The organism is Nonomuraea sp. LP-02, assembly GCF_036289125.1.
GTDB classification, from domain to species: Bacteria; Actinomycetota; Actinomycetes; order Streptosporangiales; family Streptosporangiaceae; genus Nonomuraea; species Nonomuraea bangladeshensis.
On record NZ_JAXCLK010000002.1, the window covers coordinates 1 to 55,581 of the forward strand.

The following is a 55,581-nucleotide window of genomic DNA, read 5'->3' on the forward strand; positions in this document are numbered from 1 at the left end:
ATGAAGATGTCGATACGGGCGACCGCGGTCGCCTCGGCCCTCGCCCTCGCGGTCCTCACCGTCGCCCCGGCCGCGCACGCGGCGCCCGGCGACGACCGCAAGCGGCCTGCCCCCGCTCCCACCGAGCCCTACCACTCCGGCAAATCCGGTAAGCCCAGCAAGCCCGGCAAGATCAAGACCAAGAAGTGGGATGTCAGCGGCCTCCGAGCCAAGGTGCTCGCCACGGCCCCCGAGCTGACCGCCCGCGCGGACGCGTCCCGCGCCGCCGCGCCCCCGGCGCCGGTCGCGAACGACGTCACCGGCGACGGCCGGGCCGACCTGGTCGCCCAGCTGTCCGGCGCCGACGCCGGAGCGCTGCGCGTCTACAACGGCAACGGGGCCACCACCTCCAACCCGTGGGAGACGACCTACACCGCGACGCCGCCGCAGTGGGAGTTCGCCGATACCCTCATCGTCGCCGACGTCACCGGCGACAACCGCTCCGACGTCATCGTGCGCGACCCCTCGGCGAACAACGGCACGCTGTACGTCTACCCCAACGACGGCTCCGGCTCGGCGAACCCGTGGCCCAACCGTTTCGCCGCCGGCACCGGATGGAACATCGTCGACCGGATCCTCGTCGGCGACGTCACCGGTGACGGCAAACCCGACCTACTGGCGCGCAATCCCCACGAAGCCAGCGGAACCCTCTACGTCTACCCGAACAACGGCTCGGTCACCTCCAACCCGTGGACCCGGTCTCCGATCTGGTCGGGCACCGGGTGGAACCTCGCCCAGATGATGATGCTCGACGACGTCACCGGCGACGGCAAACCCGAAATCGTCGCCCGCGACGCCACCGGAGCCCTCCTGGTCTACCCGCACAACGGGTCGACCACGTCGAACTTCTGGACCTCGATCGTGTACGGGAGCACCGGCGGCTGGAGCGGCACCGACCGGCTGTCCATGGACGACGTCACCGGCGACGGGCGCCCGGACGTGATCTCGCGGGACCCCTCCGGCGCCCTGTGGATCCACCCCTGGCAGAACGCCACGGCGGGCTCGATGTGGTCGCCGACGATCCGCTTCGCCGCGGGTACCGGCTTCGAGTACGCGCTCGACGTCGTGACCGGCGACGTGACCGGCGACGGCAAGCCCGACCTGATCGCCCATGTCGCCCGCAGTGGCGACCTGTGGCTGCTGCCGAACAACAAGGCGGCCACCGGCAACCCCTGGCCCGACCGGGTCAGTGCCGGCACCGACTGGGGCTTCGCCTCGCAGATCCTCCTCGCCGACGTCAACGGCGACCGCCTTCAGGACGTGCTCGCGGTCGACAAGCGCCTCTCCAACGGCACCCTGTGGATCTACCTCAACAACGGGTCCACGACCGGCCTGCGCTGGACCACCCGCTACTTCGGCGGAACCGGCTGGAACATCTTCAACCACCTGATCGCCGGAGACGTCACCGGCGACGGCCGCGCCGACCTCATCGGACGTGACAACAGCGGCGACCTGTACGCCTACCCCGGCAACGGATCGACCACCGCCTTCCCGTGGACGCCGCGCGCGTGGGTCGGCAGCAACTGGCAGACGGCCACCCGGCTCGCCCTCGGCGACGTGGACCACGACGGCATCGCCGACCTCGTCGACCTGGAGAACGACGGGTCCCTGTGGGTCTTCCCGACCGGCGCCTCAACCGATCCGATCGTGATTCCGGGCAACTGGGCCGGAACGCGGTCGCTCGGCCTCGGGTACGTGACCGGGGGCTCCGGGCCCGACCTGGTGGTCGGCGACGCCTCCGGCGGACTGTCGATCTACGCCAACAACGGCGCGACCTCGGGCAACCGCTGGTCCAGCACCCCCAGGACGGGCGGCAACGGCTTCCAGAGCGCGGTCTCCCTGGTGCTGTAGCACCGGCCACCGAGAGGATTTCAGGCATGACACACACCAAGGCGGGTGTCCACACCGATCAGGCCCCGCCCCCGCGGGGCGCCTACTCCCAGGCCGTCGTCGTCGGAGACCTCGTCTACACCGCGGGCTTCGGGCCGGTCGACCCGGTGACCCGGGCGATCGTCGGAGACGACGTCGCCGAGCAGACCCGCCAGACACTGCGCAACGTCGCCGCAGCGCTGGAGGCCGCGGGCTCGGACCTGCAGGACGTCGTCAAGGTGACCGCGCACCTGGCCGACGTCGACAACGACTGGGACGGCTTCGACACGGCCTACCGCGAGTTCTTCGACGAACCGCGCCCGGCCCGCACGACCGCCGGATCCAACCTCGGCGGAATCCTCGTGGAGATCGACGTCGTCGCGGTCAAGGGCTGCCGCCGACGGTCCTGATCTTCTCACCGCGCGCCGAGCCGGTGTCGGGGCCCTCGGCGCGCGGTGAGGAGGCCCCGTACCACGCGAAGCGGGCGGTGGCTCGCCGGGCCGATGAGCGGACACACACGTCTTCGCCCGGTATCGATGGGTGCCGCGCCCCCACAGGGGCGCGGCACCCATCGCCGTGTTCAGCGATCGGCCGCCCGCCCCGCTCAGGAGGGGGGCCTGGTCCCGATGACGACAGTGGCGTCCAGCTCGTCGGAACCGGCCACCCGCGGGATCAGGCCGTTGCGGGCGAAGATCTCGGCCTCCGGCGCCTGGCGCTCACTCGTCTCGACCAACAGGAGACCTCTCGGGGTCAGCCGCGACGGCGCGGCGGCGGTCACCCGCCGCACGACGTCAAGACCGTCCGCGCCACCGTCGAGCGCCGTCCGCGGCTCGTGGACGCGGCGGGCCTCCGGGGGCAGCAGCCCGATCGCCTCGGTGGGCACGTAGGGGGCGCACGACCGTGTTCTCCCGCGCCGTTCCCACTCTGGAGGCACCGGATATGGACGCCCTGGTGGCCGGCCCGGACAGGCTGGGCGAGCCGGATCGGCCGACGCCGGAAGCCTGGGACGCCGTGACAGCCTGTGCCGACGAGGCCACACCGCACCAGCGGTGCCCGCCTGGGCCAAGCGGCTGGCCGCACCCGACAGCCAGACGCCCGCCCAGTCCAAGACCGCGATCGACCGGCTGATCGCCCGCCGCGACTTCGGCCTGCGGGAGAAGACCCTCTACCGCCTCCTATTTGAGACCGCCGCCCGAGCTGAGGAAATCCTCGCCCTCAACATCGAGGATCTGGATCTGACCGCCCGCCAGGCGCGGGTCAAGGTCAAGGGCGCCCGCGGCAAGACTCGCCGCCGTGGCCAGGCACGCGAGGATTTCGTGCTGGAGACCGTCTACTGGGACGCCGGCGCCGCCCGGCTGCTACCCCGACTGCTCAAAGGCCGCACCCAGGGTCCGGTCTTCGTCACCCACCGCCACCCCGGCCCCGGCAAGGCCATCGGTCCCCGCGACGTCTGCCCCGACACCGGCCTGGCTCGCCAGTCCTATGGCCAGGCCCGCGCCCTGCTGGACCAGCACACCGCGCTGAACGGTCCCGGCACGGGGTGGGATCTGCACGAATTCCGCCATTCGGCGCGGACCCATCTGGGCGGGGTGGGTGCGAGCCTGCTGATGCTCATGGCCAAGTCCCGGCACAGGGCGCATCTGCCCATGGGGTGAGGCGCGGCGGACTTGCTCGATGGTAGCGATCTCTTGCTCAATCCCGCTCTCCTCAGAGGAGAGGCGGAAGCAGCGCCTGAGGGTGATCGCGTGACGGCTATGCTCGCAGCAGCCTGTATCCGGAAGTGGTGAGGCACTGACCGACGCCGTGAGGTATCCGTGGCCAGTAATGCACTATTCGGCCGCCGTGCCGAGCTCGACCAGCTGTCTGGCTTTCTCGACGCGGCTCGGCGGCGTGGTGACGCGCGGCTGATGTGGGGTGACCCCGGCATCGGCAAGTCCGCTCTCATGGCCGCTGCGGCCGAGCTGGCGGTCACGGCGGGGATGCGCGTGCTGCGAGCGTCCGGGTCCGAGTTCGAAGCCGACGTCAGTTACTCCTGCCTCAATCAGCTGCTCCTGCCGGTCGAAGCCGACATCCAGCACCTGCCGCCGCAGCTTCGAGAGGCATTGTCGGTGGCGTTGGGGTTCGGCGTCGGCGCCCCACCGGACGCGCTCCTGGTCTGCAACGCCGCGCTCCTGCTCGTCAAGAGGGTCGCCGCTGAGACACCGCTCGCCCTTCTGGTGGACGACGTCCAATGGATCGACCGGGCCAGCGCCGTCGTGCTGGGATTCGTCGCCCGCCGGCTGCAGGGGGTCGGGGCCGCGCTGCTGTTCTCCGCCAGGACGGGCGCAGTGAGCTCCGCGGCGCCTCGCGGGTTGACCGAGATGGCCGTCCAGCCCTTGGATCGAGCGGCGGCAGGGCAACTGGTCGACGTCCACTTCCCGGACATGCCGGTACAGATCAGGAATCGGCTGCTCGACCTGGCCCAGGGCAATCCGCTGGCCTTGACGGAACTGCCTTCGACGTTGCTGGGCGCGATGCATCCCGCGGTGGCGCACTCGGAGGTGGTCCCGCTCAGCGACCGGCTCCAGGCGATGTTCGCCACGCGGATCGCCGATCTGCCGGCATCGACCCGGAGAATGCTGTTGCTGGCCACGTTCGAGGGCACCGGCGACATCCGGGTGCTCAGGGCTGCCTCGGCGGATGAGGCCGGACTGGCCGACCTCGCCCCCGCCGAGCGGGCGCAGCTGGTACGCGTCGACGACGCCACGGCGCGGATCGCGTTCCGGCACCCGCTGATCCGGTCGGCGATCGTGGCGGAGTCCACGCACGAAGAGCGCCGGACCGCACATGTCGCCCTCGCCGGTGCCCTGACGGGTGACCAGGAACGTCGCGCGTGGCACCTGGCCGCAGCCGCCGTCGGCCCGGACGAGACGGTGGCGGCGCTGCTGGAGGACTCGGCGCATCGCATCATGCTGCGCGGTGACGCGTTCGCCGCAGTCGCCGCGCTGATCCGGGCGGCCGAGTTGAGCGCGACGAGCGCCGATCGGGGGCGTCGGCTGTCCGAGGCCGCATACATCGGCGCCGAGGCGAGCGGGGCCATCGACGACGCGAAGACACTCCTGACCGACGCGCGGCGAGCGGCTCCGGATTCCACCGGCTCGCTTCACGCGGCCAACGCGGCCGCGTTCCTGATGCTCAACGGGGACGGCGACGTCGCCACCGCCCACCGGCTCCTGGTCGGCGCCATCGAGACCGCGGAGCACGGCTGGCGGGCCGAGGATCCCGCGCTCGTCGAGGCCATGCACACGTTGATGCTGTTGTCCTGGTACGGCAGCGCCCCGGAATACTGGGAGCCGTTCTACCGGGCGTTGGAACGGCTGGAGCCGCGACCGCCCGACGTGTTGTCGCTGGCGAGCAGGACCTTCCCCGACCCGGTCCGCACGGGGGCATCGGCGCTGGCGAGCAGCCGGCGCATCCTCGACACCCTGCCGGACGAGACCGACCCCACGCGGATCATGAGGGTCGGCACGGCCTCGGTCTATCTGGACCGCCTGGGTGACTGCCGCGAGTCCTCCTGGCGGCTGGTCCAGCAGGGACGGGAGGGAGGCGCGCCTCGCCGGCACCTCGGCGCCCTCATGCACCTGTGCCTGGACGACTTTCTCGTCGGCCGGTGGGACGAGGCCGAGGAGCTGGCCAGTGAGGGGCAGCAGGTCTGCGAGACCAGCAGTTTCTCCTTCTTCGCGTGGTACTTCATGTACAACAGGGCGATCCTCGCCGCCGGACGGGGACGCTTCGAGGAGGCGTACGCGCTCGCCGACGAGATCACCCATTGGGCGCTCCCACGCGGTGTGACGGCCGCGGCGCTGTTCGCCCAGCATCCGCGTGCCATCGCGGCGCTGGGACAGGGGGACTTCGGCGCGGCCTTCCACCACGCGGCCGCGATGAGCCCGCCCGGCGCGCTTGCCGCGTACGTGCCGCACTGCACGTGGGTCATGTTCGACCTGGTGGAGGCGGCGGTGCGGACCGGGCGGATGGTCGAGGCCAGGGCGCACGTCGAGGCGATGCGGGCCGCCGACGTGGCCGCGTTGTCGACCCGGATGACGCTGATCCAGGTGGCGGCGGAGTTCCTCGTGTCCGACGACGACGGGACGAGGGCGCGGCTGGAGTCGCTGTTGTCGGGCCACGTGGCGGAACGGTGGCTGTGGGACGCGTCCCGCGTCCGGCTCGTCCTCGGCGAGAGGCTGCGTCGTGACAGGTCGGCGTCGCAGGCGCGCCGGCATCTGCTCGTCGCCCGCGACGGATTCGCCGCGATGGCCGCCGGGCCCTGGGTCGAGCGTGCGCAGAACGAGCTGCGCGCCGCCGGCCACCGGACGGCCGAGACCTCGTCAGGCGGCCCGGCCGCCCTGACCGCGCAGGAGTTGCAGATCGCCGAGCTGGCGGCGAGCGGCCTGACCAACAAACAGATCGCCGAGCGGCTCTACCTCTCGCACCGGACGGTGGGTGCGCACCTGTACCGCATCTTCCCTAAGCTCGGCGTCGCCTCCCGCGCCGGGCTCAGGGATGCTCTCGCACCGGATTCCGAAGCCCCGCGCTGAGCTCGTCGGCCTGTGCCTCCTTCTCCTCCAGCAGCCGCTCCAGCAGGCGCCGGGTGGTGGGGTCGTCGGCCCCGACCCAGCGCACCGCCTCCTGCAATGACTGGACGAGGATCCGCGCTCCCACGAGGTCCTGCGTCACGATGCCGGTGAGATCGCCGTCCTGGAACGTCTGGAAGGTGACGCGCGAGCGCGCCGGGAGGTGCCTTGGGTCGTGGTCGGCGGTGAACCCGAGCTGGGCGATGCGGGTCGCGAGCAGCCGCGCGCCAGCGCGGTCACGGTCGGCGCAGCCGTGGAGGAACTGCGCGACCTGCCGGTGTGACGGCCCGCGGACGAGCAGGGCGTGCTGCTCGTACTGCAACGAGGACACCACCAGGCTGGCCAGCAGCACGTTCAGCAGGTGTGCGACCGCTTTGAGCTCGGCCCGGTTCGACGGTGTGACCGCACCGTCGTCCGGGTCGAACAGCGCCCGGTCCCTGACCTCCCGCATGCGCAGGACGGCCGGCGGCTCTGGAGGACTCGTCACGTGTCAATGGTCGGGCACGCGCCCGGGCCGCGCATCTGTCAAATGACCTAACCGCATCTGCGGTTAGGTCATCGGCCGCCGTGGGCGCCCGAGGCGGGAGTCGGATGACTGATGTGGTGCGGCGCGGCCGGTCCGAGAGTGGGCTTCGACAAGCCCGTACGAGCTGAGGAGCAACCCTCGTGACCATCGGCCACGGCTTCCACGCCATCATGAAAGCCCGACCCGGCCTGGGCGGCGAGCTGATCGGCGAACTACTGAACGCGCCGTCCCTGCCGCACGACGACTGCGTCGTCTTCCTGGTGGGACGCTCGGCCGCCGACCCTGACACCGTCCACGTGACCGAGGGCTGGGTCAGCGCCGAAGCCCACGCCGCGTTCTTCGCCACCGAGCCGGCGCAGAAGCTGGTGGCGAAGCTGCAGCCCCTCCTGGACGGCGAGTCGACCTACTTCGACGAGGTCCCCGTCGGTGGCAAGGCCGTCCTGTGAACGCCTCAACCGCCCGCCCGGGCCTCGATCCGGAACTGCGAGAGCTGCTCAGCCACCTGCCGCTCGTGCCCGAGCTAACGCCCGAGCTCCTCGCCCAGTTCAGGCTCGTCCCGTCGCCGCCTCCTGACCTGGACGGCCGCGCCGTCGAGCGACGAGAAGTCTCAGGCACCGTCCCGCTGTCGGTCTTCAGCCCGCCCGGCCATCCGGCAGCGGCGCCCGCCGTCCTCTGGCTCCACGGCGGCGGCATGATCATGGGCGACCGCTACTCGCAGCTCGACATCCCGCTGGAGTGGCTCGACCTGTTCGGCGCCGTCGTGATCTCCGTCGAGTACCGTCTGGCGCCCGAGGCCACCGGCACCACCCTGGTCGAGGACTGCTACCGCGGGCTGCTCTGGGTCGCCGAGCACGCCGGTGAACTCGGCATCGACCCGCAGCGCATCGTCGTCGCGGGCACCAGCGCCGGCGGCGGACTGGCAGCAGGGCTCGCGCTGCTGGCCCGCGATCGCGGCGGGCCGCGGATCGCCGCGCAGATGCTCATCTGCCCGATGCTCGACCACCGCAACGACACCCCTTCCGGCCGACAGCACTCCGGCGGGCCCGGTGTGTGGACCCGCGAGACCAACGCGTTCGCCTGGCGATCGGTCATCGGCAGCGAGGAGGTGTCCGCCTACGTGTCGCCGGCGATCGCCGAGGACCTGTCCGGCCTGCCGACCGCCTTCATCGACGCCGGAACGGCTGAGGTTTTCCGTGACGAGGACGTCGCCTACGCCACCCGGATCTGGGAGGCCGGAGGTCAGGCCGAGCTGCACGTGTGGGCGGGCGGCTACCACGGCTTCGACGCGCTCTTCCCGAAGGCGTGCCTGTCGATCGCCGCTCGCCGTGCCAGAAACGACTGGCTCGCCCGCATCCTGCAGGTCTCACCATGAGCGATCACGCGGCATTCCTGCACGAGTTCGTCCGCGCCCCCTTCACCGTCGGAGCCGTCGCCCCCAGCGGGGGACCACTGGCCGACCTGGTCACCGTGCCCGTGCCGCGCGAGGGTGACCCTGTGGTCGTCGAGCTCGGGCCCGGCACGGGCGCGTTCACGGCGGCCATCCAGCGCCGGCTCGGCGGCCGGGGCCATCATCTGGCCGTGGAGATCAACGAACGGTTCGCCAGGCGGCTGGCCGCGCGCTACCCGCGGGTGGACGTCGAGGTGGCCGACGCCCGCACGCTACGCGAGCTGCTCAGGGCGCGCGGCCGCCACCAGGCCGACGTGATCGTGAGCGGGCTCCCGTGGGCGGCGTTCGCCGCGAGCACGCAGCAGGATCTGCTCGAAGCGATCACGGGCACGCTCGCCCCCGGCGGAGCGTTCACCACCTTCGCCTACACCTACACCCGGTGGGGGCCGCCTGCCCGGAGGCTGCGGCGGTCACTGTCCGAGCGGTTCGAGGAGGTCGTCCTCAGCCGGACCGTGTGGGCGAATCTTCCACCTGCCTTCGCCTACATCTGCAGGCGGCCGAGGCCATGAGAACTCTGCGGGGCAAGGCCAGGCCGACCGGCCATGATCACCGCGCTACGCCCTTCGAGCTGTTCTTCGACCTCGTCTACGTCTTCGCCATCACACAGATCACCGGATACATGGCGCGGCAGCGGGATGCCGAGGGCGTGCTCCAAGGCCTGATGACCCTGGCCCTGCTGTGGGGCACCTGGTCGGGCTACACCTGGCTGGGCAACCACTCTCGCGCCGACGAGGGCGCGCCCCGGGCCGGGATGATCGTGGCCATGGCCGCGATGTTCGTGCTCGCCCTGGCCATCCCGGACGCGTGGAGCGGCGGACCGGGCTCACTGGTGCTGGTCGTGGCCTATCTGCTGGTGAGATGGTTGCACCTCGCGATCTACGCCGTGGCCGCGCGGGATGACCCTGGCCTGCGACGTCAGGTAGCGGTCACCTGGGCGCCGCTGGCGGTGAGCGCCGTGCTGCTGGTCTCCGGAGCCCTGCTCGGAGACCGGGCGCAGACGGTCTTGTTCGCCCTGGCACTGGTGGTCGACTGGGTGGGCATCTACGTGACCACCCGGCACGGCCACTGGAGGCTGCGCAGCCCGGCGCACCTGACTGAACGGCACGGGCTGTTCATGATCCTGGCCATTGGTGAGTCGATCGTGGCGGTCGGGGCGGGCGCCGCCGGCCAGCCCCTGAGCGCCGCGCTCCTGCTCGCGGCCATCCAAGGAATCGCCGTCGCGGTCGCCCTGTGGTGGTCGTACTTCGACACGGTGTCGCAGGCGGCGGCCCGCCGCCTGCACGGGGAGGGCCGGCTACGTCTGGCGGTGGAGGCCTACACCTACGGCCACTTCCCGATCATCGCCGGGATCGTGCTGGCCGCCCTGGGCATCGAAGGAGTGGTCACTCACGCGAGCGACACGGATCGGCTGGGCGTCTTCTCCGCGCTCGCCTTGTACGGCGGCGGCGCGCTGTATCTCCTGGGACACCTGCTGTTCCGGCTCCGGATCCACCACGTGTTCAGTGGCGCGCACCTGGCCGCGACGGGCGCCCTTCTGATGATCGCGCCGGTCGCCGCCATGCTGCCGCCGCTCGCTGCTCCGGTCGGTGTCCTCGCCGTCCTGACCGTGGTGATCGTGGTGGAGGCCCGGAGGAATGGGCAAGGACGCGCGAGTTTTCTGGCTCGTCCCCAGCCCCGCATGACTGATTGCCTGCTGGTGGAGGAGACATGATGACGAACGAGCACCACAGCGAGATCACGCTGCGCGTCAACCACACCGCCCACCGGCTGACCGTCGACAACCGCATGACCCTGCTGGACGCCTTGCGCGAAAGGCTCGGTCGCACCGGACCGAAAAAGGGCTGCGACCACGGGCAGTGCGGCGCGTGCACCGTGCTGATCGATGGCAGGCGGGTTGTGTCGTGCCTGACCTTGGCGGTCGCCGCCGAAGGGGCCGAGATCACGACCGTGGAAGGTCTGGCCGCGGACGGCGAGCTCACGCCGCTGCAGGAGGCGTTCATCCGGCTGGACGGCTTCCAGTGCGGCTACTGCACCTCCGGGCAGCTCTGCTCGGCGGTCGGCATGCTGGCCGAACACGCGGCGGGATGGCCGAGCGCGGTCACCGCCGATGTGGCCGACCCCACGCCAGAACTGGACGCCGCCGAAGTACGTGAGCGGATGAGTGGCAACCTGTGCCGATGCGGGGCATACCCGTCAATCGTGCGTGCCGTCCTGGAGGTGGCCGAATGAGGGCGTTCTCCTACCATCGGGCGGCCGACGTCCGAGAAGCACTGGCCATGGCGAACGAGGGCGCCCGCTACCTGGGCGGCGGCACGAACCTCGTCGACCTGATGAAGACCGGCGTCGAAACGCCCACCCAGCTGGTCGACGTGCGATTCCTGCCGCTGGCCGGAATCAGCCAGGCCGCCGACGAACTCGTCATCGGGGCCACCACCACCAACAGCGACCTCGCGGCCCACCCGACGGTACGGCGGCGCTTCCCCGCACTCAGCCAGGCGGTGCTGGCCGGCGCGTCCGGCCAGCTGCGCAACATGGCCACGGTCGCAGGCAACCTGCTGCAGCGAACCAGGTGCGGCTACTTCGCCACGCAGGAGTGCAACAAGCGGGCGCCGGGCACCGGATGCCCCGCGATCGTGGGGGAACACCACAACCACGCCATCCTCGGCTGGAGCGAAAGCTGCGTGGCGACGCACCCCTCGGACATGGCCGTGGCGCTCCTCGCCTTCGACGCCATCGTGCACGTGGAAACCCTGGAAGGGCCAGACGAGATCCCTCTGGCGGACTTCTACCCGCCGGTCGGGGACGCTCCGCACGTGGAGACCACCCTCCCGCCGGGCGCACTGATCACCGCTGTCCGCCTCCGCGGATCCTTCCCCCACTCGCGCTACCGCAAGGTCCGTGAGCGGGCGTCCTACGCCTTCGCCACCGTCTCCGTCGCCGCGAGTCTCGACGGCGGCTGCGCGCGGATCGCGCTCGGCGGGGTGGCCTCGCGACCCTGGCGCGCCCGGCGGGCCGAAGCCGTCCTGCTGGAGCACCCGGGTGAGTTCCACGCGGCCGCCGAGGCCGAGCTCGCCGCCGCCGAGCCGCTGCCCGGTAACGGCTACAAGCTGACACTCGCCCGCAATCTCATCGTCTCCCTCCTGAACGAGGTGCGCCCATGAACGCGGTAGGCGTGGCCCGGCCGCGGGTGGAAGGTCCGGACAAGGCCACCGGGGTCGCGCGCTACGTGGCTGACGTGCCGGTGGACGACCTGGCCTTCGGCGTGGCCGTCCTGGCCACGGTGACGCGCGGACGCGTCCGTGACATCGACGCCTCAGCCGTCCTGGACATGCCCGGAGTGGTGGGGGTTCTCGACCATCGCAACGCGCCCCGGCTCAACCCGGAGGCGCTCGGCTTCTTCGGACCCGACCGTCAGCTCCAGCTCCTGCAGGACGACGTCGTTCCGTTCTCCGGCCGGCCGGTCGCGCTGGTGGTGGCCGAGACACTGGAACAGGCTCAGGCCGCGGCCGCAGCGTTGCCGGTCACCTACGAAGCGGAGCCGCACGACACCGAGTTCACCGCCGAGCACCCGGCACGCCGTCCGGCGGTGACGTTCTTCGACGGGCCCGTCGACATCGGCGACATCGAGGCCGAACTGGCCGCCTCAGCAGTGGTGGTCGAGGAGCGCTACCGAACGCCGGAGGAGCACCACAGCGCCATGGAGCCGCACTCGGCGACCGCATGGTGGGAAGACGGCCGGCTGGAGGCCATCGACTCCAACCAAGGGCCGTTCATCGTCGCTGGTGTCCTGAGCGCCCTGTTCTCGATGCCGCTCGACCGGGTGCGCGTCCGCACCGAGCACATCGGCGGCGGTTTCGGGTCCAAAGGACCGTGCGGGCCGCACCTGATCCTCGCCGCCATCGCCGCTCAGCGCTTCGGACGGCCCGTCAGAGTCACGCTCAGCCGTACGCAAGTGTTCCTGTCGACCGGCATGCGGCCGGCCACCGACCAGCAGATCCGGATCGGCGCCGACGCCGACGGGCGGCTGCGGGCAATCTGGCACCAGGCCACCTTCGAGATCTCCCCACTGGCGGAGTTCATCGAAGGGTGCACGGAGCTGACCAAGACGCTCTACGCGGCGCCCGCGATCAGGACCAGCCTCAGCGCGGTCCCCCTCGACATCCTGCCACCGTGCTCGATGCGCGGGCCGGGAACCGCGCCCGGATCGTTCGCCCTCGAATGCGCCATGGACGAGCTGGCGGAACGGCTGCACATCGATCCACTCGAGTTGCGCCTGCGCAACGAGCCCGAGGTCGGGCCGGTGTCCGGCCTGCCGTTCAGCAGCCGCAACCTGGTCGCGTGCCTTCGGGAGGGCGCGCGGCGGTTCGGCTGGGCCGGCCGCGACCACCGGCCCCGGCAACAGCGCCAAGGACGTCTGCTGATCGGCACCGGGCTCGCCGTCACGTCCTTCAGCGCGGGGGCGTTCGCGTCGTCGGCGTCCATCACGGCCGAGCCCGACGGCACCTACACCGTGGCGGTCGGCGCCGCCGACCTCGGAACGGGCGCCCGCACGGCATTGACCGCGATCGCCGCCGACGCGCTGGAGGTGAGCACCGAACGCATCCGGCTGCGGATCTCCGACAGCGCGCTCGGCCCAGCCTGGGGCGCCGGCGGCTCCCGGGGGACCACCTCCTGGGCCTGGGCGATCTCAGAGGCCGGGGCGAGGATGCGCGAGCAGGGCGCAGGCACGGTCACCGTCGACACCACGGAGCTGCTCGGCGACCTTCCGACCATGGAACGGCACTCCTTCAGCGCCGTCTTCGCCGAGGTGGGCGTCGATCCGACGACTGGTGAGGTACGCGTGCGCCGGCTTCTCGGGATGTACGCCATCGGCCGCGTGGTCAACCCGCTTACCGCCCGCAGCCAGGTGATCGGCGGTATGATCGGTGGGCTGTCGATGGCCCTGCACGAGGAGGGCCTCCGCGACAGGGTCACCGGCCGCCACGTCAACGCCGACTTCGCCGGCTATCACATCGCGACGCACGCCGACGTGCCCGACATCGAGGCCGACTTCGTGCCCGACTACGAGCCCGGCATCCCCATGGGCGTCAAGGGCGCCGGCGAGATCGGCAACGTCGGCACAGCCGCCGCGATCGCGAACGCCGTCTGGCACGCCACCGGCGTCAGGCAGAGATCCCTGCCGATCCGTCTCGATCGCGTGCTGGAGTGAGGCGCCTGGCGTCCTGGCTCGGCGGCGCGCCGAACTGGCGACGGTACTCCCGGCTGAACTGGGATGGGCTGGTGTAGCCCACGCGCCGGCTGACGGCGGCGACGTCACCCGGCGCCGCGGCGAGCTGGAGCCGTGCCTGCTGGAGGCGGATCTGCTTCTGGAACTGGATCGGGCTCATCGCGGTGGCGGCGTGGAAGTTGCGGTGGAAGGCCGAGACGCTCATCCCCGCCAGTCTGGCCACATCCTCGACCCCGAAGGACTGCGCGTAGTGGTCGCGGATCCACTGCACCGCGCGGGCGACGTGGCTGAGGCTGCTGTCGGGAAGCCCGAACTGGCGCACGATCGCGCCCTGCTCGCCCGTGATCAGCCGCCACATGATCTCCCGTTTGACGAGCGGCGCGAGGACGGTGATGTCGCCCGGCCGGTCGAGCAGGCGCAGCAGACGGACGACCGCGTCGAGCAGCTCGGCGGAGGCGGTGCTGACCGCCAGGCCGGGCGGCGCGTCGTCGCCGAGCTCCGGCAGATCGTCCGGGCCCGCCTGCAGCAACACCTCCGCGATGGCCGCCGGATGCAGGGTCACCCCGACCCCGAGCCCGGGTCGTTCGACGTCGGCCTTCGCGAAATGGGCGGTCACCGGCAGGTCGATCGAGGCGACGAGGTACTGCCCCGCGTGGTACTCGTACAGGCGGTCTCCCAGCGCGAACCGTTTCGTGCCCTGGGCGACGAGCGCCAGCACCTTGCCGTAGGTGGTCGGCGTAGGAGGCTGGGGGCGTTCGGCCTTGAAGATCAGCACATCCTCGATGGGAGTGGCGAGATCAGGTCGAGCATGGCGGATGAGGAGGTCGCGCAGCTCGTCGAGGGCCATGATCCCCATTCAAACACCGCGCGAGGTTCGGCGGCAATCGGGCCCACACACCCGGGTGGAGGCGTGGCGGCCCGGCCGAACGTACGCCGCCAAGGCTCACCAGCCAAGGCCCTCTCTAACCTGGGCATTGCCCCTTTCGGACTTATCTTGGCTGCCCCAAAGCAGAGCCTAGGGAGCAGCGGAAACCGCGTTAACGCCGGAGTCTCGGCCCAAATCTCTTACCGGCCGCCGGTGCACCGCTGCGACTTTCTGGATGGAGGTTTCTGGACGGCATCGCGCCTGGTAGTCCAGCTCCACCGTGCTCAGGTGGCGTCGGCACCAGGCGTCGTACTCGGCCACGATGGCCTGGCAGATGGTCGAGACCGTGGACTTGGACAGGGCGGCCTCGGGGCCGAGCGCGTCGGCCAGCGTGCCTTCGACGTCACGCACGGCCAGACCGCGCACGAAGGAGGCGATCACGAGGGTCTCCAGCGCGTGGGTGCGGGTGACACCGGCGCCGAACAATCGGGAGGCGGACTTCTCGGTGGTGCCCCGCAGCTTGGGGCGTGCGATGGTGATCGGCCCGCTGGTGGTCTTGACGGTGGTCGGGCAGTGCCCGTTGCGGTAGCCCGGCCGCACCGGGGCCTCCTCGTCGCCGCCGGGTGCGGTGGCGGTTACGGTGGCGGCGCGCTGGTAGCGGGCGCGGCCGAGGAAGGCGTCCACCTCGGCTTCGGCGGCGGTCTGGACAAGCCAGACGAGATCAACTTTCAGCTCCGAGACCGTCCAGCAGATCGCCGACGAGTTCGGCGTCACCCGCCCCACCATCTACCGACACCTCACCAAGGGACCCCCTTCTCGTGACTACGACTCTGCAGGGCGACAGGCAGTCATCGGACACGTCGATGACAGTCTTTTTCGGCGGAGAACTGCTCGTTGGGTGCTGGCTAGAAGTCGGTGACAGTGAGCCGCAGCGCGAGTTGACGCCCGCGCTGCGGCCGACTCGGGCGCCGTATGGCGCGGAGGGCGGCGCTAGTGAGCCCCGGCGAACAGGGCTTGGATCTGTTCGGCCCCGCCGTGTTGGAGCCATGCCTGGAAGTTCAGCAGGTCGGGGTGGCGTTCGCGGAGCGCCGTGATGTCGGCTCTCCACAGACCGCGCTCGTCCGCGAAAGCGCGCTCCGCCTCCTGGCCCAGTCCGATGCCGTCGATGGAGACCTGCCGGTAGGTGATCTCGCGCCCGATGCTGCGGCTGATGAGTTCCACCGTCCGGTTGGGGGTCAGCTCATCGCCGGCAATCTCGATCGCCTGTCCGATGTACTCCTGCGGGCGGGTGAAGGCGAGGCGGGCCAGGGCGCCGATGTCGGTGGCGGCGATGAGCTGCACCGGTGTCTCCGGGTCGAACAGGTGCGTGAGCTCGCCGTTGACGATACCGCCGAGGGGCAGTCCGGGAATGGTGTGGTTCTCCATGAATCGGACCGGCCGCAGGATCGTCGCGGGCAGGCCGAGCGCGCGTACGTGCTGCTCGATCTGCCATTTGCTCTCCCAGTAGGGGATGCCGGTGCCCCGGTCGGCCCCGCCGACCGAGGCGAACACGAAATGGGAGACGCCGGCTGCCGCCGCGGCGTCGGCGAGATCACGGCCACGGCGGATCTCGCGTTCGACCTCATCGTCGTCGGGCGTGACGCCGAAGATGCCGTGGGCGCCGGCAGCGGCCGCCACGAGCGAGCCGGGGTCGTCGAGGTCTCCGGCGTGCAGTTCGGCGCCTTGGGCTCTCAGCGTCTGGGCGGCCGGAGAGTCCGGGTCGCGGACGAGGGCGCGTACCGGCCGGCCGGCGGTCAGGAGATGAGCGGCGGTGGCGCAGCCTTGGCGTCCGGTCGCACCGGTCACGAGGATGGGCTTGTCGGCAGTGTTCACCAGGGACCTTTCGACGGGTATGCAGGCAGCGGTAAGCTGAGACTGTCTCAAGAAATATATTGAGGCAGTCTCAACTTGGCAATTCGGGAGCGCCCATGACGACCACCGGCCCGGCGCCGCAGCGCAAGATGCGCGCTGACGCGCGCCGCAACTACGAACGTCTGCTCGCTGAAGCGGCCACGGTCTTCACCGAACATGGCGTCGAAGCCTCGCTGGAGGAGATCGCCCGGCGCGCCGGAGTGGCGAACGGCACGCTCTACAGTCACTTCCCCACCCGGCAGGCTCTTCTGGAGGCGTTGCTGCGCGACCGCATGCGAACGTTGTCCAACACCGCCCGGGATCTCCTCGATCACCCGTCCGCGGGGGAGGCGTTGATCATCTGGGCGCGCGCGGCGATGGTGCACACCATGGTCTACCGAGGGCTGGCGACCTCGCTGATGCGCAGCATTGAAGATGAGACCTCGCAACTGCATGCCGCCTGCCAAGCGGTGCTCGCCGCCGGCGAGCAGCTTCTCAATCGCGCGCAGGCCGCCGGAACCGTGCGCGGCGATGCCACCGCCTCAGACCTCTACGCCCTGATCAACGCGGTCGCCTGGGCCGGGGAACAGACATCGCCCGCACAGGGCGAGCGCCTGTTGTCCTTCGGCATCGACGGGATGCGCCCCGCAACCGACTCTTGATGACGACACTTGAGGAGGATCGGAACGGTACGTGGGTGCAAACGTGGGCAAAGTGACGGTCCTGCTGGTGCTGGCCGGGTTGGCAGGCGTCTACGCGATAGCCGGGTCACCCCTGGCCCTGGCAGTCCTCGGCCTTCAGGTGCTCTTCATCCGGCGCCGGTCCTGGTGGCTGATCGTGCTGCAGGCCGCCGCCGCCTACGGTTCCGTGTTCGCCTTCGACACTTCGGTCGGCATCCTTGGCTTCGTCGCCGGTTCACTGTTGCTGACCAGGTCCTGGCCGCTCGCCCTCGTGGTGATGGGCAGCGCGCTGCTGCTGGGACCGGCCGACCCGGTGATCAGCATGGTCCTGATCGCCCTGATCGTCTACGGCCTGGCCACGATGCTGGACCGGATCCAGGAAGTGACCGCCGCTCGCCTGTCGCTGGCGATGACCGCGGCGGCCGAGGAACAGCTCCGCATCGCGGCGGAACTCAACCAGAGCCTGGGCGCCGCGCTCGACACGATCGCGGCCAGCGCCCGCAGGGGCATGCCTGACGTGGAATCGGCCCGGCACTCGCTGAGCGAGGCCAGGGCCGCCGCCGTCGGCTGTCGCGCGATGTCGCTGGCCCCTGAACTCACCACCGCCAAGGGCATGCTGATCGCCGCGGGAGTCGCCACCGAGGTGCGGATGCGGCACGCGGAACCGCTCGGCCCGGCCGGCACGCTGCTGGCCACTGTCCTGCGTGAGGCCGTGACCGAGATCGTCCGGCGCCGCGCCGCCTCGCGCTGCGTGATCGAGTCAGCCACGGAAGACGCCACCGTACGGCTGAGCATCGCCCACGACGGCACCCCCAGCGCCACGGACGAGTTCCTGGCCGACCTCCCCGCCCAGGTCGCGGCGGCCGGTGGCACGCTCGCCGTCGGCGTCGACGACAACGCCCAGGTCCTCGTGGAGGTGGCGCTGCCCGGCACCACGCTGCCGGACCCGCCCGCCCTGTCCATCAAGCTGTCGACGGCGGTGCTCGCGGCGGTGTTGGTCGGATTCTCGGCCAAGGCGTTGCTGCTGGCCGGTTCGTGGTGGCCTCTTCCGCTGCTGGCCGTCATCATTGTCATCCACCTGCGCTCGATCGAGGGCAGGCATCCGATCGCACTGATCGTCATGGGCGTGCTGGCGCTCGCCCCGATCCCGGTGTTCGAGCAGGCCTGGCTGGTGACGACCGGGTTCCTGACCGGGCCGCTGCTGCTGGCCCTCCGGCTCAGGGCGGCGGTGCCGCTGGTGGCAGCCGTCATGGCGGTGGTGGGGGCCGCCGGCCTGGTGATCGGCCTGCCGTACGCGCTGGTGGTGAACTACACGGTCAGCACGCTCGTGACAGGGCTGGTCATCTACGGCCTGTTCACGCTGGCGCGGCTGGACCGGGAGCTGAGCGCGGCCAGGGACGGGCTGGCCAGGTCGGTGGTGGTGGAGGAGCGGCTGCGGGCCGCGCGTGACCTGCACGACCTGCTCGGGCACACGCTGGCGGCGATCCTGCTCAAGAGCGAGCTGGCCAGGCGGCTGGAACCCGAACGCGCCCGCGCCGAACTGGACGACGTGCTGGCCATGACCGAGCAGGCCATGAGCGACCTGCGGACCGTCTCCGGCGAGCGGGGGAGGCTGTCGCTGGCGGGCGAGGCCGACTCAGTGCGTTCGGTGCTGGCGGCCGCGGGCATCGAGGTCACGCTGGAACTCGGTCACGGCATGCTCGGCACCGAGGTGGAGACCACGCTCGGCGCCGTGCTGCGCGAGGCGGTCACCAACGTGCTGCGGCACAGCTCCGCCCGCCATTGCGCGATCAGCACGAACGAACGCGACGGCGACGTACGAATGGCCGTACGCAACGACGGCGCGCAGGCCAAGCCGATCCGCCGCGGCTCGGCCGGGATGGGCAACCTGACCACGCGCCTGGCCGAGCTGGACGGGCGGCTGGACCTGGCCCGGGACGGCGAGTGGTTCGAACTGGCCGCGACGGTGCCGACGCGCTCCTGGGTCCCCGCCTAGATCCACCCCGACTCGATGGCAAGGCGAGCGGCATCGGCGCGGTTGAGCGTGTTGAGCTTGGCGACGATCGCGGGCAGGTGGTTGCGGACGGCGAGCGTTGGCAACAGCGGGGGCTGGGGGATGCCCCTCATTCTCGAAGGCTTCCAACCCGTGGTCCCCTGGAAACGCGGGCCATGTCGCGCGCCAGATGCGAGCGACGCAGACGGCCAGTCCTCACCAAGCGGCCCAGGTCGGCGCGGGTGTCATGCATGAGCTGCAGATGGAAGTAGTTCACGTGCTCCAACAGCGCGAACACCCACAGCGCCGCCCCCGGCCAGACCTGTGCGCCGGACGCGCCCATGACCAGGCTGGCACCTACCACGACGGCCCCCGCCACCAGCAGGCCGACGTTGATCCGAGAGATCCTGCGATACGTCGCCATCCCTGCCGGAACGGGAGCTCGCGAAGAGAGCTGGGCGCTCTTCAACCACCAGTACACGCCGCCCTCAGCCATGACGAGCAGGACCAGCACAAGCCCTGCCGAGTTGGCTACGGTCAAGGGCATGCCCAGTATGCCGGTCAGCACCCCGGCGAGCAGCGGAATGTTGACGGACTCCAGCACTGCCAGGGTCTTCATCCGGCGAAGCACGGAGGCACGGGGAGAAAGCACGAAGGCCATTCTCTCCGAGCTGTCTTCGCCCGTCCGACTCCCGGCTCCTTGGGGTGCCGTTAACAAACGTGACAGGCAGATCTCGCCCAAGCTGAAGACGAGTGGGCCCTGGGCCGCGGTGGAGACGCGGGAGCAGACGATCTGCAACGGGCTCTCCTCGGGACGGGCTGGGCCCCGATTCTCCTGTCGGAAAATCCTGTCGCCAAATCTTCTAATCCCGACACCTCAGCGGCGACCCAACATCGTGATCAAGATTTTCTGCTGGAGCGAGGGACCTTCCGAGAAGCGCCGGTGCGTGATCAGACTGCACGTCAAGCGCCTGCACGGCACAGCCCTGGACATTTCGGGGGCATAGGGATGCCGGCATTGATCTCTACCTGGGGCCGGCCATAGAAGGGGCAGGAGGGCGGGGGTTAGGAGACCGGGGCTCCGGTGCGCGCATGTGGTGGTCCAGCAGGCGAGTGAGTAGCTGGACGAGCTGGTCGCGTTCGGCGGGAGTGAGCGGGGCGAGCAGCTCGTCGTGGAGGTCGTCGAGGACCTGGTCGAGGCGGCGCAGGCGCTGGCGGCCTCGGGCGGTGATCGTGATGACGTTGCGGCGGCGGTCATCGGGATCCGGCGTCCGTTCGATGAGGTCGCGCTCGGCCAGTTCGTTGAGTACGCCGACCATGTCGCTGCGGTAGATGCCGGTGCGCCGGCTCAGCGTCGCCTGGCTGCCCGGGCCGTGCTCCTGCAACGAGGCCAGCACGGCGTAGTGCCACTTGCGGGCGTCGACCTCGGCCAGTCCTTCGTTCACCAGCCGGTCCGACTGTGCGGTCAGGCCGGACAGGAGGCGGCTGGCTCGTCGGCGCAGTCTGTCCGGCGTCTTCGTCTCGCCGTCGTGCGGCATGTCCGAGGCGTCGGCTCTGCTGGTCATGTCGCCGATCCTACCTCCTGTTGCGTTCGTCCCACTAACGATGTACATTCGTTCGCGTAACAAACGTTCGCCACATAAACGTTAAGCCAACTAATGAAAGAGGACGCTATGTCCACGTACACCGCGGTCGCCGACCGCATCGAGATCGCCGACCTGTTCGCCCGCTTCGCCCGCCTGCTCGATGAGAAGCGCTGGGCGGATGCGCACACTGTCTTCGCCGACGACGTGGCGGTGCACTCGCCCCGTGGAGGCGAACTGCGCGGCATCGACAACGTCATCGACTTCATGCGCAAGAGCGAGGTCGAGGGGCAGCAGGCCCAGCACCTGACCACTGACCTGCTGGCGGAGATCGACGGCGATGAGGCTGCCGTCTCTGCTTACTCGCTCGTGTTCTACTACCGCGACGGCCAGGCGCCCCACTTCACCGGCGGTCTGCGCATGGGGGGCATCGCGGTGCGGACGCCGGCGGGCTGGCGATTCCGTGAGCAGCGGATCACCCCCCTCTGGACCCGCGCGAGCTGATCCGCGAAGCCCGACTGTCAATCAGACAAACGTTCTATTTCGCTGGATTGGATGTAGTCATGGCACCCACCCTGCCCTTCGGCACCGCGCTCATCGGCCAGACCGAGAAGACCCTCAACGCGATCCTGGAGCGTCAGCTCGACGGGACCGGCATCACCGAACCCCAGTGGGTCACGCTCACGCTGACCTCGGTGAACGGCGGGACCATCGACCGCGCCGAGCTCATCGGCAAGGTCAGCAAGGCCACCAAGTTCAGCGAGGCGTCCGTGGCCGAGCGCATCGCCGAGTTGACCGCCGCGGGCCTGCTGAAGGATGGCGGCGAAGGCGGCGACGTGCAGGTCAGCGAGGCCGGTCAGCAGCAGTGGACGCAGGTGCGCACCGCGCTCGGCCCGATCACCCAGGGGCTGTGGGGCGACCTGCCCGCCGAGGACCTCACCGTCGCGGCCCGCGTGCTCAACACCGTCCTGGCCAGGGCCAACGGCGTGCTGTTCGCATGCTGAAGACAAGGAAGCGCCCATCATGCCCAGCATCGACGTCCTCGACTCGAGGATTCACTACGAAGACCACGGCAGCGGAGCCACCGTCTTCTTCCTGCACGGCAACCCCTCCTCCTCCCACATGTGGCGCACGATCCTCCCGCTGGTCGGCGCGGGACGGCTGATCGCCCCTGACCTCATCGGCATGGGCTGCTCGGGCAAGCCGGTCGGCGACTACCGGTTCGCCGACCACGCCCGCTACCTGGACGCCTTCTTCGACGCCCTCGGCCTGGACGACATCGTGCTCGTCGGCCACGACTGGGGCGGCTCGCTCGCCTTCGACTGGGCGGCCCGGAACCCCGGCAGGGTGCGTGGCGTCGCCTTCTTCGAGACGATCGTGCGGCCGATCGACTCAAGCGAACTCTCCGAGCAGGCCCGCGCCCACACCGCGCGGTTCCGGACCGCCGAGGGCGAGGCGCTGGTGCTCGACACGCACTTCTTCGTCGAAGCCGCCTACACCGGGGGAGTGCTGAACCCGCTCGGCGCCGAGGACCTCGACGTGTACCGCCTGCCGTACCCCACTCGAGAGAGTCGCCGCCCCCTGCTGAACTGGACCCGGTCGCTGCCGATCGACGGCGACCCCGCCGATGTGACCGCCAAGATCAGCGCATACGGAACTTGGCTGGCCGACAGCCGGGATGTCCCCAAGCTCCTGCTCACCTTCGATTCCTCACCCACGCTGCTCATCACTCCGGAGGTCGCCGCCTGGTGCAAGGACAACGTCGCGGGACTGCAGGTCGAACACTGCGGCCCAGCCGGGCACCACGCGGCGGAGGACCAGCCTGAAGCGATCGCGGCGGCGATCGCCACCTGGCTGGACCAGCAGAACCTCCGATAGCCCGCCCCATCAGGAAGCCGTTCGAGCCGGCGGAGAGTCGAGACGCGCAAGGAGCTGTTCCCTGAAAGGGCTGGACTGAAGCCGCCGGGATCCCGTCTGATCATCGCGATCGGGCGGGATCCCGGCGTTCAGGGGATTCCCATCCGGGGTGAGCATCAGCCGGGCCGCGGCCTGACTGGTCCCTAGAGCGTCCAGGAAGGTCGGCGTTTTCGGACCGCACGTGGACCTGCACGAACGTCGCCCAGAACCTCTGGCCGGGAATCGGCTGCCCGTCGGCGCCGTATTCCGGTGGTCCCCTCACGAGAGGGCTCCCAGGGCACAGAGCGTCCCGGGGCCCTCTCTCCGTTCCATCAGGTGGCTCGGTCGCGTTCGGCGACGAGCTGGAGGGCGACGTCGATGATCATGTCTTCCTGGCCGCCGACGTATCCGGCTTCGCCGACCCGCTGGAGGATCTCGTGGGCGGGTACGCCGTACCGCTCGGCGGCGCGTTCGGCGTGCAGCAGGAAGCTCGAGTACACCCCGGCGTAGCCCTGCGTGATCGCCGAGCGGTCGGCGAACGGCAGGCGGTGCAGGAACGGCTTGACGACGTCTTCGGCGGCGGCCAGCGCACCCTGCACGTCCACACCGGTGGGGATGCCGAGCCGTTCGAAGGTGGCGACCAGCACCTCGGTGGGAGAGTTGCCGGCTCCGGCGCCGAGCGCGCACAGGGCGCCGTCGATCTGGCGGGCGCCGTTCTGCGTGGCCAGCACCGAGTTGGCGACGCCGAGCGAGAGGTTCTGGTGGCCGTGGAAGCCGACCTGAGCCTCGTGCCCGATCTCGGCGATCAGCGCGCTGATGCGGGCCTGCGCCTCGCCGAGCACGAGGGCTCCGGCGGAGTCGACGACGTACACACACTGCGCGCCGCCGTCGACCATGATCCGAGCCTGCTTGGCGAGTTCGGCAGGGCCGACCCGGTGGGACAGCATGAGGAATCCGACGGTCTCCATGCCCAGTTCGCGGGCGGCGGCGAAATGCTGCAAGGAGACGTCGGCCTCGGTGCAGTGGGTGGCGATCCGGGCGACCGAGGCCCCGGCGGCCCGGGCCTTCTTCAGATCCTCCACGGTGCCGAGGCCGGGCAGCAGCAGTACGGCGATGTTGGCGTTCTTCGCCTCGTCAACCGCGGCGGCCACCAGCTTGACGTCGTCTTCGAGGGAGAAGCCGTAGTTGAAGGAGGATCCGCCGAGGCCGTCGCCGTGGCTGACTTCGATGACCTCCACGCCGGCCTGGTCGAGGGCGTGCACGACGCCGCGTACCTGTTCCTCGGTGAAGCGGTGGGCCATCGCGTGACTGCCGTCGCGCAGGGTGGAGTCGGTGATCCTGATCTTGTCGGGTGTGCCGGTCACGCGGTCACCTTCCCCAGGGCGAGTTGCTCGCCCACGCGGGCGGCGGCGGCGGTCATGATGTCGAGGTTGCCGGCCCACGGCGGCAGGTAGTCGCCGTTGCCCCTGACCTCCAGGAACACCGCGACGCGGGCCATGCCGTTCCAGATGTCGCGCGGCGGGTCGAACTGTGGCTCGGCGCGCAGGGCGTACCCGGGCACGTACGTGGCCACCTCGGAGACGATCTCGTGGATCGAGTCACTGATCGCGGCCGTGTCGGCGTCCTCGGGGATCGCGCAGAACACCGTGTCCCGCATGATCATGGGGGGCTTCACCGGGTTGAGGATGATGATGGCCTTGCCCTTGGCGGCGCCGCCGACCTGTTCGATGGCGTGGGCCGTCGTCTCGGTGAACTCGTCGATGTTGGCCCGCGTGCCCGGGCCCGCCGAACGGGAGGCGATCGAGGCCACGATCTCGGCGTAGGAGACCGGGACCACCCGGGAGACGGCGTGCACGATCGGGATGGTCGCCTGTCCACCACACGTGATCATGTTGAGGTTGGGCGCGTCGGACAGGGTGTTCAGGTTGACCGGCGGGCATACGAACGGCCCGACGGCGGCGGGGGTGAGGTCGATCGCCGTGATCCCGGCCTCGGCGTAGCGCGGGGCGTTGGCCAGGTGCGCCTTGGCGGAGGTGGCCTCGAAGACCAGGTCGGGGAGGGCGTCCTGGGACAGCAGCCAGTCGACCCCGCCGGCCGAGGCCGTCACACCGAGATCCCTGGCGCGGGCCAGGCCGTCGGAGGCCGGATCCACGCCCACCATCGAATGGATCTCTATCACGTCGCTGCGCAGCAGCTTGACCAGCAGGTCGGTGCCGATGTTCCCGGGTCCCACGATCGCCGCGCTCAGCCTGCTCATCGTGCCGCCCCCGTGAAGATCGCGGTCACCGGGCCGAGGCCGGCAAAGGTGGCGGTGACGGTCTCGCCCGGGCCGACGGGGATCGACGCCGTGACCGACCCTGGCAGCACGACATGCCCGGCCTCCAGGCTCACCCCGCGCTCGCCGAGCACGTTGGCCAGCCAGACCAGCGCGTTGATCGGGGAGCCGAGCACCGCCCCGCCCGCGCCGGTCTGCTCCAGCACCCCGCCCCGGTACAACAGGCAGCCGGTCAGAGCCAGGTCGAGACCGTCCAGCCGGACCGGCCGGGTGCCGAGCACGACGCCGCCGCTGGAGGCGTTGTCGGCGATGGTGTCGGGCAGAGTGATCTCCCAGTCCGCGATCCGCGAATCGATGATCTCCAGGGCGGGCAGGACGAAGTCCACGGCGGCCACCGCCTCAGCGGTGGTCACGCCGGGGCCCGACAGCGGGCGTCCCAGCACGAAGGCGATCTCCGGCTCGATTCGCGGCTGCAGGAAGCGCCCGGAGTCGATCGGGGCGGAGTCCTGGAAGAACATGGCGTCCGTCAGATGGCCGAAGTCCGGCTGGTCCACCCCGAGCTGCCGCTGCATCGCCGCCGAGGTCAGGCCGACCTTGTGGCCCTTGACCACGGCGCCCGCCGCGGTCCACTCGCGGACCTGGGCGAGCTGGATCGTGTAGGCGTCGATGATCGACAGGCCGGGGTAGGTCGTGGTGAGCGGTGGAATCGGCGTGCCGGTCGCGTACGCGTCGAGCAACGCGGCCGCCGCCTTCTCCACGGAACCGGTGTCCATGGCTGTTCCCTTTCGAAGTTTCGGCAGCACCCTGTCGCGACAACCCGTCCACCGGCAACGACGGCGTCCCGTGAGACGGAACGGGAACCGTAAAGTGTCGGTATGTCCACCCAGGTCACCGATGAGGGATCGTTCCTCCGGCGTGTCGCCACCGTGCTGTCCGCCTTCCGCGCCGACGACGGCGACCTCGGCGCGTCCGAGCTGGCCCGCCGCACCGGTCTGCCCAAGTCGACCGTGCACCGCATCACGCTCGGTCTCGCCGAGGCCGGACTGCTTGAACGCCACGGCGGGCAGGTGCGGCTCGGCCTGCGACTGTTCGAGATCGGGCAGCGGGTGCCCCGCCAGCGCGTGCTCCGCGACGCCGCCCTGCCGTACATGACGGACCTGCGGGAGGCCACCCGGCAGACCGTGCACCTCGCCGTGCTCGAAGGCCACGAAGTCGTCTACGTCGAGATTCTCCCCACACCGGGCGGCCCCACCCTGCCCTCCCGGGTGGGCGGGCGGTTCCCCGCCCCAGTGACGGGGGTGGGCAAGGCCATCCTCGCCTTCTCGCCCGCGGAGACCGTACGGGCGGTACTGCAGCAAGAGCTGCCCCGGATCAGTGAACGCAGTGTCATCGCGCCCGGCGTTCTCGCCCGCCAGCTCGACCGTGTCCGTACTGAAGGGGTCGCGTTCGACCGCGAGGAATCGGGGGCCGGAATCGTCTGTGCCGCCAGCCCCGTCCTCGCTCCAGACGGCACCGCCTTGGGCGCGCTATCGGTCTCTGGGTGGAGCTCCACCATGCGGATGGCCCGGGTCGCCCCCGCCGTACGCACCGCCGCGCTGGCCCTTTCCCGCGCTCTCGGTGCCCAGGGCGAGACGCCACACACCTGATCTCACCGGGCACGCCTGGCACGACCCGCCGAGCAGCCGGATCGAAGGCCCGCTGCCGAGGACCTCATCGCCCGCCATCACGACCAGATCATCAAGTACGCAACGGCGCCGCGACTGCGGACCAACGAGGCTGGGCAGGTTCTACGGCGCTGCATGAAGGTAATGGCCCCAAGCAGCCGGTCTACCTCGCCCTCGCCTGTGACTACGGCCAACGACCGGATCTTTACGCCGCCATGGTGTCCTCACCGGCGCCGACCGCGAACACGCGGAGGTCTCGATGCTCGCCCTCCACCTCCGGGAAGGACGTCGGAAGATCGCGTGCGGTGCCACGCGCCCTCACGCGTGTCGATGGGACTTCCGCGCGGCGCTTCGCAGCTCCGCCGCGAGCAGCCGGGCGGTCTCGGTGAGCGCATCCACCAGCACTCGCGCTTCGCGGCTCACCGAGCGGTCCGCAGGAAGGGTGATGCCGATCGCGCGGGGGACGGTGTCGAGATGAAGCGGAAGCATGTCCAGCAAGTCGTCGCGCACCCCGATGAGCATGGGCAGGGGCGCGATCGAATCGGTCTGCAGGACGATCTCGCGCGAAGTCAGGAGGGTGGAGCACTCGGTGATGTCGCGCGGCGCTTTGAGGCCGGCGGTCGCGAACATCTCGTCGAGTTCGGTCCGCAAGGTGCTCGGCTGCAGGGGCAGGATCCACGGATAGGACAACAGGTCGGCGAGTTGCGGTGTCGCGGACAGCGCGGGGTGGCCACGGCGTACCACCGCCCGCACGGCCTCGTCGTAGAGCCTGATGTGGTGAAGGGCCCCGCTGTAGGTTCCGGAGTCCAGCCGGCCCACCAGCAGGTCGACCTCACTCCGCCGCAAGCTGGCGGCCAGGACCTCCGCGGTGCCTTCCACCACGGAGACCGAGATCTCGGGATGCGTCTGCTTGACCGCGACGACGGCTTGAGGCAACAACGCGTAGGCGCCGGCCAGGTTGGTCCCCACCCGTAGTGGCCGGGCGCCTCCGTGGCGTACCTCCTCGATCTGCTCGGAGGCTCGGCGAAGGCTTCCCAGCGCCGATCTGGCCCGTTCGATCAGGATCTCCCCGGCGGTCGTGGGGAGCACACCCCGAGGCCCGCGCACGAACAGGGCCATGCCGATGAGGTCCTCGAGCTCACGGACACTGCGCGTGACTGCCGGCTGGGACACGTAGAGGGCCTCGGCGGCCCTCACGAAGGACCCTTCGTCGGCGATCGTCACGAGGAGGATCAAATGGCGCAGCTTCAGTCGACCGCCGAACGGCTGTTGGGCCTCCACCACCATGACCTCGCTCCAGTTCTCCGTCGATGTCGTGAGCGTATACCGTGGGGCGCCGGCATACCCTGGGAGTTATACCTAGGCCTGGTTTAGCATTGGTGGTCCGCGTCTCACCACGCGCAGGATTCTCGGCATGAATCCTCCGGCTTCTCCGGCCCCCCAGCCCTCGAACTGGAGCGACGCCCTCGCGTCCGGCGCCGTCACCGTCGTCGATCTGACAGCGCGGCTTTCTTCGTCGACTCCGGTCCTCCCTCTCCCCGAGGGGATGGCCCCCATCCCGCGCTTCGAGCTGGAAGAGCTCGCCAGGTACGACGAGCGCGGCGAGACCTCCTACCAGAACGGCATCCACACCGGCGAGCACGTCGGCACCCACTTCGACGCGCCCTGCCACTGGGTGACCGGCATCGAGCACGGCGACGTCTCCCAAGTGCCGGCAGAGCGCCTGGTCAGGCCCGCCGTGGTCATCGACAGGACCGCCGAGGTCGCGCAGGACCCTGACTACCTGCTCACCGTCGAGGACGTGCAGGCGTGGGAACGCGCGCACGGAGCGCTGCCGGCGGGCTGGCTCCTCTACCGCACCGGCTGGGCCACCCGGTCCCACGACCAGGACCTGTTCCTGAACGCCGACGACCGCGGACCGCACACCCCGGGGGTGACGCCGGAATGCGCCAGGTGGCTCGCCGAGGAGACCGACATCGTCGGGTTCGGTGTCGAGACCGTCGGCACCGACGCCGGCCAGGCCTTCGGCTTCGATCCGGCCTTTCCCGTGCACACCTATCTCCTCGGCGCGGGCAAGTACGGCGTCACCCAGCTGCAGAACCTCGACCTCCTCCCCCTGACCGGCACGCTGATCGTGGTCGCCCCGCTCCCCATCGTGGGCGGATCGGGCAGCCCTGCTCGCGTCCTCGCGCTGGTTCCCGGCAACGTCTCGGAGGTGAACTGATGCTGGTTCGTGAGGCGATCGGCGAGCAGCTCGCCGACCTCGGGGTCCGGGTTGCCTTCGGTGTGGTCGGTAGCGGCAACTTCCACTACACCAACGCGCTCATGGAGCACGGCGCCCGATTCGTCGCGGCCCGCCACGAAGGTGGAGCAGCCACGATGGCCGACGCCTACGCCCGGATGTCCGGCGAGGTCGCCGTCCTCTCGCTCCATCAGGGCTGCGGATACACCAATGCACTCACCGGAATCGCCGAAGCGGCCAAGAGCAGGACACCCTTGCTCGTCCTGACCGCCGAGGCGACCGAGCCCACCTCCAACTTCTTCATCGACCAGGCCGGCATGGCCGAAGGCGCCGGAGCGCTCGCCATGCGCGTGCGCTCGCCCGAAACGGCTCTGGTGGACGTCGCCCGCGCCTACGCAGCCTGCAAGCACCAGCAGCGCACCGTGGTGCTCAACGTTCCCATCGACGTCCAGGACATGGAGCTGCCGGCCCATGCGCGCCGGCGCACGTTCGGCCCCCTCGGGTTGCCCCAGCCCGCGCCCGAGGACATCGCTCGCTTCGTCGAGCTGATCCAGTCCGCCGAGCGACCGGTCTTCGTGGCGGGGCGCGGCAGCCGGGGGGATGGCGCGAAGGAAGCGCTCCGGGAGCTGGCGGCCGCCTCGGGCGCGCTGCTCGCCACGTCTGCCGTCGCGCGAGGACTCTTCAACGACGACCCCTGGGGCATCGACGTGTCCGGCGGCTTCAGCTCTCCGTTGACCGCCGAGCTCGTCAGCGGCGCAGACCTCGTGGTCGGCTTCGGATGCGCGCTGAACATGTGGACGATGCGGCACGGGAAGCTGATCGGCGAGCACGCCAAGGTCGTCCAGGTCGACATCGATCCTGAGGCCATCGGCCGGAACCGCGACGTGGACCTGGGCCTGTGGGGCGGCGTCGCAGAAACCGCTCGCGCCACCACGGCAGCCCTGGGTGACACGGTTGGCGGTGACCGTCGCGGCTACCGCACGCCCGAGGTGGGTCAACGCATCCGCTCCTCGCTGCGCTGGAACCAGGTGGACTTCACCGACCAGTCGGCCGACGGGCGGATCGATCCCCGCACCCTGTCGATGGAGCTCAACCGGCTCCTTCCCAGCGAGCGGATCGTGTCGGTGGACTCGGGCAACTTCCTGGGCTACCCGAGCATGTACCTCGACGTCCCTGACGAGTACGGCTTCTGTTTCACCCAGGCGTTCCAGTCGGTCGGGCTGGGCCTGGCCACCGGCCTCGGCGCCGCGCTCGCCCAACCTGGCCGGTTGCCCGTCGTCGGCGTGGGGGACGGCGGATTCCTGATGGGCATCACCGAGCTCGAGACCGCGGTCCGGCTCGCGGTGCCCCTTCTCGTGGTGATCTACAACGACGCCATGTACGGCGCCGAGGTGCACCACTTCGGATTCGACGGCCCGCCACTGGACGCCGTGGTCTTCCCCGACAGCGACCTCGCCGCGATCGCGCGTGGCCACGGGTGCGAGGCGATCACCGTCCGGGAGGTGGCAGACCTCGCGCCGGTCAAGGACTGGATCTCGTCCGGTCCGAGCCGCCCGATGATCATCGACGCCAAGGTGCTCTCGCGCGAGGGCTCGTGGTGGCTGCAGGAGGCGTTCGGCCACTGAGCCGAATGCGAGGTCTGGAGGAGACATGGAGAGCAGGCAGCCGGCAGCGCTGACCGCGACCGAGACCGTCAGCGTGACCCCACGTACCAGCGACGGCAACACGCGCCCTCGCGGGCGGGTGCTTCGCAGTGACCGAATCATCGAACGCTCCATCATCGCGGCACGCGGCGTGGCAGGGGTTCTGGGCTTCCTCGCCCTGTGGGAGGTGGTCGCCAGGTACGACCTGTTGCCCCGCGACGTGCTACCCGCCGCGTCGACGACCTTGGCGAGCTCGGCCGAGCTCCTCGGCGACCCGACCTTCCTCGGCCAGATCGGCGCCACGCTGTGGGCGGCCTTCGCCGGCTACTCCCTGGCCGTGGTGATCGCGGTGCCGGCGGGACTGGTGCTCGGCCTCTCCGATCGGTTGCACGCGGCCACCGCCACCGTGGTCGAGCTGCTCCGGCCACTGCCGCCTGTCGGGTTGGTCCCTCTGCTGGTGCTCGTGGCCGGTCAGGGACTGGAGATGAAGGCGGTCGTGGTGGCCCTCGGGTGCGTTTGGCCGTTGCTCATCAACACCATTCACGGCGTTCACTCCACGGACGGCACGGCGCGGGCCACTGCGCGCTCGTTCGGCTGGTCACAGCGAACGGTCGCCCTCCGCGTCGTATGGCCCTCCGCCGTGCCCTCGGTGCTGACCGGCGTGCGGATCACTGCCTCCGTGGCGCTCATCCTGTGCGTCGGCGCGGAGTTCATCGGGGGGAGCCGCGACGGGCTCGGCAGCTGGCTGCTCCAGCAGAGCATGCTCCCGGGAGGGATCGACACCGTCTGCGCAGGTGTCGTCATCGCCGGAGCACTCGGGCTCCTGGTCAACGCCGTGGTCACCGCACTCGAGCGCCGCTTCGCCGGCTGGGCACACCGGGAGGACTCGTGAACACCTCGGTCAAGAGCAACGAACGCGTCCTTCGCATCGCCGTGGGCTGGGGCGCCGCGGCCCTGCTGCTGCTCGCGTGGCAGCTCGCGACGGCGCGCTCCGCATCACTGTTCTTCCCCACACCGCTGAAGATCTTCGACGACCTGCGGGAGCGGTGGTTCTCCGACGGGCTGTCCGGCGGCATCGTGACCGACGCCTTCTTCGTCGACATCACACCGAGTCTCGAGCGGCTCCTCATCGGCCTCCTGATCGCGTGGTCGATCGGCATCACGCTCGGAGTGCTCCTCGGCCGGATCCCGGTCGTCGCCCACATCGTCGAGCCGATCCTGCACTTCATGCGGGCCCTCCCGGGGCCGGTGCTGCTTCCACTGGCGCTCGTCCTGGTCGGAACCGGGACGACGATGCGGGTCTCGCTGATCGCCTTCGGTGCCGTGTGGCCGGTCCTCTTCAACACCTACAGCGCCGTACGGCGAGTGCCGGAGGGCTATGTCGAGACGGCTCGTGTGGCGCGGGTGTCACGGGTGCGCGTCCTGTTCCAGGTGATCCTGCCCTCGGCCAGCTCGGGCCTCTTCGCCGGCATCCGCGTCTCGACATCGCTGGGCATCATCCTGCTCATCGCCTCGGAGCTGGTCGCGGCCTCTGACGGCATCGGGTTCGGTCTCACCCAGGCCCAGCGTTCCTTCCAGTTCCTCCCCATGTGGTCGTTCATCGTCGCCCTGTCGCTGCTCGGCTACCTGTCCAACCTCGTCCTGGCGGGGATCGAGGCCGGCGTCCTTCGCTGGCACCGCCTTCAGATGTCAGTCCAGGACTGACCCGGCCCGAAAGGCTCCGCGATGTCCCACGCACTCCTGGAGGTCGAAGACCTCCGACACACCTATCGCACTCGCCAGGGCGACCAGACGGTTCTCGACGGCATCAACTTCGAGGTCCGGCGCGGCGAGTTCGCCTCGATCGTCGGCCCGTCCGGCTGTGGCAAGACCACGTTGCTGCGCACCCTCTCCGGTCTGCTCCGACCCACTCACGGCACGATCGCGCTGTCGGGGGAAGTGATCACCGGCGTGCCCCGAGGACTCGCCATGGTCTTCCAGGACTACCGGGCGTCGCTGTTTCCCTGGCGACGCGTCGGCGCCAACGTGGAGTTCCCTCTCCTGGGTCGGGTCGCGAAGGCCGAGCGGCGTTCACGAACTGCCGAGTCGCTGGCCGCGGTCGGCCTGGCCGACGTAGCCGACAAGTACCCCTGGCAGCTCTCGGGCGGCATGCAGCAGCGTGTCGCCATCGCCCGGGCGCTGGCGATGCGACCGGAGCTCCTCCTGATGGACGAGCCGTTCGCCTCCGTCGATGCGCAGACCCGCTCCGATCTCGAAGATCTGCTGCTCCGCGTCCGAGAGCAGTTCGACGTGACGATCCTCTTCGTCACCCACGACGTAGACGAAAGTGTCTACCTCAGCACCCGGGTGCTGTCGCTCAGCAAGGCGCCGACCGTCATGACGGCCGACGTCCCGGTGCCGCTCGCGTTTCCGCGGGACCAGATCCGCACCCGCGAGAACCCGTCGTTCGTCGAGACGAGAAGCGAGGTGGCCCGACTGATCCGACAGGCGAGTCCCGGTGGCCTGTCCACCGCAGAAAGCTCTCACTGACGGACGACGCCGGGCGCGGGTCATCCCCACCCGGCGCCCGAGACCTTCCCTGCCACGTGCGACGAAGCAACTTCGAAGGAGCACACCCATGAACCTGCGTACCAAGCGACTATCTGGCGTGCTCGCGCTCACGCTGCTGCTGGCGAGCGCCACCAGTGCGTGCGGCAGCGACGACGCCCCCGCGTCAGCCGATGGCCCCACCAAGGTCACGCTCTCGATCCCTCCGGTCGGCGACTCGCTGCCGGTGTACGACGCGATCGCCAAGGGCTACTTTGCCGGCGAGGGCCTCGACGTCGAGCTCAGGCCCGCCGCGAACGGCGCCACCACCATCAACGCCCTGGTCTCCGGCAGTACCGACCTGGCCCTGGTGTCCTACCCTTCGCTGATCACCGCCCGGTCCTCCGGCATTCCGGTCACCATCGCCGCTCCCGCGATCGCAGGGACTGAGGAGTACGCGTCCGGCCTCTACGTCCTGGCGGACTCCGACATCGAGAAGCCGGCCGACATGGTCGGCAAGAAGATGGCGACCCCGTCGCTGGGCTCCGTCGGCGACGTCTGGTTCCGAGGTGTGCTGCTGGCGGAGGGTCTAGACCCCGGCAGTGTCACCTACGTGGAGATCCCGCAGGCCAACATGGCCGCCGCCCTCAAGGCCGGCGACGTCGACGGCATCTTCCAGACCGAGCCGACCCTCAGCGCGACCCAGGCCAACCTCGACATCCGGCTGGTCGCCTCCCAAAAGGGGCCGCAGGGCCTGTTCGCGACGTCCGCCAAGTTCCTGAAGGACCAGCCCGGCGCGGTGGCGGCCTTCCGTGCCGCGCTCGCCAAGGCGGTCGCCGACATCGAAGCGGACCCGCACGGCGTGGCAACGGCGATGATGCCCAAGTACACCAAGATGAGCGCGGAAGTCGCCGCCAAGATGCGGCTTCCCCAGTACCAGGTCGACTACGACGCCGCAGGCGTCCAGAGCGTCGTCGACCTGATGGTCAAGGTCGGCCTGATCAAGGGCTCCTTCGACGCGAGCGACCTCTATCAGGACGTCAAATGAGCACCCCTCGTCGGCTTCGCTGACGAACGCCCCGCAACCCCCGCCACCAGAGCGGGCCACGCCCTCACGGGCGCGGCCCGCCGGAGGAGATCGATGTCACACCCCACCCGCGACCACGTCGCGATCGTCGGCGCCGCCGAGTCGCCCTACACCCGCCACCCCGGCGCGGGCACCACGACCGCCGGAGTGCTGCGTGACGCAGTCGTCCGGGCCCTGCGCGATGCCGGCCTCGAACCGGGGGACGTGGACGGGCTCGGTGTCGCCAGCTTCACCCTCGGCCCGGACCACGCCATCGACCTCGCCTGGCGACTGGGCCTCAACCTGCGCTGGATCATGCAGGACACCAACGGTGGCGCGAGCGCCGGCGGAATGCTGCAGCACGCCGTGCGGGCCGTCGAAGCCGGCGACGCGTCCGTCGTCGTGCTGGTCGCCGGCGACGCCATGGACAAGGCCGCCCACACCAAGCTGGTCAGGGCCTACAACCAGGCGACCGTTGACCACTTGGCCGACCTTCCCATGACCGGGCCGAACGCCCTGTTCGCGATGCTGACGCAACGGCAGATGGACGCATGGCAGCTCGACCGGAAGGACTACGGCGACCTCGTGGTCGCCCAGCGTGCCTGGGCGGGACTGAACCAGGGAGCGGTGTACCGCGCGCCGATGACGCTGGAGGAGTACCTCGACGCGCCCCTGGTCGCGTCACCGCTCGGGCGTTTCGACTGTGTCCCACCGGTGACGGGCGCTGACGCCATCGTGGTCGCCGGCGAGGAGCGGACCACGGGTCGCCGCGCCCGGGTGCTGGCGGTCACCACCGCCTACAACGCCGACGACCAGGCAGGCGACGGCATCCAGACCGCGGTCGCCGGCTGTGCCCCCGCCGCCTGGGACCGCGCAGGTGTCGCGCCGACCGACGCCGACGTGATCAGCGTGTACGACGACTACCCGGCGATGGTGCTGTCCCAGCTCGTCGACCTCGGGGTGACCCACCCCGGAGCGATCCGGGCCGTCATCGCCGAGCAGATATCAACCCGGCGTCTGCCGGTCAACACGTCCGGCGGCCAGCTCTCCGCCGGCCAGGCAGGAGCCGCGGGCGGCATGCACGGATTGGTCGAGGTCGTCCAGCAACTGCGCGGGCGCGCCTCCGGTCGACAGCTCGAGGCCCGGATCGGCGTGGTCACGGGCTACGGCATGGTGCTCTACAGGCACGGGTCCTGCGGCAACGTGGCAGTGTTGGAGGCGGTCGCATGAGCCTCCACGTCCAGCGCTGCGGTGGTTGCGGCAAGCACTACTTCCCCCGGCGTCTGCTGTGTCCCGGGTGTGGCGCCCACGACTTCGACGACGTGAGCGTCGAGAAGGGCCGAGTCGTCACCTCCACGCGGACCAGCGACGGTACGACACTCCTCACCGTCGAGTGCGCGGCCGGCCTGCAGGTCGTCGCGCGGCTGATCGGTGAGCACCTTCCCCCGCATCGGGAGCTACCGTTCACGACATCTCCTGCCACGCCGGGCCCCGCGGCCTTCGTCCCGGACCCCACGCACGCAGGCGACGACCCCCGTCGCCTGCCGCGGGACACACCGCTGCGTGAGTGCACCATCCCCGGGATGCTGCTGGCCCGGGCGGCGCTGACGCCCGAAGCCCCTGCCCTTGTCTGCGGCGACGTTCACCGCACGGCGGCCGGGATGGTCGAGGCGGTGGCGCGCGCAGCGGGTGCGCTCGCCGCCCGCGGCGTCACCTCGGGCGAGCGAGTGGCCTTCCTCACCGCCAACCGTGTCGAGCTCCTCGACCTCGTGCTCGGTGCCGCCTGGTTGGGTGCGGTCGCGGTCCCGATCAACATCGCCGTCCGGGGAGCTCAGCTGCACCACATCCTGGCGAACTCACAGGCCCGGCTTCTGGTCGTCGAGGCCGACATCGAACCCCACCTCGAAGGTCTCCCGGCTCTGCCGGACCTGCAGGAGAGGTGGGTCCTCGGCGACCGGACCGAGCCCATGCAGGCGCCGGTACCGCCGGCGGTCGTCGCCCCCGGAGACCCCGCCGCGATCCTTTACACGTCGGGCACGACCGGCGTCTCCAAGGGAGTCGTGTGCCCGCACGCGCAGTTCTGGTGGTGGGGCAACAACGTCAGCGACCAGATCGGGATCCAACCGGACGACGTGCTGCACACCTGTCTGCCGCTGTTCCACACCAACGCCCTCAACGCCTTCAGCCAGGCCTTGGTCAGCGGCGCGACCTACGTCCTGGGCGGCCGCTTCTCGGCGTCCCGGTTCTGGTCGCAGATGGTCGACAGCGGCGCCACCGTGACCTACCTGCTCGGCGCCATGGTGGGCATCCTCGACAGCCGGCCGCCGTCGGCCCTGGATCGCGCCCACAGGGTACGGCTCGCGCTGTCGCCGGCAACACCGGGTCGACTGCTGACACCGTTCCGCGAGCGCTTCGGCGTCGCGCTGCTCGACGGCTACGGATCGACCGAGACCAACGCGGTCGTGGCCACCCGACCGGGCGAGGAACGACCAGGTTACATCGGGACGCTGCAGCCTGGCTTCCACATGCGGGTGGTCGACGCCGACGGCGCCGACGTACCGCTCGGTACCCCGGGTGAGCTGCTGCTGCGCAGCGACCAACCCTTCGCCTTCGCGTCCGGCTACTTCCGGATGCCTGAAGCGACCACCGCCGCGTGGCAGGACCTGTGGTTCCACACCGGCGACCGCGTGTGCGTGGAAGCAGGGGGATCCATCCGGTTCGTGGACCGCATCAAGGACGTGATCCGGCGTCGCGGCGAGAACATCTCGTCGGTCGAGGTCGAGGACGTGCTCCGCGCGCACCCCGCCGTGGCGGAGGTGGCCGTCTACGCCGTCGATTCCGAACTCGGCGAGGACGAGGTCATGGCGGCGGTCGTCGCCAAGGAAGCCGCACAGCTCGACTTCGAGGACCTGGTGGAGTTCTGCGGCCCGCGCCTCGCGGCGTACGCCATCCCTCGATTCCTCGTCCGGCTCGACGCCCTCCCGCTGACCGAGAACGGCAAGGTCCGGAAGTCGGAGCTCCGCGGCCGCGGAACCGACGGTGCATGGGACCGCCAGCCACCTCGTCCCGAGCCGACGGTTCCTGACTCGGCCCTAACACAACGGACTTCCCATGCGTGAGTACAAGAACTTCCTCGACGGTCGATTCATCGACGGCGCGGAGGCGTTCGCCGACATCGACCCGGCGACCGGCCAGCAGGTCGCCTGGGTGCACGAGGCGGACGCCGCCCTCGTCGGCCAGGCAGTCCGGGCAGCGCGCGCGGCGCTGGACGGCCCCTGGGGCCGGACGACGATCCAGCAGCGCTGCACCCTGCTCCGCCGCATCGCAGACGAGATCGACCGGCGCGCCGACGACCTCCTGGCCGCCGAGGTCGCCGACACCGGCAAGCCCGAGGCAGGCGCTCGCGCTCTCGACATCGCACGCTCGGCCGCCAACTTCCGGGCCTTCGCCGATGTCGTGGGAGCTGAAGGAGTGGAGTCCTACCTCCAGGACCTGGATGACGGCCGACAAGCGCTGAACTACGCCGTCCGCAAGCCGCTGGGCGTCGTGGCGGCGATCGTGCCGTGGAACCTCCCGCTCCTCCTCCTGACCTGGAAGCTGGCGCCGGCGCTGGCGTGCGGCAATGCCATCGTCGTCAAGCCGTCCGAGGAGACACCGGGCTCGGCGACGCTGCTCGCCGAGGTGCTCGCCGCGGCGGGCGTGCCGAACGGCGTCTACAACGTCGTCCACGGTTTCGGCACCGGTTCGGCGGGCGAGCACCTCACCAGCCACCCGGGCATCGACGGCGTGACCTTCACCGGGTCGACGGCGACCGGCGCCGGCATCATGAAGACCCTCGCACCCCGCATCCGCCCGGTGTCCTTCGAGCTCGGCGGGAAGAACGCAGCCCTCGTCTTCGCCGACGCCGACCTCGATGCCGCAGTCGCCGGGCTGACCCGCTCCGTGTTCGCCAACACCGGGCAGGTGTGCCTGTGCACGGAGCGCGTCTACATCGAACGCTCGGTCTTCGACGAGGTGACAGAGCGGCTCGTCGCCGCGGCCGAGGCCCTGCGACTCGGAGCGCCTTCGGATCCGACGACGACGACCGGCCCGGTGATCTCGCGGGCTCACCAGAAAAAGATCCTCGACTACATGAGCCTCGCCGAGCAGGCGGGCGCCAAGACCCTGACGGGAGGACGGGCAGCTGCCCCGGGCGGTGCTCTCAACGGGGGCTTCTGGGTCGAGCCGACCCTCTGGACGGGCCTGAACGACGACGACCGGGTCGTCCGGGAGGAGATCTTCGGTCCCGTCGCAGCGCTCATGCCCTTCGACACCGAGGAGGAGGCAGTCAGGCGTGCGAACGACACCGACTACGGGCTCGCGGCCGCGGTCTGGACGTCCGACCTCCGTCGCGCTCACCGGGTCGCAGCCCAGATGCAGACCGGGATCTCGTGGGTCAACACCTGGTTCCTGCGCGAGCTGCGATCGCCCTTCGGCGGCATGGGACTGTCGGGCATCGGCCGCGAGGGTGGCCGTCACTCGCTCGACTTCTACACCGAGACGACGAATGTGTGCGTGGCACTGTGAGCGACGACGCCTACGCCACCCAGGCCGCTCTCCTCGGGCGCAGGCACGCTCGCGGAGAACAGGGCGTGGGTCTGAAGCTCGGGCTCACCAATAGCCCAAGATGCGCCAGATGGGTGTCGACGAGGTCGACCTGGGCGACCGCGCCGTCACGATGCGGATCGGCGACGGCTGCCACCGAAGCCGTCCCCTTGCGACCCGGACCGGTGAGCGCCGAAGTCGCCTGCCTCGAATGCGTGCGTGCGGTGGTCGTCGCGGTCCATCAGCTGCCCCATCCGCACCTGCTGATCGAGATCCAAGCCGTGGCACACCTGCCCGGCACCCCCCAGGAGGAAGCGCAATGACCCAGCCGACCACCGACTTCCACGTCGATCCCTACGAGGAGTGGTTCCACCAGATCAAGGGCTCCATTCTACGAGGACGCGGCGGCCCGCACCTGCCACGCGGCTGGCCACAGCTCTCCGGTCCGGAGCCCCCCACCCCTGCCGACGCCGCCGCGCTCGCACGGATCTTCAACGACCTCGCGCTCGAGATCACCGCCGAGTCCCCACGGCTGCTGTCGTTCTGCCAGGTGTCCCTGCGGGACCCCGACCTCTCGTGTGGCGTCGACATGGTCGTCTTCGAGGAGGCGCGACCGGTAGGCGCGCTCGTGCGGGCGAGCTTCCTCGCGGAGGACGAACGGAACCTCCTGCCCCGCGGCAACGCGACCACGTGGCTCGGGCTCGACCAGATGGTCGCGGCCTCGTGAGCTCGACCTCCCTCCCGCAGCACATGCGAGCCGTCGTCGCCAGCCGAGCGGGCGGACCAGATGTCCTGACGACAACGCAGCGGGCCTTGCCGCGACCTGGGCAAGGCGAGGCGCTGGTGCGCGTCGTCGCGGCAGGCGTGAACCGGGCCGACCTCATGCAACGAGCCGGCAACTACCCCGGCGCGGCAGCGGTCGCCGACCTCGGCCTCGAGGTCTCCGGGGTCGTGGTCTCGGTCGGTCCGGATGTCGGGGACGACCTGCTCGGCCGTGAGGTGTGTGCGCTCCTCCCCGGAGGCGGGTACGCCGAGTACGTCGCCGTGCGCGCCGCACACCTGGCGCCGGTTCCCGCCGGTGTCTCCACCGTCGACGCCGGCGGGCTGATGGAGGCCACCGCCACCGTATGGTCGAACCTCTACATGCCCGACAAGCCCGAACCGGGGTCCTGGCTGCTCGTGCACGGCGGCGCCAGCGGTATCGGTGCGACGGCCGTGCAGATCGCCGCCGCCCATGGCGTACGGGTGGCGACCACGGTCGGCTCGCCCGACAAGGCCCGGTTCGTCGAGGGGCTGGGTGCCGATCTCGTGATCGATCACCGCCGACAGGACTTCGCCGACGAGTTGTGCAATCGCGGCATCCGTCCCGCAGTGGTGCTCGACATCGTCGGCGCGGACTACCTGCAACGAAACCTGCGGGTGCTGGACCGCGGCGGCCGCCTCGTCGTGATCGGTCATCAGAGCGGCTCGCGGGCCCCGATCGACCTCGAACCGCTGCTCAGGAACAACCTGACGCTCACCGGAAGCGGTCTGCGGATGCGACCCGATCACGAGAAGGATCAGATCGTCGCCGACCTCGTGCAGCACGTGTGGCCGCTGTACGAGAGCGGCGCGATCGTCCCGACCACCCACGCGGTCCTCCCGCTCGAGAGGGCCGCCGAGGCTCATCGCCTCCTCGAGCAATCCCACCACCGTGGCAAGGTCCTGCTCCTCGCTGACCCTGGCCTGCCCTCGACATCCGAAAGCCGACCATGAGCAGCCCTCACTCCCGGATCCTGTACCAGAGCTTCACCGACCCGGCCGTCCACCAGCCATACCTCTCCAGGCTGCAGGCCTACCTCACCGAGATCGCCGCGCCCGGGGTCACCTACGAGGTGCGTGGGATCAGCCCGGCCGACACCCAGTTGGGCAGGCTCAGCGAGCTGCGTTGCGGCGTCCAGTCAGTCGCCGGCATCGTCGCGGCGGCCGAGGAGGGCTTCGACGCCGTCCTGGTCGGCCACTTCCAGGACGCGTGTCTCTACGAGGCGCGGACGGCCGTCGACATCCCGGTCATCGGGCACGGCGAAGCCAGCATGCTCCAGGCCTGCATGCTGGGTGGCCGCATCGGCCTCGTCACCCTCGCCCCCGTGTACCTCTCGTGGCATAGCGAGCAGATAGCACGCTACGGACTGTCGTCTCGGGTCGTCGACGTCCGGCCGCTGCGGATCACACCCGACCAGGCGGTCGCAGCCTACGACGACGACGCGGCGTACCAGTCGATCAAGGACACGTTCGTCTCGCTGGCCATCACCATGGTCGAGGAGAGCGGTGTCGATGTCGTGATGTCGGCGGGGGGCCTGTTCGCCCTGCTCAGTGCCCGCGACCACGTCGAGGTGCCGGGCGCACTGGTGGCGAACCCGACCCTGCTCGCGGTCCGGCAGGCGGAGGCGTCCGTCGCGATCACGCGAGCAATGGGAACTCCGGTCTCTCGCGGAGGGACCTTCGCCAGGGCAACGCCGCAAGCCGTGGAAGAACTGCTCACTCTCGTCAAGGGGACGCAACGATGACCACCTTCAGCTACACCGCCCACGCCCTCGCCACCGGTGACGGACGCTCCGGGAGCGTCCGCTCGGACGACGGCCTGATCGAGCTCGACCTGGGAATCCCCGAAGGCCTGGGCGGCGCCGGCGGGCACGTCAGCAACCCCGAGCAGCTCTTCGCCGCCGGGTACTCGGCCTGCTTCCTCTCGGCCCTGACCTCGGTCGCCCGCGCGCAACGCGTCAAGCTTCGTGACGCCCGCGTAGCGGCGCGGGTGACGATCGCCGGCGGGAGCGCTGGCTTCGACCTGTCCGTCGAGCTTGTCGTCACTGCTCCGGACGTGCCGCCGGAGACCGGGCAGGCGCTGCTGGAGGCTGCCCACCGCAAGTGTCCCTACTCGAAGGCCGTCACGGGAAACATCCCCGTGAAGCTCACCCTGTCCCCCGGAAGCTGAGCCGGGCCTGTCGGTTTCCGCGGCCTGCGCACTGTCGTCCGGGATGTCCTGCCCCAAGTCGGCGGGCAGGTCAGCGCGATGTACCCGGAGAAGGCCATCCTGGACATCGCCGGGTTCCCCACGGTGAAGGGCCGCGACCTGGTCGGCGCGGCAGCCTCCCACTCCATCGCCTCGGCGAGCGATGAGGCCCCGACGGGTCAGCTCCTGGCCGGCGAACCGGCCGGCGAACCGGGCTGCGACGTCGCGTCGAGCCGTTGTGCCTGCTGCTGCAGATGGGTGAGCATGGCCTTGCCCGCGGGGGTGAGCGCGCGGGCGCCGGGCAGGGTCACGCCGACCTGGCGGCGTACCGACGGCAGCGGCACGGGCAGCTCCAGCAGCCGGCTGTCGGTCCTGACGAACAACGCGGGCAGCGCGGCGACCATGTCGGTCTCCAGGAGCAGCGACCGGATGGTCAGGATCGAGGTGCACTCGGTGCGGTCGCGCGGCAGCGGAAGGTCGTTGCGGCGGAAGACCTGCTCCAGCTCCTGCCGCAGCGAGGTCTGCTCCAGGGGCAGGATCCACGGGTAGGCCAGCAGGTCGGCCAGCGTCCGCGCCGCCCCCGCCGGGTGTCCCTCGCGGGCGACCAGCAGCACTGGCTCCTCGTAGAGGGGCAGTTGGCGCAGGCCGGGGTGGTCCTCGATGGGGTTGAGCCGGCCGAGGATCATGTCGAGGTCGCCGTCGACGAGGCGCGGCACCAGGGAGTCGAACGTGCCCTCCCTGACGATCACGGTGATCCCGGGCCGGTCGGCCTTGATCGCGGCGATGGAGCGGGGGAGCAGCACGTTCGTGGCGGTGAGCAGCGTGCCCACGGTCACGGTGCCGGCGTCGCCGTCGGCCAGGCCCGCGATGCGCTCGCCCGCGCGGCGCAGCTCGGCCTGCACGGCGCGGGCGTGCTCGATGAACGCCTCGCCGAACAGGGTCGGCGTGACGCCGCGCGGCCCGCGGACGAACAGCTCGACCCCCAGGAGATGCTCCACCTCCCGCAGCCCGCGCGTGACGGCGGGCTGCGCCAGGTGGAGGTGCTCGGCCGCGCGCAGGACGCTGCCCTGATCGGCGATGGCCGTGACGAGCACGAGGTGGCGGAGCTTGAGCCGGCCACTCAGCAGGTCCAGAGGACGAGATATCACGGAACCATCATATAAACGGGATGGAATCGCCCTATTTCGCTATGGCGGCTGGGCGGTCCCCCAGGCGTTCGGCGGCGTTGCGCGGGATCACCAGAGCCGCGACGCGGCCACCAGCAGCGTGGTCCCCGCCACCCAGCAGCGACGCGAGCTGGTAGGCCACCGACCTGCCCGAGTACCGGATCGCCACCGGGAAGAAGCTCGCGGTCAGCGTCCCCTGAGGGGAGTGCGTCATGGCCGGCGCGGCTCCCATCACCAGCATGAACACCGCGATGAGCACGGGGTTGCCGGTGTTCGCGACCGGCAGGATGGCCGGTGCCCACCAGGTGCACCACCGAACTGGCAGCGGTGGCCAGGTGGTATGCCAGGACGAATACCTATGCGCCCTAGCTATAGCAAGACGGATATATAATGAAATGAAGATAGCTGGCTCTGATTTAAGTATTGGACTGTTATGGCGGACGGTCACCACAATGGCCGTCATGAAGCCCGCGCACTACGTCAACGGCGTCTTCACGACGGCGGGGACGCCTTTCCCGCTCCGCTCGCCCGCCGACGGACGCCAGATCGCCGCCGTACCCGAGGCCCCGCGCGAGACGGTGGACGAGGCGGTGCGCGCCGCCCGCGCCGCGATGGACGGCGCCTGGGGCCGGACGAGCACCGAGGAGCGGTGCGCGTACCTGCGCCGGATCGCCGACGGCATCGAAGCCAGGTTCGAGGAGTTCGTCGCCGCCGAGGTGGCCGACACCGGCAAGCCGCGCGACCTGGCCGCGACGGTGGACATCCCGCGCGCCGCCGCCAACTTCCGCGCCTACGCCGACCTCGTCTACGGCCGCCCGGAACGCGCGTACCCGACGAGCGTCCCCGGCTGGAGCGGCAGCGGCCAGGCCCTGAACTACACCGTGCGCCGCCCACTCGGCGTGGTCGCCGTCATCTCGCCGTGGAACCTGCCGCTGCTCCTGCTCACCTGGAAGGTCGCGCCCGCGCTCGCCGCGGGCAACGCCGTCGTCGCCAAGCCGTCGGAGGAGACCCCCTCGACCGCGACCCTGCTGGCCGAGGTGATCGACGCGGCCGGGCTGCCGGCGGGCGCGTTCAACCTCGTGCACGGCCACGGCGCCGGCGCGGCGGGGGAACACCTGACCGCGCACCCGGGCGTGGACGCGATCGCCTTCACCGGTGCGTCCGCCACGGGCAGCGCCATCATGCGCAACGCCGCCGCGCATGTCACCCCGGTCTCGTTCGAGCTGGGAGGCAAGAACGCCGCCCTCGTCTTCGCCGACGCCGACCTGGAGGAGGCGGTCGAGGGCACGCTGCGCTCCAGCTTCACCCACTCGGGCCAGATCTGCCTGTGCACCGAGCGCGTCTACGTGCAGCGGCCCGTCTTCGACGCGTTCGTGAGCGCGCTCGCCGAGCGGGCCGCCGCGCTGCGCGACTACGGGCCGATGATCTCCGCCGAGCACCGTGACAAGGTGCTGTCGTACTATCGGCTGGCGGTCGAGGAGGGCGCGACGGTGCTGGCCGGGGGCGGTGTCCCGGAGTTCGGCGACGACCGCGACGGCGGGTACCACGTCGAGCCGACCGTCATCACGGGGCTGCCGCAGAGCGCGCGGACCGTGCGTGAGGAGGTCTTCGGGCCGATCTGCCACGTGGCGCCGTTCGAGGAGGAGGACGAGGCCCTCCGTCTGGCCAACGACAGCCCGTACGGACTGGCCGCCACGGTCTGGACCACGGACCTGTCGCGCGCCCACCGCGTCGCGCCTCGCATCGAGGCCGGGATCGTCTGGGTGAACTGCTGGAACCTGCGCGACCTGCGCACCCCCTTCGGCGGCGTCAAGGCCTCCGGCATCGGCCGCGAGGGCGGCGAGTACTCGCTCGACTTCTTCTCCGAGCCCGTGAACGTGTGCGTCAAGATTTGAGGACCCCCGTGACTTCCGTGACAGACGACCATCGCGCCGCCGCCGCGCGGCTGCTGGCCGCGTACGCGTCCGGCCAGCCGTGCGAGCCGGTCCGCGACCTGGTCGACGGCCTGGAGGCCGCCTACGCCGTGCAGAGCCTGCTCACCGAGCGGTGGCTCGGCGAGGGCCGGCGGCTCACCGGCCGCAAGATCGGCCTGACCAGCAAGGCCGTGCAGGAGCAGCTCGGCGTCGGCTCACCCGACTTCGGGGCGTTGTTCGCCGACATGGCCGTGCCCGACGGCGCGGAGATCCCCGCCGGAGCCGTGCTCCAGCCGCGCGCCGAGGCCGAGGTCGCCCTCGTGCTGGAGCGCGACCTGCCGCACGAGCGGCACACCGTCGCCGACGTGATCGCCGCGACCGCGTTCGCGCTGCCCGCCATCGAGGTGGTCGGCAGCCGCATCCGCGACTGGGACATCACGCTGGCCGACACCGTCGCCGACAACGCCTCCTCCGGCCTGTACGTGCTCGGCACCCGCCCGGTGCCCCTGCGCGACGTGGACCTACGGATGGCCGGGATGGTCATCGAGCGGCGCGGCGAACAGGTCTCGACCGGCATCGGCTCGGCCTGCCTCGGCCACCCGCTGCACGCCGCCGTCTGGCTGGCCGACACGCTCGCCGCACTCGGGCAGCCGCTCCGGGCCGGCGACACGGTGCTGACCGGGGCGCTCGGACCTGTCGTCCCGGTACGGCCCGGTGATGTGCTGGAGACCCGCATCGGCGGGCTCGGAGACGTACGCGCGGCCTTCGCCGCCGCGGAAGGGGGAACCCCGTGAACGCGCTGGCCGAACTCCTGGACGAGGCCACTCTGGCGGCCCGCGCCATCCCGCGGCTGACCGACACGGCCGACCTCGATGTGCCCGCCGCCTACCAGGTGCAACGCGCCACCGTCGAGCGGCGGCTGGCCCGCGGCGAGCGGATCATCGGCGTCAAGATGGGCTTCACCAGCCGCGCCAAGATGGTGCAGATGGGCGTGGACGACGTCATCTGGGGCCTGCTCACCGACGCCATGCTCGTCCAGCACGACCTCGACACCGCCGGGCTCATCCATCCGCGGATCGAGCCGGAGATCGCGTTCCTGCTGGAGCGGCCCGTACGCACCCCGGCCGACGTCGCGGCGGCCGTCGGCGGCGTCGCCGTCGGCTACGAGGTGCTCGACTCCCGCTACGAGGGCTTCAGCTTCACCCTGGCCGACGTCATCGCCGACAACGCCTCGGCCAGCGGCTTCGGCCACGGCCCCTGGCACCGCCCGCGCGACGTCGCCAACCTCGGCCTGGTCATGGAGATCGACGGCCGCGCCGTGGCGAGCGGCTCGTCGGCCGCCATCCTCGGCGACCCGCTCCGCTCCCTGACCGCCGCCGCGCGGCTGGCCTCCGCCGCCGGCATCGAGCTGCAGCCCGGCTGGGTCGTGCTCGCGGGCGCGGCCACCGCCGCCGTCCCGCTGCCCGCCGGGGCGCACGTACGCATCGCCGCGGCCGGGCTCGGCCACGTGGAGGTGACCACCCGATGACGGACGACGCTCTGCTGGTCGAGGGCAAGGCCCGCCCCCGCGGCCGGTTCCCGCACGTCAGGCGGGCGGGTGAGTTCGTGTTCGTCTCCGGCACCAGCTCGCGCCGCCCCGACGGGAGCTTCGCCGGGGCCGCCGCGGACGAGCTGGGCACCACCAGCCTCGACATCCGCGAGCAGACCAGGGCCGTCATCGAGAACGTCGCCGACCTGCTCGCCGCCGCCGGAGGAAGCCTGGCCGACGTGGTGAGCGTGACCACGTACCTGGTCAACATGAACGACTTCGGCGGCTACAACGAGGTCTACGGCGAGTTCTTCGACGAGAGCGGCCCCGCCCGCACCACGGTCGCCGTCCATCAGCTCCCGCACCCGCACCTGCTCATCGAGATCTCCTGCATCGCTCACCTACCGCAAAGGAGCCGGCCATGATGCCCCCCTTCAACCTGCAGAAGTGGATCGACGAGCACCAGGATCTGCTCAAGCCGCCGGTCGGCAACGCGCAGATCTGGAAGGACGCCGACCTCATGGTCACCGTCGTGGGCGGGCCCAACCAGCGCACCGACTTCCACGACGACCCCATCGAGGAGTTCTTCTACCAGCTCAAGGGCGGCATGGTGCTGCGGGTGATGGAGGAGGAGGGCAAGCCGCCGGTGGACGTCCAGATCAGGGAGGGCGACGTCTTCCTGCTGCCGCCGCACGTCCGGCACTCGCCGCAGCGGCCGGTGCCCGGCTCGATCGGCCTGGTCGTCGAGTTCGCCAGGCCGCAGGGCCACCTGGACGCCTTCGAGTGGTACTGCGTGCGCTGCCACCGGCTCGTCCGCCGGGCCGAGGTGCAGCTCCAGTCGATCGTGGACGACCTGCCGCCCGTCTTCCGCGCCTTTTACGAGGGCGACCGCACGTGCCCGCACTGCGGCGCCGAGCACCCCGGCAAGGACTGGCCCGACGAGCTGCGGCCGGTGGTCCGGTGACGGTGATCGACCTCCACACGCACGTCTTCCCGCGGATCTCCCGCGAGGAGGCCAGGACGCTCGCCGGAGCGGGCGAGCCCTGGCTGCGCGACGGCATGATGATGAGCGGTGAGGACGACTACCGCCCCGTCACGCCGGAGCTGTGGGACGCCGGGGCCCGCGTGGCCGCCATGGACAGGACCGGCGTGGACGTGCAGGCGGTCTCCTCGACGCCGCTGCTGTTCGGCTACGCCGCCGACGCGGCCCGCGCGGCCGAGTGGTGCGCCATGGTCAACGACCGCATCCTGGCCTACTGCGCGCAGGCCCCCGACCGGCTGCTGCCGCTGTGCCAGGTGCCGTTGCAGGACGCGGACCTGGCGGCCAGGACCGTCACCGAGGCCAAGGCCGCCGGGCACCGCGGCGTGCACATCGGCAACCACGTCGGCCCGCGCAACCTGGACGACCCGGACATCGTGGCGTTCCTCGCGCACTGCGCCGAGCAGGACATGCCGGTGCTCGTGCACCCTTGGGACATGCTGGGCGCCGACCGCATGTCAGGCCACATGCTGCAGTGGCTGGTCGGCATGGCGGCCGAGACGCAGCTGGGCATCCTGTCGCTGATGCTCTCCGGCGCGTTCGAGCGGCTGCCGCGCTCGTTGCGGCTGTGCTTCTGCCACGGCGGGGGCAGCTTCGCCTTCCTGCTCGGACGGGCCGACAACGCCTGGCACAACCGCGACCTCGTCCGCGCGCACTCGCCCCGGCCGCCGTCGGCGTACACCGACCGGTTCTTCGTCGACTCGGCCGTGTTCGACCCGCGCGCCCTGCGGCTGCTGGTGGAGGTCATGGGGGCCGAGCGGGTGATGCTGGGCACCGATTTCCCGTTCCCGTTGGGTGAGCTGGAGCCGGGCGCGGTCGTCAAGGCCTGCCCCGAACTGGACGACGCCGCCCGCGCCGCCGTCCTCGGCGGCAACGCCGCGGCCTTCCTCGGGCTCGCCCGATGACGCTCGCCCGCACACCGCCGGGCACCTCGCGCGGCCTCACCTCCGGCGGGGTGACGGCGTTCAAGGGCGTGCGGTACGCCGCGCCCGCCCAGCGCCTGGCCCCGCCGGAGCCCGCCCTGCCCTGGGACGGCGTGCGGGACGCCGTCGCGCCCGGCTCGCCCCCCTGGCCGGGCACTCCGCTGGGGGCACCCGCGTGCCGGCCCTCATGACCTGTGCTGCTGGGCTGTTCGCCAGGGCCGCGGCTATGAGTCCCGTATCGTACGGCTTCCTCACCCCTGACCGGGCCCGCGCCTGGACGGAGGCGGCCGTCGCGGCGCTCCGCGGCCGGGACCGCGCTGGTGCGGCGGAGGGAGGCGGAGAGCGAGCCCATCCGGGCCCTGGCCGGGATCGTCCGTGACCTGGGCCCTTTCCCGGCGGCCTCTCCCGGCTCTTGATGTCGTCCGTCACCCTCGGGTGGGATCTGATGCCAAGCGGACCGGGTGTTGCCTGGCTGTACGCCAATTCGCGCTGTCCCCGATGGGCAGGTGCGTGGCGGCGTCGCAGTCGTAGGGGCCGACCCGGACAATTACGAGAGATCGAAAGGGGCGGGGGAGTGGCCTTCCCAGATCTGGCGGGATGCCTGTTCGGGGTAGGGCAGGGTCTTCGACTCGGCGTCCAGGACGCGGGTGAGGTGCCCGCCGGGCCGGTGGGCGGGCCAGCCCGCGTCGCCGGTGGTGACGAAGCGGACCCATGCCTCCTGGAGTTCGCGGGAGAGCGCGACCGCCTCGGGAGAGGGCGCCTCGCCGATGAGCTGGGTGCCGACGGGGCTGTCCAGCGTGCCGAACGCCAGGGGCACGTCGAGGCTGTGGCAGGCGCCCAGGATGCCGCCGAGGGCCGGGGCGACCCAGCACAGTTCGAACAGGTACGAGGTGCCGCCGGCTGCGGCGTTCGCCTCGGCCAGCTTCTGTGACGGCATGCGGAAGAGGGCGTCGGAGTACACCGTCTCCACCAACTCCTCCGGGTCTGCCTGCGGGAACGCGGCACGGTAGGCCCGCGCGCCGTCCGGCTGCGGGGCGTGCAGCTCCAGGGCTGCGTGGGCGTCCTCCTCGGTGAAGGTGCCGTACCGTCCGCTCATGACGCTGAAGTACCGGAATTCGTCCCGGGTGTGGCCGACGAGCAGTTCGGTCCCGCTCGCGCGCGCGCCGGTCAGCGCGGGCCAGGGCGTTTCCGGGAGGACCTCGCCGTCGACGACGGGGCACAGCGCGGTGCCGGTCTCCGTGAGGCGTCCCCAGCTCTCCCGGTGCGCGTGGAGGCCGGCGTTGAAGGAGGTGAGTTCGGCGGCCAGGTGCCATGGGTCGATGTCGCGCAGGGCCTCGGCGGTGGGGGCCGCCGCGCCGAGCCGGTCCGCGAACGCGGCGGTGACCTGCCGTGCCAGCGCGGGGGTGCTGTGCAGCCCCGGCACCGAGTGGGCGATGGCCCGCCGGAACAGGCCGCGCGCCGGCTTCATCGTCAGCAGGGCGGCGACCGACCCTGCCCCGGCAGACACCCCGGCCACGGTGACCCGGCCGGGGTCGCCTCCGAAGGCGGCGATGTTGCGCTGCACCCACTCCAGCGCCGCGATCTGGTCGAGGAATCCGCGGTTGGGCGGCGCGTCGTCGAGGAACGCGAATCCCTCCGCGCCCACGCGGCAGTTGATGGTCACCACGACGAGTCCCGCCTCGGCCAGCGCTGCCGGGTCGAGCATCGGGTCGCTCGACGCCGCCGAGAGGTAGCCGCCCACGGGGATCCACACCAGCACCGGCAGTCCCGCCGCGCCGGGATCCGGAGTGCCGACGTTGAGCGTCAGCCAGTCGGTGCCCTGCGGGGGCACATCGATCGGCAGGGACAGCGGCACCACGGGGCCGAACTCGATCGCCTGCCTCGTCCCCTCCCAGCGGTGCGGCGGCGCGGGCGCGGCGAAGCGGAGCGCTCCGACCGGGGGCTGGGCGTAGGGGATGCCGCGGAACACCGCGTGCCCCTGCCGCCGGCGCCCCTGCACCACGCCTTCCGTGGTCCGTACCTTGGGCTGTTCGGACATGACGATTCCTTCCCTCGAGTGGACCCCAGGATTATGGGTCAGATGTATTATGTCAATCGTATTGGAACAGTCCAGGGTACGAGGAGGGGGCCGGCGATGCCGAAACAGGTGGATCACCGCGAACGCCGCGAAGCGATCGCCCGCGCACTGTGGCGGGTGGTGGAGCAGCGCGGCGTCACACAGCTGACGATGCGCGTGGTGGCGCAGGAGGCGGGCATGTCACTCGGGCAGCTGCAGCACTACTTCGCCTCACGGACCGCCATGCTCTCCTTCGCCATGGACTTCGCGTCCGAGCAGACCTCGGTGCGCGTACACCAAGGGCTCGAAAAGCTCGGTGACCGTCCGCACCCCCGTGACGCGCTGCGACTGACGCTCGCGGAAATGCTCCCCCTGCATGCCGACGCCCGCGCGACCAGCAGGATGAGCGCCGCCTACGTCCTGGAGGCGCTGCACGACGAGGCCGTGCACGAGCAGGCGCGCCGCGGCCTCGTCCAAGGGCGGGCCCTCGTCGAGCAGTTGGTCCGCCAGGCGATCGCCGACGGGCACATCGACTCCGGCCGCGACCCGGCGACCGAGACCAATCTGCTCCTCGCCCTCACCGGCTTCACCTCCCTGATCGAACTCGACGTGATCGAGCCCCAGGACGCGCTCGCCGCGATCGACATGCATCTGGACCGGCTGTTCAGGAGTACGTGACCTGCCCCCGGACACGGGGGCAGGTGGGGACAAGATCAGCTCTAGTCCGGCCGCTCCCCGGCCTGGTGCCATCTGACCGGCCACCTCTACCTCGGCACCGCGCCCGGCAACGACCGTCCCATCTACGCCCTGAGCGTCCGCGCCGACGCCCGCCGTACCGAGCCCCATGCACCGTGGCGGTCGACCACCGACTGATCCTCACCCAGCTCCATGTTCGCGCGGCCTCCTGATCAGTTCCCTGAACCGACGCTCAGCTGCTCCCGTGGGCGCCGTCGTGGAAGGGACGCAACCCCCGGCCACATCTGCTCGGGAGAAGGCGTAGCGGCCCAGGAAGTTGATGTGGTCGTACTGGATCGGCGACAGCCGCGCGCACATCTCGCAGCTGGCCCCGGTTGCCGTAGGCGATCTTCCGTCCAGCCGGTGGCGGGCCTCCTGCACGTTCAGCTGGGCGCCGATCATCCGTCGGTAGCCTTCGTCGGCGATGAACTGCAGCAGGTGCAGGGTCTTGGAAATGCGGCCGTAGTGCGCGAACGCCTCGCCCAGGCCGGTGGTGCGGCCGCCGCCAGCGCGTCGATGGCGAGCTGGTTGAGCACGTCAGTGGCGACATCAGCAACCGTCCCGGCTCTGCGGGGTCGCTGTAGAAGCGGCCATGGGCCATGGTCGGTGACCAGCGCGTGCGCCGGGCTGTCGTCGCACTCCACCTAGGCCCGTTCCGGCTGGTGGGCGGTCATGCCGGCTGCGGCCGTCGTTCGGCCTGCATCGCCTCGGGCAACGGGCGGTCGCACACCGGCCGCCCGTCCACCAGGACGTGCAGCCGGTCGGCGGCCTGCATGATGTAGCCCTCGACCTGGTCGGTGTGGACGCGGGCGATGGGCCAGCCGGTGACGGTCTCCATCATCTCGGCCTCGATGCCGCGTCCGGCCCGCACCAGGACGTCGCTGATGGCCTGCAGCGTGCCGGCGCGTTGTGGCTGGCGGGGAAGAAGCGTGGCCCTTTCGCTCCCTGATGCCCCGGCGGTAGGGCGTGAGGGGAGGTGACGGATGTGCGAGGGCCGGGTCGAGGGGCCGTCTTGGTGGCGGCCCGTCCCGGCATGGCAGAGACAGCACCGCCAGAACCGGGGCCGCAACCCGGGCGGGGCCGGGCAGGCATGATGTCCAGGATGATCCCCGCCTGGACCAGTAGCTCGTGCGGGGTCTCGACGCGCTGGCGGGAGGCCTGCGCTCACAACTCACAGGCGATGCCAGTCGCCAGGGCCGTTGGCCCTCGCCGTAAGAGAGGTCGTCATCCTGCGGTCCGCCGAACTGTCTCGTCCCACGGAAACGACCATCGTGGTAGGAACCGTCGCGAGCCTCCCGTCGCCGCCCGCGCCGCACGCCTGCTGTCACCGACCGAGGCGCTGAGAACGGTGTGATCGCCGACCTGGCCGGGTCTGGATGTCAGCTCGGCAAGACGTTCCGGTCGAAGATGTCGATCGGCAGGTAGAGCGTCACCGTCGGATTGGGAATCGTGACGATGCAGCTGACGCGGATCTCCACGGGTGCGACGCTCAGGATCACGTACGCCTGCTCGCCGCTGTAGCCCAGGCCCATCAGGTAGTCCACGGCCCGGCGCACCGCCTCTTGGGTGGCGAAGCTCGCGTCCTGATATCGCTGCTCCTTGCCGCGGAAGCAGAAACCGGTGAAGCCGAGATAGCGGTCGGCGCCGAACTGCGCGACCAGGGGCGCCGGACGGACGATCGGCGTGGTGATTCTATGACGGGCCATGCCGTCCTTGATCAGGCGCAGCCGCAGCCAGGTGCGGCCGTCCATCTCCATCGCGTTGAAGCTGCACTCCCCGTCCGCTGCCGCGAGATGGTGGTCGCCGAGTGACAGTAGTGCGCCCTCCACGAACACTGGGAAGTAGACCGTGGCACCCGGGCCGAGGGTGTTGATGTCCATGTTGCCGCCGTTCTCCCGGGGCGGCTGGGTGCGGGCCGCCATCCGGGCGGCGTCGGCTCCGAGGCCGCGCAGCAATGCGTTGCGCGGGTCCGGGGGGAAGGCGCGACCGTCGGCGTACAGGGGCTTCTCGCGCTCGTCCCACCGGCGCATCAGCTCGTACGATGGCGCGACCCCCATGGTTCCGGCATGGGGCTGGGCGGGAACGCGCACGCCTGGCACCTGCGGCGACTCGGCGATGCCGCCGTGGGCGTACCACGTCGAGCGGTAACCGTCCGGGAAGATCTCGCCAAGCAGTCCAGGCGTGCCGGGCAGGATGTTGGCGAAGGCGATGCCGCTCAGCGGTTCGACGCCGAGCACCTCCGCGACCAGCACGTCACCGGGCCGTGCGCCGTCGACGTGCACCGGACCGGTCAGCGGATGCATGCGGGACAGATCGACGTGGCGCAACTCGTCGAGACCGCCGTTGTCGTGGATCTGGTAGTCGTCATAGGCGGCCGACTCCAGGATCACCTCGCCGCCTGGATCGACCGTCACGGCTGGTGGGATCTCGGGATGCCAGCGGTTGTGCCCGATCTTGGGCTGATCGGCGAGCGGGACCCCGACCTGGCAGGTCACCCGGGGCACGTCCAAATAGCGGTCGCTGTAACGGGAAAGCGGCTTCATCATGGTCCTTACCGGTCGGAGGGGGGCGTGACGCGGTCCTTACTGGGGAGGGACCGCCGTGAAGCGCACTTCGGTGAAGGGCGCACGCCATGCGGTGACCTCGGCCGCCAGCGTGGCCGGCCCGCTGTCGGAGGCGAGAGCACGGGCGATGAAGGCGGCCAGAACGGGCATGTCGTCCTCGTCCATGCCGTTACGGGAGATCTCCGGGGTGCCGAGCCGCAGGCCGTTCAGGTCGCCGGCCACCGGTGCCATAGGAAGGCCGATGCCGCACGCGAGCAGGTTGGCGGCTCGCAGTCGGCGGGAGGCGCACTGCCCTCCGCCGAAGCGGTGGGCAGGCACGGCGAACTGGTGCGAGCTGGTCCCATCCGCGAACACCGGCACATCCAGCGCTCGCAGTTCGGCCGCGAGCCGGGCCGCGTTCGCCACCATTGCCTGCGCGTAGGCGGCCCCCTCCGCCTGCCAGTCGAGCATCGTGACGGCCAGTGCGGCGATGCGACCGGCGTCGGAATTGGCGGTCAACCCGGGGTAGGCGATGGCGTCAAGACGCTGCGCCAGTTCCTCATCGTCCGTGACCACCAGCCCGCCGGGCGGCCCCCCAAGGCTCTTGTACGTGCTCATCGTGACCAGGTGCGCGCCCTCGCGCAGCGGGTTCGGCCAGACCCCACCGGCGATCATGCCGCACATGTGGGCGGCATCGTAGAGCACGCGTGCTCCGGCGGAGTCGGCGATCTCCCGCACGGCTGCGATCGGGTGGGGGTAGAGGTTGAGGCTGCCGCCTATGGTGATCAACTTGGGACGAAGTCGCCTGGCCATTTCCCGCAGCCCGGTCAGGTCGATCGTGTAGCCGCCCAAGTCGGCGGGGGCGGGGACGGTGGTGAGTCCGTACAGTCCGGCGGCGCCCTCAGCGTGGTGGGTGACGTGGCCGCCGACGCTCGTGGGTGGAACGATGATCGTGTCGCCGGGGCGGCAGGTCGCCATGAAGGCGTACAGGTTGGCAAGCGCGCCGGAGCCGACGCGGACCTCCGCGTAGTCGGCGTCGAAGACCTGCGCCGCCAGCTCGGCGGCGATGATCTCGATCCGTTCGATGGCCTCCAGGCCCGTCTCGTACTTCTCCGCCGGATGGCCGAGTGAGGGACGTGTGCCGAGCCCGGCCGACAGCAGCGCCTCGGCCCGGGGATTCATGACGTTCGTCGCGGGATTGAGATTGACCGCCTCAGCGTGGTGAATGCGGGCGTTCCAGGCCACCAGGCGGCCGATCTCCTCCAGCGTGGCGGCGGGGGATCGCCCAGCCAAGGCGCCTGCTACCTCGCGCGTCAGCCGTTCGCTCGCGGCGGAGATCCAGGGACGGGGAAAGCGGGCACGCATCATGGTCTCATCTCCTGGTTCCGGCTCGTACGGTTCGACGGTAAGCAGCGACGGGCGGCCGGCACATCGGATCGACACCGAGATCGTGCCGCATCGGTCTCGACATCTGTCGCACGGCGGGGGAGAGTCATGCATGGATCTTCAAGACCTGCTCGAAGACCTCGCCCAGCGGCTGGGCAGCGGACTGTTCGTCGACTCGACGGATGGCCGGATGCTCGGCTACAGCAAGCAGGACGCGCACGCGGACCCGGCCCGCGTCGCTTCGGTCATGGCGCGCCGGGTCGCGCCTGAGATTCGTGAGTGGCAGAACCGGTACGGGATCTCCAAGGCCACGAAGGTCGTCCGCCTGCCCTCGAACGCCGAGTTCGGCATACGGGCTCGCTTCTGTGTCCCCATCCGGCGTGATGGGCGATGCCTCGGCTATCTGTGGGCCGCCGCGGACGGTAAGGCGCTCGACGAGACTGCGCTCGGCGCCCTGCAGGGTGCCGCCGCCGAACTGGCTCGGATCCTGGCAGGGCGGGGCGACGAACGCGAGGACTTGATTCGCTGGTTGCTCGATCCGGACCGAACCGGGGAAGGAGCCCGTGACCGGTTGGCCGCGCTCGAGCCGTCGCTGCTCTCCTCCGAGGTCCTCATCTGCGCCGGCGTGCCGATCAGTCGCCACCGCGAACAGGTGCCCGCCTTGTCCGCCAGCGAGTT

57 protein-coding genes and 2 pseudogenes (1 of these 59 only partly in view) are annotated in these 55,581 nt (G+C 70.5%); 41 read left to right on the forward strand and 18 right to left on the reverse strand.

The window, feature by feature from the left end; genetic code table 11:
* Together SMD20_RS43250 and SMD20_RS43255 are read left to right on the forward strand one after the other, a co-directional pair.
* A partial coding sequence (locus tag SMD20_RS43250; protein WP_329592912.1) for an FG-GAP repeat domain-containing protein occupies positions 1-1,890 on the forward strand: 1,890 nt, incomplete at its 5' end.
* 26 nt (positions 1,891-1,916) lie between these two features.
* Entirely contained in the window at positions 1,917-2,318 is a 402-nt protein-coding gene (locus SMD20_RS43255; RefSeq protein WP_329592913.1) for a RidA family protein, read from the forward strand.
* Between the two features lie 194 nt (positions 2,319-2,512).
* Here SMD20_RS43255 and SMD20_RS43260 read toward each other — a convergent pair whose 3' ends face one another.
* Positions 2,513-2,791, reverse strand: coding sequence for a hypothetical protein (locus SMD20_RS43260; RefSeq protein ID WP_329592914.1), 279 nt, complete (start codon positions 2,789-2,791; stop codon positions 2,513-2,515).
* A gap of 166 nt (positions 2,792-2,957) precedes the next feature.
* Between SMD20_RS43260 and SMD20_RS43265 the strand changes: the two genes are divergently transcribed.
* A complete protein-coding gene (locus tag SMD20_RS43265; protein ID WP_329592915.1) occupies positions 2,958-3,563 on the forward strand; it encodes a site-specific integrase in 606 nt (201 codons plus the stop codon).
* 159 nt (positions 3,564-3,722) lie between these two features.
* A complete protein-coding gene (locus SMD20_RS43270; RefSeq protein ID WP_329592917.1) occupies positions 3,723-6,482 on the forward strand; it encodes a helix-turn-helix transcriptional regulator in 2,760 nt (919 codons plus the stop codon).
* On the opposite strand, the gene SMD20_RS43275 is transcribed toward SMD20_RS43270, so the two are convergent.
* A complete protein-coding gene (locus SMD20_RS43275) occupies positions 6,442-7,005 on the reverse strand; it encodes a ferritin-like domain-containing protein (RefSeq protein WP_329592919.1) in 564 nt (187 codons plus the stop codon). The genes SMD20_RS43270 and SMD20_RS43275 overlap by 41 nt on opposite strands.
* Before the next feature lie 179 nt (positions 7,006-7,184).
* On the opposite strand from SMD20_RS43275, the gene SMD20_RS43280 reads away from it, so the two are divergent.
* From SMD20_RS43280 to SMD20_RS43310, 7 genes are read left to right on the forward strand one after another with little or no spacing between them, the layout of a single operon-like run.
* The gene (locus tag SMD20_RS43280; protein WP_329592920.1) at positions 7,185-7,490 is read left to right on the forward strand and encodes a putative quinol monooxygenase; all 306 of its coding nucleotides are present in this window, start codon (positions 7,185-7,187) and stop codon (positions 7,488-7,490) included.
* A complete protein-coding gene (locus SMD20_RS43285) occupies positions 7,487-8,416 on the forward strand; it encodes an alpha/beta hydrolase (protein ID WP_329592922.1) in 930 nt (309 codons plus the stop codon). The genes SMD20_RS43280 and SMD20_RS43285 overlap by 4 nt, the downstream gene beginning before the upstream one ends.
* Complete coding sequence (locus tag SMD20_RS43290; RefSeq protein WP_329592924.1) at positions 8,413-9,000, forward strand: class I SAM-dependent methyltransferase; 588 nt, start codon at positions 8,413-8,415, stop codon at positions 8,998-9,000. The genes SMD20_RS43285 and SMD20_RS43290 overlap by 4 nt, the downstream gene beginning before the upstream one ends.
* A complete protein-coding gene (locus SMD20_RS43295) occupies positions 8,997-10,202 on the forward strand; it encodes a low temperature requirement protein A (RefSeq protein ID WP_329592926.1) in 1,206 nt (401 codons plus the stop codon). Before SMD20_RS43290 ends, SMD20_RS43295 begins: the two co-directional genes overlap by 4 nt.
* Positions 10,202-10,720, forward strand: a complete 519-nt coding sequence (locus SMD20_RS43300) for a (2Fe-2S)-binding protein (protein WP_329594739.1) — start codon at positions 10,202-10,204, stop codon at positions 10,718-10,720. The genes SMD20_RS43295 and SMD20_RS43300 overlap by 1 nt, the downstream gene beginning before the upstream one ends.
* Complete coding sequence (locus SMD20_RS43305; RefSeq protein ID WP_329592928.1) at positions 10,717-11,652, forward strand: FAD binding domain-containing protein; 936 nt, start codon at positions 10,717-10,719, stop codon at positions 11,650-11,652. The genes SMD20_RS43300 and SMD20_RS43305 overlap by 4 nt, the downstream gene beginning before the upstream one ends.
* Positions 11,649-13,700: a xanthine dehydrogenase family protein molybdopterin-binding subunit gene (locus tag SMD20_RS43310; protein ID WP_329592930.1), complete on the forward strand. Its 2,052-nt coding sequence runs from the start codon at positions 11,649-11,651 to the stop codon at positions 13,698-13,700. Before SMD20_RS43305 ends, SMD20_RS43310 begins: the two co-directional genes overlap by 4 nt.
* Here SMD20_RS43310 and SMD20_RS43315 read toward each other — a convergent pair.
* Together SMD20_RS43315 and SMD20_RS43320 are read right to left on the reverse strand one after the other, a co-directional pair.
* Positions 13,654-14,565: an AraC family transcriptional regulator gene (locus tag SMD20_RS43315; protein WP_329592932.1), complete on the reverse strand. Its 912-nt coding sequence runs from the start codon at positions 14,563-14,565 to the stop codon at positions 13,654-13,656. The two genes, SMD20_RS43310 and SMD20_RS43315, sit on opposite strands and share 47 nt — an antisense overlap.
* 282 nt (positions 14,566-14,847) lie before the next feature.
* Positions 14,848-15,294, reverse strand: a pseudogene (locus SMD20_RS43320) (transposase); the annotation flags it as partial.
* A gap of 40 nt (positions 15,295-15,334) precedes the next feature.
* Here SMD20_RS43320 and SMD20_RS48540 point away from each other — a divergent pair.
* A complete protein-coding gene (locus SMD20_RS48540) occupies positions 15,335-15,502 on the forward strand; it encodes a hypothetical protein (RefSeq protein ID WP_442942658.1) in 168 nt (55 codons plus the stop codon).
* A 71-nt stretch (positions 15,503-15,573) separates the two neighbouring features.
* Here the strand turns inward: SMD20_RS48540 and SMD20_RS43325 are convergent, their stop codons facing one another.
* Positions 15,574-16,455: an NmrA/HSCARG family protein gene (locus SMD20_RS43325; RefSeq protein ID WP_329592936.1), complete on the reverse strand. Its 882-nt coding sequence runs from the start codon at positions 16,453-16,455 to the stop codon at positions 15,574-15,576.
* A gap of 95 nt (positions 16,456-16,550) precedes the next feature.
* Here SMD20_RS43325 and SMD20_RS43330 point away from each other — a divergent pair, with 95 nt between their 5' ends.
* Together SMD20_RS43330 and SMD20_RS43335 are read left to right on the forward strand one after the other, a co-directional pair.
* Positions 16,551-17,135 carry a TetR/AcrR family transcriptional regulator gene (locus SMD20_RS43330; protein ID WP_329592937.1) on the forward strand — a complete coding sequence of 195 codons (585 nt, stop codon included), beginning with the start codon at positions 16,551-16,553 and terminating at the stop codon, positions 17,133-17,135.
* 43 nt (positions 17,136-17,178) lie between these two features.
* Complete coding sequence (locus SMD20_RS43335; protein ID WP_329592939.1) at positions 17,179-19,149, forward strand: sensor histidine kinase; 1,971 nt, start codon at positions 17,179-17,181, stop codon at positions 19,147-19,149.
* 127 nt (positions 19,150-19,276) lie between these two features.
* Here SMD20_RS43335 and SMD20_RS43340 read toward each other — a convergent pair whose 3' ends face one another.
* Both SMD20_RS43340 and SMD20_RS43345 read right to left on the reverse strand, forming a co-directional pair.
* Positions 19,277-19,765, reverse strand: coding sequence for a hypothetical protein (locus SMD20_RS43340; RefSeq protein ID WP_329592941.1), 489 nt, complete (start codon positions 19,763-19,765; stop codon positions 19,277-19,279).
* Between the two features lie 406 nt (positions 19,766-20,171).
* Positions 20,172-20,711, reverse strand: a complete 540-nt coding sequence (locus SMD20_RS43345; RefSeq protein WP_329592943.1) for a MarR family winged helix-turn-helix transcriptional regulator — start codon at positions 20,709-20,711, stop codon at positions 20,172-20,174.
* A 108-nt stretch (positions 20,712-20,819) separates the two neighbouring features.
* On the opposite strand from SMD20_RS43345, the gene SMD20_RS43350 reads away from it, so the two are divergent.
* Genes SMD20_RS43350 through SMD20_RS43360 form a run of 3 tightly spaced genes read left to right on the forward strand, consistent with a single transcriptional unit; the run spans position 20,820 to position 22,607 of the window.
* Complete coding sequence (locus SMD20_RS43350) at positions 20,820-21,233, forward strand: nuclear transport factor 2 family protein (protein WP_329592945.1); 414 nt, start codon at positions 20,820-20,822, stop codon at positions 21,231-21,233.
* Between the two features lie 59 nt (positions 21,234-21,292).
* Positions 21,293-21,733, forward strand: coding sequence for a hypothetical protein (locus SMD20_RS43355; protein WP_329592946.1), 441 nt, complete (start codon positions 21,293-21,295; stop codon positions 21,731-21,733).
* 19 nt (positions 21,734-21,752) lie between these two features.
* Positions 21,753-22,607 (forward strand): haloalkane dehalogenase, encoded by an 855-nt coding sequence (locus SMD20_RS43360; protein WP_329592947.1) that lies wholly within the window; start codon positions 21,753-21,755, stop codon positions 22,605-22,607.
* A gap of 350 nt (positions 22,608-22,957) precedes the next feature.
* Here the strand turns inward: SMD20_RS43360 and dmpG are convergent, their stop codons facing one another.
* Genes dmpG through SMD20_RS43375 form a run of 3 tightly spaced genes read right to left on the reverse strand, consistent with a single transcriptional unit; the run spans position 22,958 to position 25,673 of the window.
* Positions 22,958-23,989 carry a 4-hydroxy-2-oxovalerate aldolase gene (dmpG, locus tag SMD20_RS43365; protein WP_329592949.1) on the reverse strand — a complete coding sequence of 344 codons (1,032 nt, stop codon included), beginning with the start codon at positions 23,987-23,989 and terminating at the stop codon, positions 22,958-22,960.
* Positions 23,986-24,882: an acetaldehyde dehydrogenase (acetylating) gene (locus tag SMD20_RS43370; protein WP_329592951.1), complete on the reverse strand. Its 897-nt coding sequence runs from the start codon at positions 24,880-24,882 to the stop codon at positions 23,986-23,988. Before SMD20_RS43370 ends, dmpG begins: the two co-directional genes overlap by 4 nt.
* Positions 24,879-25,673 (reverse strand): 2-keto-4-pentenoate hydratase, encoded by a 795-nt coding sequence (locus tag SMD20_RS43375; protein WP_329592952.1) that lies wholly within the window; start codon positions 25,671-25,673, stop codon positions 24,879-24,881. The genes SMD20_RS43370 and SMD20_RS43375 overlap by 4 nt, the downstream gene beginning before the upstream one ends.
* A 102-nt stretch (positions 25,674-25,775) precedes the next feature.
* Between SMD20_RS43375 and SMD20_RS43380 the strand changes: the two genes are divergently transcribed.
* Complete coding sequence (locus SMD20_RS43380; protein WP_329592954.1) at positions 25,776-26,546, forward strand: IclR family transcriptional regulator; 771 nt, start codon at positions 25,776-25,778, stop codon at positions 26,544-26,546.
* Between the two features lie 336 nt (positions 26,547-26,882).
* Here SMD20_RS43380 and SMD20_RS43385 read toward each other — a convergent pair whose 3' ends face one another.
* Positions 26,883-27,851 carry a LysR substrate-binding domain-containing protein gene (locus SMD20_RS43385; protein WP_329592956.1) on the reverse strand — a complete coding sequence of 323 codons (969 nt, stop codon included), beginning with the start codon at positions 27,849-27,851 and terminating at the stop codon, positions 26,883-26,885.
* A 127-nt stretch (positions 27,852-27,978) separates the two neighbouring features.
* Between SMD20_RS43385 and SMD20_RS43390 the strand changes: the two genes are divergently transcribed.
* From SMD20_RS43390 to SMD20_RS43455, 14 genes are all read left to right on the forward strand, one after another.
* Positions 27,979-28,788, forward strand: coding sequence for a cyclase family protein (locus tag SMD20_RS43390; RefSeq protein ID WP_329592958.1), 810 nt, complete (start codon positions 27,979-27,981; stop codon positions 28,786-28,788).
* On the forward strand, positions 28,788-30,431 hold the full coding sequence (locus SMD20_RS43395) for a thiamine pyrophosphate-binding protein (protein WP_329592959.1): 1,644 nt from the start codon (positions 28,788-28,790) through the stop codon (positions 30,429-30,431). The genes SMD20_RS43390 and SMD20_RS43395 overlap by 1 nt, the downstream gene beginning before the upstream one ends.
* A 25-nt stretch (positions 30,432-30,456) precedes the next feature.
* Positions 30,457-31,341 (forward strand): ABC transporter permease, encoded by an 885-nt coding sequence (locus SMD20_RS43400; protein ID WP_329592961.1) that lies wholly within the window; start codon positions 30,457-30,459, stop codon positions 31,339-31,341.
* A complete protein-coding gene (locus tag SMD20_RS43405) occupies positions 31,338-32,153 on the forward strand; it encodes an ABC transporter permease (protein ID WP_329592962.1) in 816 nt (271 codons plus the stop codon). Before SMD20_RS43400 ends, SMD20_RS43405 begins: the two co-directional genes overlap by 4 nt.
* Before the next feature lie 21 nt (positions 32,154-32,174).
* Complete coding sequence (locus SMD20_RS43410; RefSeq protein ID WP_329592963.1) at positions 32,175-32,978, forward strand: ABC transporter ATP-binding protein; 804 nt, start codon at positions 32,175-32,177, stop codon at positions 32,976-32,978.
* A gap of 118 nt (positions 32,979-33,096) precedes the next feature.
* Positions 33,097-34,023: an ABC transporter substrate-binding protein gene (locus SMD20_RS43415; protein WP_329592966.1), complete on the forward strand. Its 927-nt coding sequence runs from the start codon at positions 33,097-33,099 to the stop codon at positions 34,021-34,023.
* A 93-nt stretch (positions 34,024-34,116) separates the two neighbouring features.
* The gene (locus SMD20_RS43420) at positions 34,117-35,271 is read left to right on the forward strand and encodes a thiolase family protein (RefSeq protein WP_329592967.1); all 1,155 of its coding nucleotides are present in this window, start codon (positions 34,117-34,119) and stop codon (positions 35,269-35,271) included.
* Positions 35,268-37,160, forward strand: a complete 1,893-nt coding sequence (locus SMD20_RS43425; protein ID WP_329592968.1) for an ATP-dependent acyl-CoA ligase — start codon at positions 35,268-35,270, stop codon at positions 37,158-37,160. Before SMD20_RS43420 ends, SMD20_RS43425 begins: the two co-directional genes overlap by 4 nt.
* Complete coding sequence (locus tag SMD20_RS43430) at positions 37,153-38,607, forward strand: 2-hydroxymuconic semialdehyde dehydrogenase (RefSeq protein ID WP_329592970.1); 1,455 nt, start codon at positions 37,153-37,155, stop codon at positions 38,605-38,607. Before SMD20_RS43425 ends, SMD20_RS43430 begins: the two co-directional genes overlap by 8 nt.
* Positions 38,604-38,948, forward strand: a complete 345-nt coding sequence (locus SMD20_RS43435) for a hypothetical protein (protein WP_329592972.1) — start codon at positions 38,604-38,606, stop codon at positions 38,946-38,948. The genes SMD20_RS43430 and SMD20_RS43435 overlap by 4 nt, the downstream gene beginning before the upstream one ends.
* Entirely contained in the window at positions 38,945-39,352 is a 408-nt protein-coding gene (locus SMD20_RS43440; protein WP_329592974.1) for a hypothetical protein, read from the forward strand. Before SMD20_RS43435 ends, SMD20_RS43440 begins: the two co-directional genes overlap by 4 nt.
* Before the next feature lie 23 nt (positions 39,353-39,375).
* Entirely contained in the window at positions 39,376-40,380 is a 1,005-nt protein-coding gene (locus SMD20_RS43445) for an NAD(P)H-quinone oxidoreductase (protein ID WP_329594741.1), read from the forward strand.
* The gene (locus SMD20_RS43450) at positions 40,377-41,171 is read left to right on the forward strand and encodes an aspartate/glutamate racemase family protein (protein ID WP_329592976.1); all 795 of its coding nucleotides are present in this window, start codon (positions 40,377-40,379) and stop codon (positions 41,169-41,171) included. Before SMD20_RS43445 ends, SMD20_RS43450 begins: the two co-directional genes overlap by 4 nt.
* A complete protein-coding gene (locus tag SMD20_RS43455; protein ID WP_329592978.1) occupies positions 41,168-41,596 on the forward strand; it encodes an Ohr family peroxiredoxin in 429 nt (142 codons plus the stop codon). The genes SMD20_RS43450 and SMD20_RS43455 overlap by 4 nt, the downstream gene beginning before the upstream one ends.
* Positions 41,597-41,793: 197 nt before the next feature.
* Here the strand turns inward: SMD20_RS43455 and SMD20_RS43460 are convergent, their stop codons facing one another.
* On the reverse strand, positions 41,794-42,762 hold the full coding sequence (locus tag SMD20_RS43460; protein ID WP_329592980.1) for a LysR substrate-binding domain-containing protein: 969 nt from the start codon (positions 42,760-42,762) through the stop codon (positions 41,794-41,796).
* Between the two features lie 31 nt (positions 42,763-42,793).
* Positions 42,794-42,994 carry a hypothetical protein gene (locus SMD20_RS43465; RefSeq protein ID WP_329592981.1) on the reverse strand — a complete coding sequence of 67 codons (201 nt, stop codon included), beginning with the start codon at positions 42,992-42,994 and terminating at the stop codon, positions 42,794-42,796.
* Between the two features lie 247 nt (positions 42,995-43,241).
* Between SMD20_RS43465 and SMD20_RS43470 the strand changes: the two genes are divergently transcribed.
* The 7 genes from SMD20_RS43470 to SMD20_RS43500 are packed head-to-tail and all read left to right on the forward strand — an operon-like array spanning position 43,242 to position 48,374.
* The gene (locus tag SMD20_RS43470; RefSeq protein ID WP_329592983.1) at positions 43,242-44,675 is read left to right on the forward strand and encodes a 2-hydroxymuconic semialdehyde dehydrogenase; all 1,434 of its coding nucleotides are present in this window, start codon (positions 43,242-43,244) and stop codon (positions 44,673-44,675) included.
* Between the two features lie 8 nt (positions 44,676-44,683).
* Complete coding sequence (locus SMD20_RS43475; RefSeq protein WP_329592985.1) at positions 44,684-45,487, forward strand: 2-keto-4-pentenoate hydratase; 804 nt, start codon at positions 44,684-44,686, stop codon at positions 45,485-45,487.
* Entirely contained in the window at positions 45,484-46,221 is a 738-nt protein-coding gene (locus SMD20_RS43480; RefSeq protein WP_329592987.1) for a 2-keto-4-pentenoate hydratase, read from the forward strand. Before SMD20_RS43475 ends, SMD20_RS43480 begins: the two co-directional genes overlap by 4 nt.
* The gene (locus SMD20_RS43485) at positions 46,218-46,646 is read left to right on the forward strand and encodes a RidA family protein (protein WP_329592989.1); all 429 of its coding nucleotides are present in this window, start codon (positions 46,218-46,220) and stop codon (positions 46,644-46,646) included. Before SMD20_RS43480 ends, SMD20_RS43485 begins: the two co-directional genes overlap by 4 nt.
* Positions 46,643-47,185 (forward strand): 3-hydroxyanthranilate 3,4-dioxygenase, encoded by a 543-nt coding sequence (locus SMD20_RS43490; RefSeq protein ID WP_329592991.1) that lies wholly within the window; start codon positions 46,643-46,645, stop codon positions 47,183-47,185. Before SMD20_RS43485 ends, SMD20_RS43490 begins: the two co-directional genes overlap by 4 nt.
* Positions 47,182-48,165, forward strand: coding sequence for an amidohydrolase family protein (locus SMD20_RS43495; protein WP_329592993.1), 984 nt, complete (start codon positions 47,182-47,184; stop codon positions 48,163-48,165). The genes SMD20_RS43490 and SMD20_RS43495 overlap by 4 nt, the downstream gene beginning before the upstream one ends.
* Positions 48,162-48,374: a carboxylesterase family protein gene (locus tag SMD20_RS43500; RefSeq protein WP_329592995.1), complete on the forward strand. Its 213-nt coding sequence runs from the start codon at positions 48,162-48,164 to the stop codon at positions 48,372-48,374. Before SMD20_RS43495 ends, SMD20_RS43500 begins: the two co-directional genes overlap by 4 nt.
* Before the next feature lie 356 nt (positions 48,375-48,730).
* Here the strand turns inward: SMD20_RS43500 and SMD20_RS43505 are convergent, their stop codons facing one another.
* Entirely contained in the window at positions 48,731-50,221 is a 1,491-nt protein-coding gene (locus SMD20_RS43505) for a carboxylesterase/lipase family protein (RefSeq protein ID WP_329592997.1), read from the reverse strand.
* 96 nt (positions 50,222-50,317) lie between these two features.
* On the opposite strand from SMD20_RS43505, the gene SMD20_RS43510 reads away from it, so the two are divergent.
* On the forward strand, positions 50,318-50,917 hold the full coding sequence (locus SMD20_RS43510; RefSeq protein ID WP_329592999.1) for a TetR/AcrR family transcriptional regulator: 600 nt from the start codon (positions 50,318-50,320) through the stop codon (positions 50,915-50,917).
* A gap of 198 nt (positions 50,918-51,115) precedes the next feature.
* Here SMD20_RS43510 and SMD20_RS48545 read toward each other — a convergent pair.
* The 4 genes and pseudogenes from SMD20_RS48545 to glyA all read right to left on the reverse strand — a co-directional run.
* Positions 51,116-51,463, reverse strand: a pseudogene (locus SMD20_RS48545) (Tn3 family transposase); the annotation flags it as partial.
* A 181-nt stretch (positions 51,464-51,644) separates the two neighbouring features.
* On the reverse strand, positions 51,645-51,845 hold the full coding sequence (locus SMD20_RS43515) for a hypothetical protein (protein WP_329593001.1): 201 nt from the start codon (positions 51,843-51,845) through the stop codon (positions 51,645-51,647).
* A gap of 508 nt (positions 51,846-52,353) precedes the next feature.
* Positions 52,354-53,520 (reverse strand): acetamidase/formamidase family protein, encoded by a 1,167-nt coding sequence (locus tag SMD20_RS43520; RefSeq protein ID WP_329593002.1) that lies wholly within the window; start codon positions 53,518-53,520, stop codon positions 52,354-52,356.
* Between the two features lie 36 nt (positions 53,521-53,556).
* A complete protein-coding gene (gene glyA, locus SMD20_RS43525) occupies positions 53,557-54,885 on the reverse strand; it encodes a serine hydroxymethyltransferase (RefSeq protein ID WP_329593003.1) in 1,329 nt (442 codons plus the stop codon).
* Between the two features lie 130 nt (positions 54,886-55,015).
* Here glyA and SMD20_RS43530 point away from each other — a divergent pair, with 130 nt between their 5' ends.
* On the forward strand, positions 55,016-55,581 hold the 5' portion of the coding sequence (locus SMD20_RS43530) for a PucR family transcriptional regulator (protein WP_329593005.1). Its footprint extends 565 nt past the window's final position; 566 of the gene's 1,131 nt are visible here — the first part of the coding sequence; it begins with the start codon at positions 55,016-55,018; its stop codon lies off the right edge, out of view.

Excerpts from the sequence above, each read along its gene's own strand:
- SMD20_RS43510 (WP_329592999.1), top strand. The coding sequence starts at position 50,318 with ATGCCGAAACAGGTGGATCACCGCGAACGCCGCGAAGCGATCGCCCGC.
- SMD20_RS43340 (WP_329592941.1), bottom strand. The coding sequence starts at position 19,765 with ATGAAGACCCTGGCAGTGCTGGAGTCCGTCAACATTCCGCTGCTCGCC.
- SMD20_RS43470 (WP_329592983.1), top strand. The coding sequence starts at position 43,242 with ATGAAGCCCGCGCACTACGTCAACGGCGTCTTCACGACGGCGGGGACG.
- SMD20_RS43445 (WP_329594741.1), top strand. The coding sequence starts at position 39,376 with ATGCGAGCCGTCGTCGCCAGCCGAGCGGGCGGACCAGATGTCCTGACG.
- SMD20_RS43360 (WP_329592947.1), top strand. The coding sequence starts at position 21,753 with ATGCCCAGCATCGACGTCCTCGACTCGAGGATTCACTACGAAGACCAC.
- SMD20_RS43440 (WP_329592974.1), top strand. The coding sequence starts at position 38,945 with ATGACCCAGCCGACCACCGACTTCCACGTCGATCCCTACGAGGAGTGG.
- SMD20_RS43455 (WP_329592978.1), top strand. The coding sequence starts at position 41,168 with ATGACCACCTTCAGCTACACCGCCCACGCCCTCGCCACCGGTGACGGA.
- SMD20_RS43395 (WP_329592959.1), top strand. The coding sequence starts at position 28,788 with ATGCTGGTTCGTGAGGCGATCGGCGAGCAGCTCGCCGACCTCGGGGTC.
- SMD20_RS43485 (WP_329592989.1), top strand. The coding sequence starts at position 46,218 with ATGACGGACGACGCTCTGCTGGTCGAGGGCAAGGCCCGCCCCCGCGGC.
- SMD20_RS43330 (WP_329592937.1), top strand. The coding sequence starts at position 16,551 with ATGACGACCACCGGCCCGGCGCCGCAGCGCAAGATGCGCGCTGACGCG.
- SMD20_RS43290 (WP_329592924.1), top strand. The coding sequence starts at position 8,413 with ATGAGCGATCACGCGGCATTCCTGCACGAGTTCGTCCGCGCCCCCTTC.
- SMD20_RS43385 (WP_329592956.1), bottom strand. The coding sequence starts at position 27,851 with ATGGTGGTGGAGGCCCAACAGCCGTTCGGCGGTCGACTGAAGCTGCGC.
- SMD20_RS43430 (WP_329592970.1), top strand. The coding sequence starts at position 37,153 with ATGCGTGAGTACAAGAACTTCCTCGACGGTCGATTCATCGACGGCGCG.
- SMD20_RS43315 (WP_329592932.1), bottom strand. The coding sequence starts at position 14,565 with ATGGCCCTCGACGAGCTGCGCGACCTCCTCATCCGCCATGCTCGACCT.
- SMD20_RS43420 (WP_329592967.1), top strand. The coding sequence starts at position 34,117 with ATGTCACACCCCACCCGCGACCACGTCGCGATCGTCGGCGCCGCCGAG.
- SMD20_RS43400 (WP_329592961.1), top strand. The coding sequence starts at position 30,457 with ATGGAGAGCAGGCAGCCGGCAGCGCTGACCGCGACCGAGACCGTCAGC.
- SMD20_RS43490 (WP_329592991.1), top strand. The coding sequence starts at position 46,643 with ATGATGCCCCCCTTCAACCTGCAGAAGTGGATCGACGAGCACCAGGAT.
- SMD20_RS43370 (WP_329592951.1), bottom strand. The coding sequence starts at position 24,882 with ATGAGCAGGCTGAGCGCGGCGATCGTGGGACCCGGGAACATCGGCACC.
- SMD20_RS43375 (WP_329592952.1), bottom strand. The coding sequence starts at position 25,673 with ATGGACACCGGTTCCGTGGAGAAGGCGGCGGCCGCGTTGCTCGACGCG.
- SMD20_RS43410 (WP_329592963.1), top strand. The coding sequence starts at position 32,175 with ATGTCCCACGCACTCCTGGAGGTCGAAGACCTCCGACACACCTATCGC.
- SMD20_RS43425 (WP_329592968.1), top strand. The coding sequence starts at position 35,268 with ATGAGCCTCCACGTCCAGCGCTGCGGTGGTTGCGGCAAGCACTACTTC.
- SMD20_RS43355 (WP_329592946.1), top strand. The coding sequence starts at position 21,293 with ATGGCACCCACCCTGCCCTTCGGCACCGCGCTCATCGGCCAGACCGAG.
- SMD20_RS43450 (WP_329592976.1), top strand. The coding sequence starts at position 40,377 with ATGAGCAGCCCTCACTCCCGGATCCTGTACCAGAGCTTCACCGACCCG.
- SMD20_RS43390 (WP_329592958.1), top strand. The coding sequence starts at position 27,979 with ATGAATCCTCCGGCTTCTCCGGCCCCCCAGCCCTCGAACTGGAGCGAC.
- SMD20_RS43520 (WP_329593002.1), bottom strand. The coding sequence starts at position 53,520 with ATGATGAAGCCGCTTTCCCGTTACAGCGACCGCTATTTGGACGTGCCC.
- SMD20_RS43350 (WP_329592945.1), top strand. The coding sequence starts at position 20,820 with ATGTCCACGTACACCGCGGTCGCCGACCGCATCGAGATCGCCGACCTG.
- SMD20_RS43300 (WP_329594739.1), top strand. The coding sequence starts at position 10,202 with ATGACGAACGAGCACCACAGCGAGATCACGCTGCGCGTCAACCACACC.
- SMD20_RS43255 (WP_329592913.1), top strand. The coding sequence starts at position 1,917 with ATGACACACACCAAGGCGGGTGTCCACACCGATCAGGCCCCGCCCCCG.
- SMD20_RS43345 (WP_329592943.1), bottom strand. The coding sequence starts at position 20,711 with ATGACCAGCAGAGCCGACGCCTCGGACATGCCGCACGACGGCGAGACG.
- SMD20_RS43295 (WP_329592926.1), top strand. The coding sequence starts at position 8,997 with ATGAGAACTCTGCGGGGCAAGGCCAGGCCGACCGGCCATGATCACCGC.
- SMD20_RS43310 (WP_329592930.1), top strand. The coding sequence starts at position 11,649 with ATGAACGCGGTAGGCGTGGCCCGGCCGCGGGTGGAAGGTCCGGACAAG.
- glyA (WP_329593003.1), bottom strand. The coding sequence starts at position 54,885 with ATGATGCGTGCCCGCTTTCCCCGTCCCTGGATCTCCGCCGCGAGCGAA.
- SMD20_RS43380 (WP_329592954.1), top strand. The coding sequence starts at position 25,776 with ATGTCCACCCAGGTCACCGATGAGGGATCGTTCCTCCGGCGTGTCGCC.
- SMD20_RS43305 (WP_329592928.1), top strand. The coding sequence starts at position 10,717 with ATGAGGGCGTTCTCCTACCATCGGGCGGCCGACGTCCGAGAAGCACTG.
- SMD20_RS43465 (WP_329592981.1), bottom strand. The coding sequence starts at position 42,994 with ATGACGCACTCCCCTCAGGGGACGCTGACCGCGAGCTTCTTCCCGGTG.
- SMD20_RS43500 (WP_329592995.1), top strand. The coding sequence starts at position 48,162 with ATGACGCTCGCCCGCACACCGCCGGGCACCTCGCGCGGCCTCACCTCC.
- SMD20_RS43505 (WP_329592997.1), bottom strand. The coding sequence starts at position 50,221 with ATGTCCGAACAGCCCAAGGTACGGACCACGGAAGGCGTGGTGCAGGGG.